Genomic DNA, 57671 nt, shown 5'->3' with positions numbered 1-57671 from the left:
TGTTTTAGTTAAAAATTTTACAATAACAAATACAAGCTGCGATGGTATAAAGATTGAAACAGGGTGCGATTATATTGATATAAATAACGGAACAATTCATGATACTTATGAACATGGAATTGTTATAAGAGCAAATAATTCACATGTCAACATGAGTCACATAGATATTAAAGATAATGGACACAATCAGATAGATATTATTACCGATTTTGAGGAAGGACTTATCGAAAATTGTAACTTTTCATACACACCAGGAAAAAAATGTGGTTTAACAGGATTAGACACTGTTAGTGTTTACATACACAACTATAATGTTAATGATGTGACCGTAAAAAACAGTACATTCTCAAATACACCTCGCCCTTTTGAGATATACAATGCACATAATATTACAATCTCAAATAACTATCTTTCTGGATACTCTAAGCGTGTACTTTTACTTGGTGGTATAAAAGTAAATAACGACACATTACAAAGAGGGCCACGAGGTTGTTTTGATATTTTGATAAAGGATAACATATTTAAGGACTCTGAGTTCATAGTTGTTTATTATACACATGGAAAAGAAAGTGATTATCCAGAGGGAAAACACGCGTACTTTCAAAACATTACATTCATAAATAACTCGTATACTAATATTACAAATGAGTACATGTCTGCCGATATATATACTAACTTAAAAGACATCTATGCAATAGATGAAAAAATTAATACTTCAAGCAATAAATCTATGCTATATGGAGCATTTGATAATGTAGAAAATTCACGACTAATAAACACTAACATTTTAGACATTTATTCAACTAAGAAGTCATTTCCAGAATACTCTAACAGTTACTATCTTGATATGGTTGTAAAAGATAGGTATGGTAATCTGATTCCAGAATCCTGTATAGAATTAGTTTCATGTAACGATAAACTTATTTCTACAAATGGGTGGGGAGACAAAAAAATTGAATTTTATACAGGGCTTAATGGTAGAACCTCATTTCCATCGGAGAATAGAGAAGAATCTCCTACTCTATCTGAGTACTTTAAAAATACTTTAGAATTTTATGAGAATACATCATATACAGCAGAAATTACATCCCCTAGTTATAAGAATTTGAATATAAACATTACACCCGATCGTTCATGGTACCGTCCAGACCCGAACATTCCAACCTATACAATCACAGCAATAATTCCAGACAATTCAACTGGTCCACATATAACCGGTTTTGCACCAGCTAAGGAAAACCCGTTCAACCCCGGAGAGAAGAAAAACTTCAGGATCTGGACTGATGAACCTCTAACCAGTATGGAATGGCGTGTTAATGGATCATCTGTTCTCAAAGGATCCCTTAATTATACATGGACTGTAACAGACAGGAATACTACAATTGAATTCATAGGGTCCAATTCCAATGGTACTGTCAACCATATCTGGCCGCTGGGTGAAAGTCCCGATGAACCTTCAGTCCCGGATGATAACCCAGCTCAGGAAATTCAATTCTCACCCTCGGACTCGGAGATTACCCTGAACGTAAGCGAAAAAACTCTTTTCAGCGTCAGCCCGGATATTTTCACAACAAAAGAATGGTACATTAATGGATATCCGATCCAGAACAACACAACTTCCATGATCAGGTGCTGGAGCACAGCAGGCACTCGTGATGTAACATTCAAAGGGGCCGGAAGCGAGGAACCTGTATCACATACCTGGACTGTGAACGTGGTCGAAGAAAAGAAAAACGATGAAGAAAGTACCGAATCAATAATCGCAATAACTCCTGAATACCAGATCGTTACACCGAAACAATCCTTTGGTCTGGATATAACTGTTGATCCCTCAACACCAATTACAGGCACGCAGCTTGACTTCACATTCAACAGCTCAATGGCGTCAGCTAATAGTGTAATCGAAGGAGATATCTTCAAACAGAAGGGAGCATCTACTTTTTTCAACGAGGGAGATATTAACAGCAGTGAAGGGATAATCAAGCATATTTACGGCCTCATAATAGGCACGTCAAACGTATCTTCACCCGGAACTTTTGCAACTGTCAACCTGACTGCAGGAAACAGGACAGGAATGGCAGAATTCAGCCTATCGAACGTGCTCATCAGCGACATAAATTCAAAATCCGTTCCTTATACTGTTACAAATGCGACCGTGCTGATAGACACTGCTCCAGCAATAGACCCTATCTGCTGCCCGAAATCGGTTGATGAGAAGAGTAACCTGGCTTTCAAAATAAGCGCTAAAGACGCAGACGGAGACAGGCTCACCCTTTCAGCATCAGGGCTTCCTGAAGGTTCAAGCTTCAACAGAACATCCGGAGCATTTGCCTGGACGCCGGCTGTAGGGCAGGCTGGAGTTTACACGATCACCTTCAAGGTAAGTGATGGGTACCTCACAGATTTTGAGAATGTCACTGTGACAGTAAACAAACTGAATAATCCTCCAGTCATTAATTTCTTCGAACCCATTAACGGCTCGTCCTTCAGCGAAGGGGAAAGGATCGGGATTTCAGTAAACGCAACCGATGCGGAAAAACAGGCACTGAACTACTCTATCAAGATCGATGGCGTAATGTACAGCTCTGATCTTGCTTATGTCTGGGAAACAGACTATTCCAGCAGTGGAAACCACACTATAGAAGTATCGGTAAGCGACGGCATTGATGAAGCCAAAATGCAGCACAGCATTTACATAAGTGAGTGTCACCCGCGCTACGACGTAAATGAAGACGGCGTGGTAAATATTCTGGACATAACAAACGTGAGCAGAGAATACGAAACAACCGTTAGCAAGCCATACCCACGCTACGACACAAATCAGGATGGAGAGATAAACATACTGGACCTCACTCTGGTAGGACACCATTTCGGGGAAAAAGTAGAATGAAACAGATAGGCACGGGCGTAATAACCTGTGCTTATCCGCTATTTTGCATTTCGATGGAAAACTGGGAGGGGAAACCATCGACCCGGATACTTGACAAAAATATTAAGTTGTAAATCATGAATCAACCTGATTAAAAAAGGATTAAAAAATCAAATCGTAACCTTTTAGAAAAACAAAATGGGAGTGGGATAAATGAAGAAAAGTATAGCCAGTAAAAGTATAGTCAGTCTAATTGCACTAATAGCAATTCTTGCCTTCTTGAGTTCAACTGCAGCAGCTGCATCAAAAGTAACACTTCAGCCGTCATCTAAAAGTGTCTATGCAGGGGAGAATATCACATTGAATGTCGTCGTAACTCCGGATACTCAGATCTCAGGCATACAGTTCGACCTTGAATATGACGGTTCATTATTCCAGATAGCAGGTGTGACTGAAGGCAACCTGTTCAGCCAGAGCGGTCAGAAAACACTTTTCAGCCCCGGACAGATCGAAAACGGAAAGCTCAGTAATGTTTACGGCTGTATCCTTGGGAGTTCAAGTGTTTCAACTCCCGAGACTTTTGCAACCGTAACCCTGAAAGCAAACACCGGGGTGCAGGGCACTTCTCAGTTTTATCTGAGAAATGTAACTATAAGCAGCTCTGCATCAAAGCCTGTGGATGTAAGGCTGGTAAATACAGGTATTACAATCTCGGAGTCGGAGGCGAAAAAATCAAGAGGACTGCTGGGGAAACTGATTGAAAGCATTCTGGGTTGAAGCTGAAGATCTAATTCTTCAGATTTTCAAATTTTCACTTTTGAAATGCCCTGTTTTTTCTAGAATTTTAAAATTTTAAGACGCTCTAATTTTTTTAACCATTTACACTCTTCCCGGAAGTAAAATTCCCATAATACAGAAAACAGAAGTCAGCAAAAACATTGCATAAGTTGCCTGCTTTTCAGTTACCCTGTAGTAGTAAGGCAGGACCCATTTAAGAGTAAGAGGGTTTGGGACTTCCAGGGTGCCGTCTTCCCTGACTTTTCCGAACTTGACATGCGGGTATTTTTTAATTTTCCAGTAAACATACATAAGGAAATTAACCGTATGTGGGATCAGCATAATAAAACCGCTTATGATGAAGCCCTGGATAACAATAATAGTCCCGATTGCTGCTCCTACGGTAAGTGACCCGACATTTCCCCAGAAAATCCTTGCTGGGTACTGTTCGTAAAGATAAAAACCAATTGTAGCTCCTGTAATGGCAACAACGGATATTATATTCTCAACGTCACTAATCAAAACCGACTTTATGATCAGCGAAACAAGGACAAGTATAGCCAGTCCTGAAGAAAGCCCGTTAAACCCGGAGTGCATATTAACAAGGTTTGATGCGACCAGTACATAGGTAGGGACTATGAACTGGAGGTAAAGGATTCCAAGTTCCAGGTCTCCAATACTGGGAAGGGTGACCGCAGTATGAGTCGCGTACTGGATAAGCGGATAAGAACAGTAATACATAATCAGCAGCTTTGAAGATCTGCCGATGTTGATCATATCATCAAGGACGCCAAACAGCCCGAAAAGTGCAATAACAATCATCACAACATAGTTTGTGGACGTGAACTTAAAAAAAAGAGAGTTCATGGAAAGGGAAAGCATTGCAATCAGCAAAATTGCAGTCCCTCCGCGGTCAGCTACCATTGGGAAGTCTCTTTTATAGACGTCCTTTGCCAGAATATTATTCTCGCTCAATTTCCTTATAAAGTACGGCATTGAGACTGCAGTTACTACTAACGGGACAAGGAAATTGCTCGTAAGCATAACGTTTTGAAAGGATGAAACTGAAATTGGAATCATTTTTAATGGCCCTCACCGCAACTTCTCGCACTTGCTTCTGATGCGAAAACGAAATTTTGTTTAGCCCTGGCATCTTAAGCTCGATCGTAGATATACTTATCGAAAAATATTTATCATAAATATTTTCTGGCTCTGTTGACGGACAACAATAGTATTTCAGGCCCCCTTCAAAGGGTTTGATGCCAGACAACCTCTTTTAAATCTATCTTTTCACCAGTCTACTGCATCTCAAAATTTACGCCGTAATTTTACATTGAGTTAAAATAAATGATAAAGTATAAATGGCAAAGTTTCAGAGTCAGCCATAACTTTCAGGAAGTTAGCCTGGAATACTGAAAATACGAAAATATTTCAGGTAAAAATCCGGAGCCAAAATTGCATTCCTGTATAGGGTTAAGAATATAGGGTTAAGAATAACCGATTGAGCTGCTATAAAGAAAGCAGGCCTGAAATGGGTCTGAAAATTTAATAATCTGGAAAACATAAGCCCGCAGAATAACCAGAACCATGTTTTTAATTTTACTTCAGGTTGTATATTAAAAAGAAGAGTTAAAACAAATAATTTAAATCCCGTACTGACATAAGCTCTAAAGATAAAATGCTAAAATCTGGAAAATTCCGTTTTTTCGTATTAATTACCATACTGTATGCAATCATGGTTTTCTACCTGTCAGTCAGTGCCGGAGTAGGTGATATCAAGCACTTTCTGAAAATGGACCTGGGTTACCCGGTTAAAAACGTTCTCCTTGCCAACGACCTGTCCCTCATAGTGAACTTCTTCATTGATTCCCTTCACATGGTCCAGGAAGCATCAATAGACCCCGGGCATGTAGCCATTTATTTCGGGCTTGGAATTTTGCTGTATTTCCTGTTCCTAAGTTCGAAAAACCCTTTAGTCGTAAGGTATTCGGCAATCCTTGCAGTATGCATAGGGACTGCCTACGGGGTCCTGAACGAAGTATTCCAGGCCTTCCTGCCTTACAGGGTCGCAAGCATGGCAGATGCATTCTCAAATCTGGTAGGTCTCGTGCTTGCACAGGTCTTTGTAATTCTATTTGCACTTGCTTTAAAGGCAATTTTTAGGGTTAGAAAAAAAGGATGGACGAGCCGGTAGATTAAAATGGCCGGTAGAAATTCCCGGTTTTTCACTCAACCTCTGATACATTAATCCAGAGGTGAAGATCCCTGTAAGGCATTTCTTTATTTGTCTCGTTGAAGAGCAGGAACTCAAGTTTCATATCCTTTCCCCCGAAAGGAGGAGTGAGAGTTAGAGGTTCTTCCCAGGTCTCGTTATGGGCAAGTGTGACCTGCTGCATGTCCTCTGGCAGGGGTAGAGACCTGTTTTCAAGCCTTACTTCCATTGTATAGTTTACAGGTCTGTACTCATGGTTTACGACTCCGACAATTACTATCCCGTTCTCTCCGAGCACGTAACGGGTTGGATAATTGTCAGCTATCCCTTCAGGCCCGAGGAGATAGAACTCTGTGAAATGTTCTCCTTCTTTCGGAGTTATTACCACATAAACAAGAGTTGTGACAGAAAGGAGGATAGAAAAGACCAGAATAACTGTAAGGACCCTGTCAAGTCCTGGTTCCGGTTTTTCCAGGATTTCGGCTTTAATTCCGAGTGCCATTTCCCTGAAGGGCACTTCAAAAGCATCAGCTTCAGAGAGGCTTGCCCGCCTCAGATATGCAAGCCCGCACATTGCAAATGTGAACACTGAAAGGCTTATAAGGATGGGCAGAAGCCTGATCCCCCAGGGAGTATAGTTAAGCCCGAGACCTATCAGGGGCACGACTGCAATACTCAGTCCGAAGGAAAGTGCTGTTCTTTCGATTCCGTCAAGATCGGACTTTGCAGGAAAGAGCGCAGCAATCAGAGCATACCCTGGAAAAAAAAGCACCATAGGCAGCCCGAGTATTATTCGAATGTAACTTGCGCTGAATGAAGGGACAAGTATGAATATATTGGTGAGTGCTACAAAAATTGCTATAAGTAACAAATCAAAAGAAAATTTTCTATGTCCTGACATAAGTTCTCCAAAAGCATTACTATGTTCTAACGTTGTTTAGAAAACATTCTTGAATATACTTTATAAATATAATAGATTATAATATTCAATTCTATTTCAATATTTTTATAAGTACTTATGAATTTTTATTTTGCCTTTGAACAATCTTGAAAAGACATCGGAAATAATCTACTTTTACAAATAAATGCTAGATTTTCTTTATTTATATTTGTATTTTGATTATAAAATTAACTTTGTTATTATATAATACAAAAAATTTTGCTAGACTTTAACCTTAAGATCCGAATATTATATTTGATAATCTTGACTTTACCCTTCTTTTTGCTATTATATCTAAATGGAGTCTTTCCTTCATTTCTTAGAGTAGTTGCATTTTCAGAATTTCTAAAGCTCCTATTTTTATTTTTAAATTCGATTTCCAGTTAATTCAATGAATAGATGAGATTTGAATACAAAGCAGGGATTATCACATTATGATTAATAATATATTTAGTAGGACATCTCGTTTTTCAAATACATCTTCTATAAATAATGAAGTGCGATGTCTAGATTTAAATCGCTTTAATTGAATTGATATTTATTCTTTATGGAACGAAGTAATATCCAAAGTTATTTATATTTATAAGTTCAATTAGAAAATCTACCTCATAAATGAGGAAGAGTTAAGAAGATATTAAAAGATATTGCTATTTTTTTAGCAAGTGAATCTTTATTAAAATATTGAAAGTAGGTTTACTATAATTTAGGTACAGTTATTTCGAATTTATTTTCTTGGGTTGAATTTTCCAATTAAGACATAACTTAAGTGAAGCGTAGTTCGGTGTGGGTGAATCGATATGAATAAGGAGGTTTTACCGGAAGTTACAGTTATTCTTCCCGCTTTTAATCGAGAAATGGAGATAGGAACAGTCGTGCTGATCGCTAAGCGTTATGTAGACCGGATCATCGTTGTAAACAACGGCAGTTCAGATCAGTGTGCGGAAGTAGCTGAAGTTGCGGGGGCCGAAGTAATCCGGGATGCAGGAACAAGTAAAAATTTATCGTTGAAAAGAGGGATTGAGACTGCAGAAGGTGCCGATATCCTGGTCACGATGGATATGGATGTTTGTAGAGACCCAAGATTAATTCCAAAAATGATCAAACCCATTAGCGAAGGGAACTTTGACCTGGTTGTAGGAACATGCATTGGAATGCGCCGGAAAAGCTCCGAAAATGCTATTTTAATCAATAATAAAAAGACAGAAGAAAAACCAGTTGGATTTCTGGTATTCTCAAAAGCCTGTCTCAAAGAACTTGATCTTTCTGAGATTTATCTGAACTCCATTCGTTCTATTATGTCCATGTGCGAAAGAAAAAAAATCAAGGCCTATCACATAGACCTTCAGGAAGAGCACGAAAAAACTCTTTTTAAAGCCTACAGAATCGGAGTTGTGGTTCCCGCATATAATGAGGAAATTTTGATCCAGGAAACTATTGACGGGATCCCCGAATATGTGGATAGAATCTATGCGATAAATGATGGCAGTTCTGACCGTACAGGAGAAATCATCGATCGGATGACCGACCCGAGAATAGTACCAATACATCACAAAGTCAATAAAGGTGTCGGGGCAGCCATAATAAATGGATACAAACATGCTTTATCCGATGAAATGGATCTTGTTGCGGTTATGGCCGGAGATAACCAGATGGACCCTGCTCAACTACCTCGTCTTCTCTTTCCTATTATTGAAGGAAAAGCTGATTACACCAAGGGAAACCGTCTTCTTTCAAAGGAAATGAGAAAAGGTATGAGTACATGGCGAGCTTTCGGCAATGGTCTTCTGACCTTGATTACAAAAATAGGGAGTGGGTACTGGCAAATTACAGATCCTCAGAATGGCTACACTGTGATATCACGAGAAGCACTTGAAGCGCTTGACCTGGATTCAGTCTACACTTATTATGGCTACTGCAATGATCTCCTTATAAAACTTAACGCTCTTAGCTTTCAGGCAGTGGATGTGTCGATGCCAGCACGTTATGGCAGGGAAACATCCACTATCAGATATGGAGCATATATAAGAAAAGTTGCTCCCATGATTTTCAGAGGCTTTTTATGGAGGCTGAAAATGAAATATATAATTCTCGACTTCCACCCTCTTGTCCTGTTTTATATTGCGAGCATGGTGCTGGTTCCGACGGGATTTTTATTCGGGATATGGATCGTTCTGCAAAAGTTAGTCTTACGGAATCCTGTTTCGACAAATTACCCGCTTCTTAATGTATTTATCTCACTCATGGGTATGCAGTTACTTCTCTTTGCTATGTTCTTTGATATGCAGGTGAATAAAAAGACAGGTCTTAATCATGTCGATTTTGCATGATTAATGAATTAATAATTACTAAAATCTAAAAAAAGTATTTCATACAAAGGTAGAGTTTTAATGTCTCACATATGTTCTCCAAAACTTATGGTGATCTTTGATGTTTAATATTGAGACTCACGATTTTACCAGCCATAAATTCCTTCGGCTCTGTGAAGCGATATCCAGTAATTACCCAACAATAACAATAGCTGAGTATATGGAGAATAAGCAACCGGAGAGTTTCATACTGATGCGCCATGATATAGACAGGATGCCAGAACGCGCTCTTGTGATTGCCCGAATAGAACAGGAACTCGGCATCAGGTCAACATACTATTTCAGGACAACAAAAAACGTATTCAAATCTAAAATCATATCCCAGATAAAGGATATGGGCCATGATATTGGCTATCACTACGAGACCTTAAGCGAGGCAAACGGAGATTCCGAAAAAGCGCTTAACCTCTTCCGATCAAATCTGGAAAGATTAAGAGAGATATGTGAGGTAAAAACGATCTGCATGCACGGGAGACCACTCTCAAAATATGATAACCGAGAACTCTGGAAAAACTACGATTTCAGAAGTTTCGGAATAGCCGGTGAAGCCTATCTCTCCATAAGAGATGATCTTAACTATTTCTCCGACACCGGGAGAACATGGAGCTATAAAAACAGTATAAGAGACTGTATTCCTGGAAGAACTGAGCGAGTTTTTGCTGAAACAACTGATGATCTTATCGAACTAATAGAGAGAAGAAAATTAAATAATTTTTATATTTTAACACATCCAGAAAGATGGCCTTCAAGTGCTATTGGATGGGGTTTATATTATTCCACGGACACTGCGGTCAATTTTGGAAAGAAAATTTTGATGAAATATCGCGAAAAAAACAGTGGTATTCGATCTATTAGTAAGAATAATTTATCGATTACAGTTGATCTTGAAGATTGGTACCATATTCCATCAGTTTGTGGATCTAGCTTTTCAATATATAAAAATGTAGGCGAATTTTTCGAAAAATGGAATGATAGATACGATTATTTGAGCGAACCTACGAAAAAAACACTGGAGCTTCTTGATGAATTTAATATAACTGCAACATTTTTTGTTGTTGCAGACATTGCAGAGCACTATCCTGGTCTTATCGAATCTATTTCTGAGAGAGGACATGAAATTGCATGTCACGGAGCAGACCATACATGTGTGCTTGATACAAAAACTAAAGAGCTTCTTATAGATGTTGAAGAATTTGAAAAAACAACTTTGAAGGCAAAAAAAGTACTTGAAAGGATATCCGGACAGGAAGTAGTTGGATACAGAGCACCAAATGGAGCAGTTACAGGATGGATGCTTGACTCGCTGGAAAAAATCGGATTTAAGTACGACTCTTCGGTATCTGTAAATTCGCTGTATAATAAATCGGATTCCTCTTTAAAAGCCGTTTCTTCCTTCCCCTATTATCCAGCTCCGGGTAGTCTGGAACCTGCCTGTGAAAAAAGAAATTTTGTCGAGTTCCCATGGGCCTATTATGAGATGGGGATTAAGATTCCTGCTTATGGTGGACCTACCCTCAGATTTTTGGGATCTCGTATGATATCCAAGGGGTTAAAACAAAGCTTGAATAGAGGCCATACAATTTTTTATTTTCATCCTATTGACATTTCTCAGGAGAAATTTCCATCTATAGGACACAGAAGGCCCTTCTACTGGATTATAAAAGGAAAAATCGTTGAAGAAAGACTTCGTTGTGTGTTAAAAAGATTTGGAAATGTTACAAAAGTGCCTTTAAGAAATCAATTAAATAATTATTCTGAATTTTAAATTGAAAGGTAAAACGGACTAAATTACCAGTACCGCGATTCCAAAGTATGTTCACAAAACTTAAGTTTGGGTATGTCTGTAGTTCTCATTAAAATAAGGAACTTATTTTGGAATCGAAGCACTAGTGTCGTGTCAGCGATAAAATGTCTTATCTAATCGATTACAACTATTCAGAATCGTTTAATTCTTGAGGATTGACACGACACTAGTGTCATGGCAAATTAATTATTGGGCATTAATGAATAGACAATACTTCATCCGTAGCCCTTTCTTAATTATTAAGACTCAAAACTAAATTTCCTAGACACTAGTACAAAAGATTGAACAATAATGTAGAAAATATAAAAAAACTTTAAAATCATTCAGTTATTTGCTAAAGAGTAAAAAGATCTCATTCAGAATAAATTAATTAAATATAGGGAGAGAATTTTATGATAGAATATAGAAATCGTGCTCTTTCTCTTGATAAATTTCGTAATCTTTGTTCAGTAATAACAGGAAATCCGGAAAATACAATTAATGAATTTTTCAATCTTACTAGCTTAGGGGACCGACTCTTATGAAAAAAGGTTTAATTCTTACAAGCACATTCCCTATAAATTGCACAACATCTGACTTTATTTCACAATTATATTCCAACAAACTCATTCAAGAGAAAGTGGAATTATTTGTTCTTGCTCCCCATAGATATAAGTCTCCATTTAATGAAGAATTTTACGGTATTCACGTTTGTAGATTCCCTTATTTTTACCCTTTGAGACTCCAGAAATTTGCTTATGGAGGCGGAGTTCCATACAATTTAAAATATAGTTTCTTTGCAAAACTACAAGCACCAATATTTCCTTTATGTGAACTCATATATGCAATATCAATAATAAAAAATAGAAAAATAAATTTTATAAACTCTCATTGGTTAGTCCCTCAAGGTTTGGTTGGTGCTCTGTGTAACAAATTACTAGGGATTCCACACATTGCCAGCATCCATTCATCTGAAGTCACTTTACTTAGTAAGTTACCTATGAGTAATAAAATTATACAGTTTATTCTAGCAAACAGTGATTACGTAGTTTCAGTAAGTTCACATAGAGCAGATGAACTATTATCACGCACTCCAAATGAATTTGCCAATAAAGCAAAAGATAAAATTCACATAGTCCCAATGGGAGTTGATTTCAGTAGATTTAGTGGTGCAAAAGATAAGGAATCCATAAAATTAAAACATGGGCTAAAATCAAAATTTACGGTCCTATTTGTCGGCCGGCTTGTGGAAGTCAAAGGGTGTGAGTACTTAATTCAGAGCTTCAGGACAGTGGTTGATTCGTTCAAGGATGTTCAGTTAATTATAGTTGGACATGGTCCTCTTGAAGAGCGTTTGAAAATAAAAGTGAAAGATCTTGGATTGGAAGAACACGTTATTTTTACAGGTTTTGTTGAAAATATCTACATTCATGAATACTATATAATGGCAGATATTGTTGTAATCCCTTCTATTGTAGATTCTTCTGGGTTTCAGGAAGGCTTTCCAGTTGTTTTAATCGAGTCTTTTGCAGCTGGAAAAGCTGTTATCTCAACAAAAACTAAAGGAATTATGGAAGCCATTCAAGATAGATACAATGGAATTTTAGTGGATCAGAAGGATGCAGACAAAATTTCCGACGCTCTATTAGAACTCTTAAGAGATGAAGTCCTAAGGGAGAGAATTTCTGCCAATGCTTTGGAAAGTGGAAAAAAGTATGATTGGGATATTATAGCGAACGAATATCTCAGGCTATTTGAGGTTGTTTCTTTTGACTAAACTTCTAATGTTGATAACTTCACTTGCAGGAGGAGGAGCTGAAAGAGTTGCTTCCGAGTTAAGCCTTAACCTGAGCCCGAGTATAGACAGGCAGATAGTTACCTTAACAGACGAAGTCTCCTATCCCTCAAACAAACCTCCTTTATCTCTCGGGATTGAATTCCGAAAACCTCTGGCATTAAGTTTTGTATATGCATTTTTGAGAGGGGTCTTCGAATATAAAAAACTATTAAGAGAACACAAACCTGAATATTCGCTGAGTTTTTTAACTTTAGACAACTTTATAAATATAGTATCTAACTACGGCAATAGAAATACCAAAACTGTTATTTCGGTTCATATCGCTCTGTCAATGAAGTTTAGAAATTCACTGAAAGATAAAATTGCAAAGATAATTGTAAAAAAACTTTACAATAAAGCAGATTTAGTAATAGCGGTTTCAGAAGGAGTTCGAAACGAACTCATTAAGGACTTCAAAATCAATCCTGATAAAGTAAAGGTGTTATATAATCCAGTAGATGTTAACAAGATTAAATATTTATCAAGAGAAGTAGTTCAGGATGAAAAATGGTTTAGTGAAAATATTCCTATTATTATTAATGTTGGAAGACTAGCGAAACAAAAAGGGCAATGGCACCTGATTAGAGCTTTTTCAAAAGTACGAGAACAAATAAACTGCAGGTTAGTTATTCGCGGAAATGGAGAATTGAAACCTTATTTACAAAATTTGGTAGACGAATTGCACTTGACAAAAGATGTAATATTTCTGGAATGGAAAGATAACCCATTTAAATATATTTCTAAAGCAACTGTTTTCGCGTCTTCTTCTCTTTGGGAAGCACTACCTTACGCATTAACTGAAACAATGGCTTGTGGATGCCCTATAATTTCTACTAACTGTAAGTATGGGCCTCAAGAAATATTAGGCAATAATGAATACGGAATACTTGTTCCACCTATGGATGGAAAAACGTACACTGGGGTTGATCCTTTGACAGCAGAAGAAATATCTCTTGCAGAGTCCATAATTAAGTTGCTAAAATGCGAAAATTTAAGATCTGTTTATTCGGCTAAGTCTTTAGAAAGAGCATCTGAATTTGAATTAATAAAGTGTATTGAGAAATATGAAAAATGTTTGTATGAAATTTGATTTTTAGAGTGCCCAGAGGTTTCATTATATAATAATTCGAGAGATGCTCATGTATATCAAAAATCCATTAAATTTTGTCGAATGGAACATAAAGAGTTTTTTATTGGTTTTGTTCTCCATACACATTGCAATGCTAGGTGTAATTGGTTTAGATGTAATCAACTTTGAAATACCAATAATAAGACAAGTTATTGGTTTCATCTATTTAACGTTTGTACCTGGCGTACTATTTCTTAGATTACTCAGGTTGAAACAAATATCCTTTTTAGAGAAGTCTATGTTTACTGTTGCATTGAGTTTAATTACTTTGATGCTTTCCGGCTTTTTTCTTAACGAGTTAGGCGCTGTTTTTATTAAAAGGCCTATTTCCACTATTCCATTATTTTGTATGATTTTTTTAATAGTTTCAATACTTTTTATAGTATGTTATATTCGGGAGAAAAATGATGTTCACAACCCCTCATTTGTCACATTTAATTATAGTATGCTCCCATCAATCATTTATTTAGTTATAGTTCTTTTTTCAGTTATATTTGGTACTTATCTGGTTAATTATTATCACTCAAATATTCTTTTACTTTTTGCAATATTACTCATCGACTCAATTATTTTCTTAATATTTTTCGAAAAATTAATTCCAGAATTAATGTACCCTATGATTATATTTGTCCTTTCAATTTCTTTATTGTATCATAATTCTCTAATTTCTTCAACTTTATATGGTTTCGACATTCATCAGGAGTATTATGCTTCAAATCTTGTGATGATGTCAGGTGTATGGGACCATGATATTCCAAGAAATATAAATGCAATGTTGAGTATTGTAGTGCTGGCTCCAATTTATTCGAATATATGTGACCTTAGTCTTACATATGTTTTTAAAATTGTATATCCTTTTTTGTTTTCATTTACACCTCTTGGAATATATCTAATATACAAGAAGCAAATTAACAATTCAAAAGTAGCTTTCTTTTCGGTATTTTATTTTATGTCTGTATACCCTTATTATACAGAAATGTTAGCTTTAGCAAGGCAAGAGATAGCAGAAATATTTCTTGTACTTATTGTTCTAGTAATGATTTCTAATTACGAAGCTCCTAAGAAAAAATTACTTTACACAATTTTTTCTGTTGGATTGGTAATATCTCATTATGGATTGTCTTATTTATTTATTTTTCTTAGTCTTATAGGATACATATTTTTAGTTTATTCAAATAAGAAAAGTGAAATATTTAATCCAAGGACTATCTTTCTTTTCATCATTTGTGCAATTGGGTGGCATATATATATATCAAGTGGGTCAATATTTGATACTGTATTAAATCTTTTGGAGAATGTGTATCACAGTATCGCTTATGAAATATTTCAAACAAGTACAGTTTCTTTGGCTACCAAGTCAACTCCTTCACTTTGTGGGAAATTACTTAGGATGGTTTATTTTTCATCACAATTTTTCATACTAGTTGGATTTGTACATTCAATGTTTGTATATAAAAATTCAAAAACTAAAAGTGGTGTCAAATTTTCAAAAGAATATATGGCGCTTTCTTTAGCATGTGCATGTTCATTGATAGTTTTTCTTGTCACTTCATCTACAGGTATGAATATATACAGGTTTTTTCATATCTCTACAATTTTCCTGTCATTATTTTGTATTTTAGGGGGGCTAGTAGTTTTTAAATTTGCAGATAGAGCAATGCAACATATTGTACCTGATTCTCATAATATAATTGGTCTTAAATTCTTATCCGTATTTCTGGCGTTATTTTTATTGCTTAATATTGGTTTTGTTCAAGAGATAACCAAAGACAACCCTACTTCCGTTTCGTTGAGTCTAGACTCTATGAAAGAAGGTGGAGTAAATAGTAGCATGCTTCTTTATAGGTATTATATTCCAATTCAAGATGTTCATGGAAGTGTGTGGTTATCTCAAAACAGAAATAATACTATGAATATTTATGCAGACGAAACTGCAGTTACATTTGTACTAGCGGGTTATGGTATGATGCCCGACCAAAAATGCTTATACGACGAAAGAAATAGGTGCGTCAACTCTTATATTTATTTTAGATATCCAAATATTATTTATGGCGTATTAAGTAAAAGGGACTCAGACATGTATGGTCATGAGAATATTTCCGAATTATTACCGATAATTAATCAGAAACATATAATCTATTCTAATGGATATAACGCCATATACACATAACCTGATTCCAAGCTTAATTAGGGTTAAATAAGACCTAAAATGCCATTATTGAAAAATAATCTTTTAGGATTTATAGAATTTAGGCTAATTTAGGTTTATTCCTTCATAATATTAATTAAATTTCAAATTCTCCTCCAGCTATCAAAAATAATAAAATGAGAAGCTAAGTACTGAAATTGTCTACAAAAATCAGAACAAATTATATGTTTTGAATAAAGGTGACGAGGTATTTTATGAAAATATTGATTTATGGTAATTTCCTTGATTACCAAGTTCAATTAGCTAATGAACTCTGTAAGACAGAGTCAGTTATGATAATTGTTTCTTCTTATAAATACCAACATGAGTCTTTGGATAATGTTAATGAAAATATCTATTTAGAGTTTTTAGGTAAAGACTACTCATTATATACCCATAAAAATTTATTTATTTTAAATAGTTTTTTAAAGAAAATTAAAAACTTTGACCCCGATATTGTACACATTCAAATTGGTGGAGGGGTCAGCTTATTTAATTTACCATTTATACTGTTTCTGATGAAGTATCCACTGATCACTACATTTCATGACATTAAACCACATTTAGGCGAATATAGCAGAATTAGAAATTTCATACCATACCTGTTACGAAAATATTCAAACCAAATAATAGTTCATGGAAACCGATTAAAAAACCAGATTTTAACTGAATATAATATTTCAAGCAAGATAGTGAATTCAGTCCCTATTGGAGAACATGAAACTGAACCATTTAAAATGTACGAAAAACCGGATTTAAAAGAAGATAATAACCTCATATTATTTTTTGGTAGGATCTATGAATATAAGGGATTGAAGTATTTAATTGAGGCAGAACCTACAATCACGAGAGAAATTCCGAATGCGAAGATAATTATTGCAGGAACAGGTGAAGATTTCGAAAAATATCAGGATATGATGGTAAATAAAGAAAACTTTATTGTTCATAACTACAGGATTTCGTATCAAGAAGGTGCAGAGCTATTCCAAAGGAGCAGTGTTATTGTTCTGCCTTACATAGAGGGATCTCAAAGTGGCGTAATTCCAACCGCCTATAGCTTTAAAAAACCGGTAGTAGTAACAGATGTTGGAAGCATTCCAGAGATTGTAGATGATGGAGTCACAGGATTAATTGTGCCTGCCAGAAATTCTGATGAGTTGGCAAAAGCCATTATCAAAATATTAAATGATAATACTTTAAGGAAAAATATGGGCGAGAGAGCTTATATAAAATTGAAGACCGATTTGTCATGGGATAATATTGCAAAGAAGACTATTGAGATTTATAAAAGAGCTATGACTTCAAATTAAAAAGAAAATCAAATAAATATTCGAGTGCCTCATTGATTTGTGATATATATCGAAAAAATTAGATCCGTTATTAAGTGCCTTCTAAATTTCTCAAATGTGGTTTATTAATATCGAAGCGTGCCTCTAACAAACTAAAAAATAAGGAAATGTGATGTCACTCAACTGTAACTAACTCCAAATTCAAACAATCTAAGCAGACTTATATACACATTCTTTTTTTCTTGAAATCTGCCATTATTTTAATATAAAAATGAATTACTAAAGTTGACAAGTCTTGTAAGATGATTTCGTATTTATTATTGCTGAGCTGGTTTCAAAATTCCGCTTATCCATGTATTTGACCAGAAGTACCTATTTTATTTAGTTCTAAAGATCTTTATTTATCCCCTCCAAAAATTGGCATGGAAGGATTGAGGGTAGTTTTGAAACAAACTCGCTATTAAAGAAATAAATTTTGAGTTTAGGTAAGCTCTCTAATAAGAGGATATGATGGCAGGTTATTTAAATATTAATGAATTTTTTAATAATCGGAAAGTTGGTAATGATTTTTTCTTCTATTTGTATCAATATTTTCTTATCTTCAATGTCCAGAGAATTTGTAATTAATATTGACATTGAATATGTTACTAAAAATAAAATATAAACTATCGAGACTGTCCATAATGTTTGTATGAATAAGTTCCTGAAGATGTAAAATACTGCTATCAGCAAAGTTGCCAGTATAGTGAACCTTACATATTTTTGAGTAAACGGATGAATTTTGAGAAATTTGTATAATCTTAAAGTCATGTATATTTCTATTAACGTAAAAGAAATTGCTGACGCAATCGCTGCTCCAAACATACCAAAAGGTGGAATTAGTATTAAATTTAAAATTATGTTTGAAGCAGCACTAATCAAAGAGCAATTCATTAATAGACGGGACTTACCAATTGCCGTAAGTGTGTAATAATTTAATCCAAAAAAAGAATTAACGATAAACCCTAATGAGAGAATTTGCAAAACGCTGCTGGCCTTAATATACTGGGAACCATAAAAAAGATTCAGTGTAAACTCTGGAAATACAAATAATATAAAAAATATGGGCAAAGTTATTATAAAACACCACTTTGTTGAACTTTCATTAAGAGTCCCTATGTCTTTTATATTATTTTTGCTGTACATATAAGAAATAATAGGTACGTAGAGGAATCCGATAGAGTTGATTCCTGGAGATAAAAGGTTAGCTAGAGGGTATGCTGCACTATAAGCTGCCACGGTTTCAGTAGTTTTGAAAAACCCGAGCATCAGTGTATCTGTCCAACTCATTACTGCTAATAGAAGACTTACTATAAGAAGAGGAATCGAAAATCGCAACAAACTCTTTGTGTGATAATTAACACGACCTTTTCTCAAGATGATTTCAATTGGAGAATTTTTAATAAAATATGCAATAAGTATTAAAAAAGTAATTAAAAGAGAAATTACATATGTTGAAACCATTTCAACAAATGAGCGATTAAAGAAAACTACTATTAAGAGAAGTAAAAGGTATACCCCTGGTCGTAAAATATTACCAAAATAAACCTTTATCGAGGCTTTATCGAAGCCTCTAAATATAGATACAATTAGATTTATTAGAACTGCAAAGGGAATTGATATTGCCATTATTTGAAGTACAAATGAGATATTTGGATCATGAAATACTCTCATTGCTAGAAAATCTGATGCAAAATAAATCAAAGCTGTTACTAAGATGCTTGCCATCAGTACAATTATTATAGATGAAGAAATTGTGTCCTGAACGTCATTTTTTTCATTTTTGCCCCTTAAGTATGCAATATATCTTGTGGCTCCTTCTTCTAACCCAAGTGCGGAAACTGTTGTACAAATAGATATTATAGTAAGTGATAATGAGAAAACTCCGTATTCACTTTGAGTGGAAAATCTTACCATAATTATTCTGGCTAAAAATCCCAACAATAAACTTACAATTGTTCCAATGAATACAAAGGCGGACCCTTTAGCTATTTTTTGAAGTGATTTGCTTACTATTTCAGACATGATTTCTCGTAAATTTTATAGGTTTTTATTCACATTATTAAATTAAATTTTACTTGAAACTTACAACTTCACTATCTAATTAAATTATATTATATGCTATAACTTAAATTGTTCATTTTAAAGAGGAAAAGTACCCAGAACAGATTCAGTTATGTACTGCCATCATCAACTACTATTCCTGTATTTAGAGCTGAATCATTCTTATTTATACAGTAGTCAACCTTTAAAAGTTCCAGATATATTTATTTCATTACTTACTAGACAATTTTATATTCCATGACTTGCTGGTAGATTGCAATCTATCAAAATATTAAGTCTGTTTTTCAGGAGTTAGTTTTGCTGAACTTTGGATTCTCTCATTAGCTACTGCCAAGTAGTTCTACTGTTTGGCTTACTATAATAATATAATACTCAGTTATTTTACCGAATTTGTACAGGAGTATTGACAAATTAATTTTAAAGTTACTTTCCCACACATTTATACAGTGTTAGAGATTTATACAGTATTGGAGATTATTACAATCTTAATTCTCCAGTATACATGAAGAGGTTTGGATTAATGCATAAAATTATTAAGAAATTATGCAAAAATATTCTGCTTCTGTAAGACAACATCGTTAGCCATCACATTACAATTTAATGAGTTAATGTACTGGAAAATTATTTTTGACATTATCGGCTATTGATCGAGTATCTTTTTTGGAGTGATAGATCGGCGATTATATATATTAAGCAACTCCAAACCATCATCAGTAGACATATTTTTGACACACTGAATATTAATAAAAATACTTTAAGCTATTTAAATTATTTGATTCCTATCTTTCAGTAAAGTTTCCACACCTTTTTCTCTAGAATAGCTAATAGTTTGAGTTTTTATCTAAAACTTCTTTTGCTTTTAATATATTATACTGAGGGCGAAACCAACCCCAGATGAAAATTTATAAAAGAAGAACATTTCTAGACGATCTGATGTTAACACAAGTCTCCATACTAATTATCTTATGGAGTTTAATAATTTATGACGGCTTAAAAACTATTAAATATATACGCCTTAGATCTCAGAATGTCTAAAATATGATATTAATCTCAAGTAAAATGTATTTGATTTGTACCTCAAATACGTAAATCCTATATACTAATGGCTAAATTATTTAATGTATAGTATGAAAACCTTAAGAACTTATTTAGTAATATCTGTTCTTGCTCTTTTATTTCTTTTATATATCGCATTCAATAGTCCTGCTGATTTAGCCTCAAACATCATAATTGATGATGATGCTGAACCAGCAGTTTCTGGCCTTTACCTGACATCTAATTATGCAAACGATGCAGCCTGTATTCAGGCGGCACTGGATAACTCAAAAAGTGGAGATACCATAATTATCCGTGAAGGAGATTATTATATTACAAAAAGGATATATCAAAAAGATAAGAGCCTGAATATTACAGGCGAAGGAAAAGTGAATCTTCATATTCAAACGGGAGAAGGTTATCAAAATGGACTTTATTTTACAGGTTCATTGATTACAAAAAAATCACTCTCTGTTAACGCTCAAAAAGGTTCCTCTCAAATAACTTTAACAGATGCTTCGCAGGTTCGTCAGAATGACCTGATAAAGATCTGGAAAAACGTTCAGTGGTGTCCATTAGATTATCCTGATCAGATGACAGGAGAAATGTATACGGTAAAAAGCGTCAGCGGAAACGTTGTCACCTTAAATCAGCCACTTCTAAGGGACTATAAATTAAGTGAAACCGTCCAGGCTGAAATATACAGACCTATACAGGTTCATGTAAAAAATATAAGAGTACAGGATAGTGGTGCTACAAAGCTTCATGAAGGTCTGGCTTTAGAATATTGTAAGGACAGCTCTGTTACTGACTCCTGGTTTAAAGACAGCGGATTCGCTGCTGTTTCACTGTATTCCTGTTTTAATGTGGATGTAAATAATAATGAAATTTACAATTCAATTTATCCAGGAAGCGGATATGGAGTAGGAGTATGGAGTGCATCGGCATTTGTTGACATCAAAAATAATCGCATAGAAAACTGCAGGCATGCCATAACAGGCAACTCAAACGAACGTAAAGCCTTAAACAGAGATGTCGAAATATCTGAAAATACAATAGTAGGGGCAAACATTTCAGGCTCACATGCAATCGATGCTCATCCTGTGACAATTAATTATATAGTAACTAATAATAAAATATATTTAAAACCAAAATTTTTTGCTTTTTCTGACGGTACGCTTCAATCAGTGTTTTCAGGAAATGAAGTATATGGCGGATATGGGGCAGTTGCAAGAAGAGGAAGTGTAAATGATGGAGTACATTTAATAAAAGATAATTATATTAAAGAAACTAATGGATATACTTACGAAGGTCTAGACAGTGGAATAGGAGAAAAACTCGAAATTATTAACAATCATCAGACCGGTGGTAAGTATGGAGTTGCTTTCCCCTATTCAGAGAGCTTTAGGAATATAGTAATAAGTGGGAACACGTTCAGTAACCTATCGGAGCAGGGAGTATATCAGAAGTTCCTTATAAACGGAGTAAACTTAAAAATTTCTGATAACATCTTTGAGAATGTGAAAAGGGAAGGAATATACATTGACGGAAATTCCTTTAAAAATGGAGAAGTCAAAATACAAAATAATAGTTTTGCCAATGTATATCCTTCAAAACCAGGCTCTGAGATCATAATCAAAAATATCCAAAACGCTTCCATTAGCGGAACACAGACACTTAAAGCTCCTGTTACTGCTTGTTCAGCATCAATAATTCAGGAAAATCAACGCTAAAAGTTACATTTACTGACAAAAGTACAGGCTCACCAACCACATAGAACTGGAACTTTGGAGACAGATCACAATCAACAGTAACAATTTACTATAGAAATGGAAAGTTAGTTTCGGAAGACTGACAAAATTCTTATTTTTATTATTGAGCTGATTCAAAATTCCGACTATTCATGTTTTTGACTAAAAGTAGATGTTCTGTTTAGTTCTACTGATCTTAATTTATCTACTCCGAAATATTAACTCAGATGGATTAGAGGTAATTTTGAAACGGGATCATTATTATAAGAATCTATCCCAAAAGCCATTTTTATTCCCATATTGGAAGGTATCCATAACTATTTTCCTGATCAGTAGTTCGATTGTTTCTTTCAAAACGAAATTCAAAGAAGTAGTTTTTGAGTTTTGAGATCAGTTCGATGTGTAAATAAAAATCAGTTTCGGGATGAGCTCTAACATTAAATTTGCCACAAGAGTTGTTGAAAGAACTTACATTAAATAGAGTATAATAGAGTTAAAAATTACTGCGGAAACATACAATATATTTTTTACATGATTTCTAAGTAGTATGTAAGAGTGATGAAATAACTTTAAGAAAATTTTTATGGATGTATACAGACCTTTGACCAATCTAAATGCAATTGCATGTATCTAGAAATATTTATGCAGAGATGAAGTTATGAACACATAATAGATCTGTAGAATAAGAAGTAGAGTATATTAACTGGGCAAGTTTTTTATATAAGAAGGATCAATTTCTATTTAAGATACTTTCTCAACTTTTTCAGGAGAAATAAGGGGGAAATTTCTCTGCATCATATGGTAATACATTCCACTCTTAGCCTTAATCAAAATATGAGGTTAATTGATCCAATGTATAATCAAATAAAAACCATTAATTAACACCTGTCTTTTGAAAAGGTGAGAAGTATATAAAGCCACATTAAAAAAGACTCATTAAGTTTGAACTGTGTATTAAAAAAACACATCAATTTGCTCAATCATATGAAATATATTTCCCTTTTTGAACGGGGGTTTAAAGGGAGATTATATTTTCATCGCCAATGAGGATTGGTTTCAATATCTACCGTCTTTGGATTTATGGTTGAGTGGATACTATGGAGAAATTCTATAACGAAACCAAATCACGTTTTGGGGGGCTTTTTAATGAAAACTTTAAGAAATTATTTGACAGTATTTGTTCTTGCTCTCTTGTATCTCACATTCAGTAGTCCTGTTGCTTTGGCCTCAAACATTATAATTGATGATGATGCTGAACCAGCAGTCTCCGGTCTTTACCTGACATCTAATTATGCAAATGATGCAGCCTGTATTCAGGCGGCGCTGGATAACTCAAAAAGTGGAGATACTATAATTATCCGCGAGGGAGATTATTACATTACAAAGCGGATATATCAAAAAGATAAGAGCCTGAATATAACAGGCGAAGGAAAAGTGAATCTTCATATTCAAACGGGAGAAGGTTATCAAAATGGACTTTATTTTACAGGTTCGTTGATTACAAAAAAATCACTCTCTGTTAACGCTCAAAAAGGTTCCTCTCAAATAACTTTAACAGATGCTTCGCAGGTTCGTCAGAATGACCTGATAAAGATCTGGAAAAACGTTCAGTGGTGTCCATTAGATTATCCTGATCAGATGACAGGAGAAATGTATACGGTAAAAAGCGTCAGCGGAAACGTTGTCACCTTAAATCAGCCACTTCTAAGGGACTATAAATTAAGTGAAACTGTCCAGGCTGAAATATACAGACCTATACAGGTTCATGTAAAAAATATAAGAGTACAGGATAGTGGTGCTACAAAGCTTCATGAAGGTCTGGCTTTAGAATATTGTAAGGACAGCTCTGTTACTGACTCCTGGTTTAAAGACAGCGGATTCGCTGCTGTTTCACTGTATTCCTGTTTTAATGTGGATGTAAATAATAATGAAATTTACAATTCAATTTATCCAGGAAGCGGATATGGAGTAGGAGTATGGAGTGCATCGGCATTTGTTGATATCAAAAATAATCGCATAGAAAACTGCAGGCATGCCATAACAGGCAATACGGATGAACGTAAAGCCTTAAACAGAGATGTCGAAATATCTGAAAATACAATAGTAGGGGCAAACATTTCAGGCTCACATGCAATCGATGCTCATCCTGTGACAATTAATTATATAGTAACTAATAATAAAATATATTTAAAACCAGATTTTTTTGCTTTTTCTGACGGTACGCTTCAATCAGTGTTTTCAGGAAATGAAGTATATGGCGGATATGGGGCAGTTGCAAGAAGAGGAAGTGTAAATGATGGAGTACATTTAATAAAAGATAATTATATTAAAGAAACTAATGGATATACTTACGAAGGTCTAGACAGTGGAATAGGAGAAAAACTCGAAATTATTAACAATCATCAGACCGGTGGTAAGTATGGAGTTGCTTTCCCCTATTCAGAGAGCTTTAGGAATATAGTAATAAGTGGGAACACGTTCAGTAACCTATCGGAGCAGGGAGTATATCAGAAGTTCCTTATAAACGGAGTAAACTTAAAAATTTCTGATAACATCTTTGAGAATGTGAAAAGGGAAGGAATATACATTGACGGAAATTCCTTCAAAAATGGAGAAGTCAAAATACAAAATAATAGTTTTGCCAATGTATATCCTTCAAAACCAGGCTCAGAGATCATAATCAAAAATATCCAAAACGCTTCCATTAGCGGAACACAGACACTTAAAGCTCCTGTTGCTGCTTATTCAGCATCAACAGTTTCAGGTAATGCCCCACTAAAAGTTACATTTACTGACAAAAGTACAGGCTCACCAACCACATGGAACTGGAACTTTGGAGACGGTACAACAAAGTCAACACTCCAGAATCCGGTACATACCTATTCAACGGCAGGAAACTATACAGTTGTATTTACTGCAAGCAATGCCGCAGGCAGCAGTACTGTGACAGGACTTATTAGTATAATACCACAGGAAAGTCCCATACCTGAAGAACCTTCAGTTTCTCCGGTCAAAGTATCTGATAACCGTTTACGTGAAGCTTCTCCTGACACTGTCTTCCAAAGTTCACCCTACATCGACGTAGGGGGAATGAGCAATGTAAGGTATAGGGATATAATATGGTTCGATCTGAGTGAGTACACTGGTTCTACAGAAGTTAGTAATGCCGCTATCTCTCTATACTGGTATTATCCTGAAGGAAGCTCAAGGCCTTCTGACACTATAGTCGAAATTTACAGGCCTGCTTCTGCATGGAACCCAAGCTATGTAAGCTGGAATAAAAGGGACAAAGGCATTTCCTGGAAGAATCCCGGAGGAGACTGGTACGACAAAAATGGTGTCTTGCAAGGCAGCACTCCTTATGCCACCCTGACCATCAAAGGTAGTACCCTTCCTGATAACAGGTATTACAACCTGGATGTAACCGACCTTGTAAAAGAGTACACCAGCGGAAAATATGAGAACACCGGATTCCTGATAAAAGCCCGCACAGAGAGCAACAACTACATTGCTTTCTACAGCAGTGATATCGGGAATGTAAACCAGGAGCCAAAGTTTTCCGTAACAAAGAAAGCACCTGCAGTGACTGTGACTGTAACTGGTGCAAATGACAACCGTTTGCGTCAAGCTTCTCCTGACACTGTCTTCCAAAGTTCACCCTACATCGACGTAGGGGGAATGAGCAATGTAAGGTATAGGGATATAATACGGTTTGATCTGAGTGAGTACACTGGTTCTACAGAAGTTAGTAATGCCGCTATCTCTCTATACTGGTATTATCCTGAAGGAAGCTCAAGGCCTTCTGACACTATAGTCGAAATTTACAGGCCTGCTTCTGCATGGAACCCAAGCTATGTAAGCTGGAATAAAAGGGACAAAGGCATTTCCTGGAAGAATCCCGGAGGAGACTGGTACGACAAAAATGGTGTTTTACAGGGAAGCACTCCTTATGCCACCCTGACCATCAAAGGTAGTACCCTTCCTGATAACAGGTATTACAACCTGGATGTAACCGACCTTGTAAAAGAGTACACCAGCGGAAAATATGAGAACACCGGATTCCTGATAAAAGCCCGCACAGAAAGCAATAACTATATAGCTTTCTACAGTAACGACATCGGGAATAAGGATCAAGTGCCAAAACTTCAATTAGTATACAGCTAAAGGCTTAGATGTATTATTAAGCGAGTACTCTGAAATGCTAGCTGCAGGAAATCTTAATTTCCCAACGCTTGCTTTTCGGAAAATCTCCTTATATTTTCTATTTTCATAATACAAATTTTAAATATTCAAAATCCAATCCATATGTACACAACTTTTTTATTTAAGTCGATATCGAAATCTACAAAACTTACAATTATAGTTCTAAAATAGACTATTACTTAGAGAAACGTTTTTGCTCAAGTTTTTAATATTGCTGAAAAATAAATGATATCAATAATTTGGAGCTTTAATACATGAGATATCACTATTCTAATCCAAAAAAACTAGAAGAAAAACTATTTATTGTATCATTGCTTCAATATATTTAAAATATTTATTTATAAATGCTAAATTAGTCAGGTATTTTTATGTTGCTAAGCAGTGCATGTTCTAGCATTATTTTGCCAAGTGCAATTTCTTCAAGTTCGATTTCTCCGAGTGAAATTTCTATAAATATAAATACTGGCCTTCCACAATATAGTGCCCTAGTGGTTGCAGGTCTGTTTATATTGTATTCTTTAAGAGAGATCCTTTCCTCATCCAAAATATGGAATAGCCATCTTGAGAACTCTTTTAACCTGGCAGTTATACCTTTGATTTTATGCTTCGTAATGATTGTTGCTTATAAAGCCATAGAACTCATCTGAATAAAACTTTAAAAAGACACTTTTTTCCGAATCCAATAAATATATGACAACTTCATTTTTACTTTTTCGATTTTTTCCTCTAGGCTTTTCTTAAAACAGCCGCTCTCATTATTAAGATTTATGGAGAATTTTGAGTTAGTTCTATAAATGACAAAAGAAAAGAAAATTAAAAATGATCCAAGTTTTTGGAAAACTAATTTAGGAAATTTCTAAAAAAGTTCAGAACCATGACCAGCCTATATCATGAGGCAGGACCCCGAAAAGGAAGACATTGGCAAAGCCGTGCAGGAGGACGACAAACGGCAGACTTCTTGTTCTGTAAAAGGCAAAGCCTATAACGAAGCCTGCAAAGCTGGTATAGAAAATCTCGTAGAAGGTACCGTATCCTGAGTGCATGAGACCAAACAGAAAACTTGTAACTACCAGGGCCCATCGCGCATCCAGCAGCTTCTCAAATCTGGTCTGGAGGATTGACCTGAAGATGAGTTCCTCGACCAGGCTTACAAATAAGACCATAATAGAAAAGAGTTCAAGGAAATTTCCGAAAGTGACATCAGGGATCAGAGATCCTACCTTGATGGTCATAAACTCTCCAAGTCCAAGAAGAAAACCTAGAGGCACCGAGAGAACCATATAAATGGGTAAATTCTTTGTAGTAATGCCAATCTCTTCGAAAGAGATCTGCTGATATATTATTACAATTTCTGCTGCAACTGCCAGGGGAGCGTATGTAAAGATAAAAGTATAAAGAGTGGTGTCTAAAAAAATTGGCACTGAAAGGTTCACAAGTCTAAGGAGCGGGAGAAGCATTAAAGACATGTATAAGTTGTGGATTTTGGGATCTTCCGTGAATATATTAGAAAGAGATAGGGCAATCAGGATTCCGATATGCACACAGGCTGCTGCCGCTGTCCTGTCCGAAAAGAACAAAAGTTCGGCTAAAGCTATGCCCAAGACTGGGATTGTAATATATAACCGAAGTTTTTTTAGTTCTTCTTTTTCTTGGATTACTTCTTTAATTCTTGTAATTGAAGGAGAAGTTACCAGTAAAGTCAGAATTAGAGCTGAAGTGATGGTTATAGAGCTCGGTTTTTTTTGCATATTATGGGACTTAAGTAGTTTTTTCACAGAATTACTCCTTTTTCAAGTAAAGGTGAGTTCAGAGTTATTTGCATAGTTTTTTAACTACTTTCTACAGGCTTTTGCACAAATAGTCAGCCAGAGAATACATTAATGATGACAGGTAATTATCTATGGCAGATAACTTTTTTTTAATTTTTTTCATTCATGGCATTTTTATGAAAAACGTGTTCCCTTTATACTTATCAGACTAAAGAATTGCCATTGTTTATATCGTCATTACTTATATATGTTATGAGATTTGGACCATATATGAACAAGTTTTTAAAAATATTTTATTTATTGAGCATTCAACAAATATTACAAAAAACATCATAGGATGGTATTCTACCCGCTGAATATTAAGCACAAACCTTAACTGTGAATCTCATATAAATTTTTACTGATATTTATACTTTTATAATTCCAATTATTAATTTTTATCGACTAATAGGGCTAAGTAAAAATAAACTTCTGAGAAAAATGAACTTGTACTTTGAAATAAAGAACAGGCATCGAGATTCCTGACAAATTTGAGTTTCCTTCTGACAGATTTGAGACTCATTTTGAGAATAAACGAGAGAAATAGATACCAAATTATGAAAATTACATAAGAAATATTAGAGACATGCAGAATTATATAGGGACAGAAGCTTTCTGCAAAATTAGAACATATACTTCTACAATTAGAAAGAATTGTTTACCCATTATTAGGCATTCTCACGGCGTTCAACAGGATAACTTCAATTAGATCTTGAATAGCCACCTCCAGAGTTTCTTTTTGATTTGGTCAGGTACTTATTTCTTTGATATTAGAGTTCCCAATTAGTACATTAATAGACTATAAAGTCTGAATAATTATAACTCTATTATTTTTATTTTTTGTCCTTATATAAAATCGTAAAGGCTGTATTTAGATGGTATAATTGGGCAACAAACATCACTTCAAATAGAAAAATATATATTTTTTTGTTTGAATTGATAAAAGAGTTCTTTGTTTTGGTTTTATTAGTTAGACCAACATGGCAAAATGAAAGAAGTTGCCTCTACTAATTATCGAAATCCAGTATAAATCGAAATCTACTCAAATCCTTAACGAAACCCCTAAAGATAAGGATTAAAGCTAAATTATTATAGAGGACTAATTATAAAAAAATTAATAACTATTTTGAGAGAACTGTGTGCAAGAAATCTAAGGGCTGTTATCGCAAACATGATAAAAAATAATGGGATAGAAATTAAAATTTTTAGTCATCTTTGTAAAGAAGGTAAGAAAACAAAAGGTGGAAAAAATGAATCTAAGTGAAATTTATTACTACTTTATTTCAATCGCTATGATAACTGGTGTACGGATTGCCTGGGCACTCAATCTGGATATAGACCAAGACGAAGATGAGAGACTTTCTATTAAGTTTCTGAGCTTCAGATTATTTTAAATAAAAATGGATTTTAACTCACCCAATAAAATTATTAAAAGATCTCCTACTTATAAAACTTAAAATTTTAAGTTAAGGAACAAAATGTCAAAAAAATGCTATCGTTTATCAACATTTATGCAACATCTAAAAGGATTCTGTTAGAAAGTCTTTATATTTGGTATTAGAGGTTATGCATAAAATTCTTTAACCGATAACAAAAGAAATAGTATTTGCAAAAATAAATATTCTTATTAAATTTTCATATTATGTTTGTAGCAAATCATATATATTCGAAACATCTTCCTTGATAAATATATATATTTAAAAAAGTGTTTTGTTATGCCCTATCCAGTTGCACATTTTCTGTTTTTTATATTCTGTGTCAGTGCAGTAGCAGTCTACGCCATTGTCAAATCAATTTTTCGCAGAGAGCTTTCATCCGGGGATCTGCCACAACTCCTGTTGCTCCTCTTTGTAGGCAGTTTATGCACACTATTTCCAGATATTATGATTGTATATAACCTACCAGTAAACGGCACTTTCGAACATTGCTGGATCGGCCCGATAGCAACACATTCATTTCTATTTAGTTCTACTGCACTCCTGTTAGGAACACTTGCTGGATATCTTGCATATGGGAAATCTGGAAAGGCAATATACCTGGGGCTCTTTGGAGAAGCTGCTTTTCTTACGCATTTATTGCTTGATGATATAGGGGAAGGTGGTACTGAGTACTTATACCCAATATATAACGGAAAGACCAGCATATTCTCATTGATGGATGTAGGTTTTCAGGAAACTGGATTTATTCATTATGTAATAGCATCTTTTGTATCAGTCTTTTTTGTTTGCTTTGTGCTAATGATGGCACTGTTTGCCTTGGATAAACTTGGTTTCGAGTTCAAATACAGACCCGAAAAGTGACTTTCGTTTTCATCTTTCATCTCATTTTTACGGCTCGTTTCTTCTTTAAACAACATACTCAGGGCCTGGGAGTTAGCTACCGAGAGCAGAAAATATAAGACTTATAGATAAAACCCACTTTCCGCAGGAAAATTTCAAATTTCATAATTTTTCTTGCTATCGATTTTGAATCTAACGCCGATTTATTGGACTTTTATGCATGAAGTAAAAGCAACTATGTGAGGTATTTAGAGATCTAAAAACGATATCAATCAATTTTCACCAAGTTACTTTAATAGTCAAAATTCCTTGAATCTGTTTCAAAAACGCTATCAGGAAAAATGTTAAATTTCGAAAAAATACTGCGGAATGTGGGATAAAACTTTGAATTGCCAGAATAAAAGTCAGAAGAAAGAATTTGAACTTTTAAAATAAGAGGAGATATAAAAAGTATAAACCTCCGAGAAAACAGCAAGAACTGTCAAAATCATGTTTGAAGATCACCTACACCATCAAGCTTTTTAACAACTCTGGCAGGATAACCAAGAGCAAGACTGTTTGGAGAGATATCTCGAGTAACTACGGACCCAATCCCAATTATGGAATTTTCTCCAATTTCAACCCCTTGAGTAATTATGCATCCGGGATTTACAGAAACCCCGCGTCCTATTTTTATTGGAGCCATAGTTCTCGGATACGCCTGTCTTGTAGTCAAACTGCCTCTTGTATGGGCAGACAGTATACACCGGTCACCAATTTCTGCATAATCTCCAATTGTGATTAGCTCGGGGTGGAGCCTATCAAAAACTACACCATAACCGACGTATACGTTTTTCCCAATATTTACTCCCCTCATTTTGTGAAATTTTGCCCTCCAGGAAGGAACAGGAAAAACTGACGCAAGCTGTTCTAAAAACCAGTTCTTCAGATACCTGAATCCAAATAAGATTTTATTACTATGGTAATGACTGGCTACTTCACCAAAAGTCACTTTATCTCTATTGGATATCATAGTGTTGCCTTCCTAACTTTACAATGAAAAAATAATCGTTGCTTATCATACTCTTTCACCAGAAAGTACCCTTTCTTGCGCCCAGTATTCGAAATATGAGAGAATATTATACAGAAACTGATATTTAAATAAACTTTTCTTTAGCGTTTAATCCTTGTCACAAGCTTTAAAAGCATCGATTTCTTTATTTCTACCGCGTCGCTGGGGCATAATTCCCGGCAGCAGTAACACTGGATACATTTTTCCTGATTGATTTTGAGTGCACTGCCTGTTTCTTCAATAGCATGTACCGAACAGTTCAAAATGCAGGCTTTGCAAAGTTTACAGTTTGAGGTATTGATAAAAGGTTTTAAAGTTAACTGAGTTCGAAGTATCCTCATTAGAAAAGAAGGGACATAAGCAGTAACTCCACCCTCGGGGCTTTTAAACCTGACTTTTACCTCTTCCAGAGGTGTGCCAGCAACCTCTGGATGTTCCGTCCCAAAACCTCTTGAGATTGCAGCTCTGTTTGTAGGAACTTTCATAGGGTCTATCCCTATAAGCTCGGAAGCTATGATATCCAGAGCCACGCAGTCATAACTTGCCATTACCACTCCTGCCTTTACAGGCGTACCTCCCGAAGGGCCATTTCCTTCCATTCCGATCACGCCATCCATAACTGAGATCTGTGGCTTGACAACAGAATATATATCAACAACGGCATTCCCAAAACGGTTACGGTCTTCAAGGGCATGTGCCTGTTTTCTTGTTTTCTGAGGAATGGTCCCAAAGAAATTTTTGACCGCTCCCGTATAAAGCGTGAGCTCATGTGTCTTAAGTTTGGGAAGGGAAATGACTACATCTGCTTCAAGTACTGCTTTTGCTATGTGCAGACGAGGGAACTGCCTTGCGTCAGGAACATTAACCTCTACATACCCTGAAGTCTCAAAATTGATTAGTTCTGCACTACAACTGAAAGCAACAGCTTCAATACCTGATACCTTCAACGCCTGCGAAGTACTGGCAGACCCAGGTCTTATAATTCCGGACCCATCACCCACTACCGGAACGCCTCCTGCCTCTTTGACCAGTTCGCACATTGCAGCGACAACTGCCGGATGAGTGGTGACAGCATCCTCCGGAGGTCGAATGGAAAGGACATTTGGCTTAAGCAGTACTCGGTTGCCGGGAGATATAATAGGCTCAAGACCGCCTATCAGGCTGAGTGATTCTTTGATCGCATCTTTTACTTCCGAATAGTCACTACAGCGGACAATAGAAACCCTGGTATTCATAGTTGCACACTTAAGCTACTGAATCAATTTATGTTAGGCTATAACAGTTCACCTTTATTTAAATCAAATTATCTGTCTTAAAGAAAAATTTATGTCTGGAACATCTTCTCAAGTACAGATCGTTCAGATGCTGTCAATGGTTGATTTTGTGGTGTTCTTACAGAAGGCAAAACCGTAAAACCTTATTTATGAACTTAATAATTTATTTCTGGCTCTGGATAAAAAAATCATTTTTTTCTACCGGCTGCCTTCAATTTAACTATTAAGATAATTATCTATTAAGATAATATACAGGTGGAGCAGCCCGAATATATTCTGTGGTGTTTTTGATTCTTCTGATATGCTTTAAAGCCTTCTCGATCTTATCCGTTGACAGGCCTGTGTTCTCACCAATAACACCAGGAGGTAAATTGTGTTCTTGAGAATACAGAAGCTGGTCCATGATGTGCATAGGCATACGCCAGTAGAATTCCTCATCAGTCGTATAATGGCTCCAGGTGTCAGCACTTGGAGGGCGCTTCATAATCTCTTCATTGATATTCAAATGTTTTCCAAGAGCGTAGATCTGGGTCTTATAACAGTCAGCCAGAGGTTCGAGGTCCACACCTCCATCTCCATATTTGACAAACTGACCAAGGGCAACTTCAGTCTTGTTGGTTGTGCCGCACACAACATAATTCATCTTCTCAGCATACATGTACTGGACTATCATTCTGGACCGCTGTTTGACACCCTGTAACCCAATCAGCTCCAGATAGTCATTTGCCTTCAACCTGTACTTTCCGGCCGTCTCACCGTTTTGTATCAGCTGGATGTAAGGAACATTCAGAAGTTCCTGGTCAAAGAAATCCGGAAGGGTTAGCGAAGTTTTGTGTTTTTCAGGATCGTATTCAGGACAGGCTCTCTTTATAACCTTCTCTTTCTTCTCATAAATGCTAAGGGATTCCAGAATAGGAGTGATTGGGACTTCCTCGTATGCTATACCCAGGCTTTCACAGATTTCTGTGCCCAGAACTTTGCTTGAAGGGGCTGATTCTTTCTCAGGAAGGATAAGACCATAAACTTGTTCCTTCCCCAGTTCCTGTACACAGAGGGTAAGGGCTACAGCTGAATCAATTCCACCCGATACCCCCACAACAGCTCCTTTTTTCTTAAAATTTGATATCTGGCTTTTGATAAAACCCCTGATGTTTAATGCCAGATTTTCAATATCCCTGTTGAGTTCATCCGTTATCTTAACACTGGATTCTTCCGTTGCCTGCATAATGTTTTCTCCTGAAGTGATTTTAATGTTCAATTAAAAGGATTTGAGTGTTTATTTTGAGTTCTTTTAAAATTCAACTTAAGCTTCTTTGAGATTCAAATTAAGCTTCTTTGCAGCTTCTTCTATTAATGGTCTTGAAAGTTCCTGGTTAATTTTTTCAAGCCCTTCTTCCCTTGACATTTCTCCACTTCTGACAAGCCCTGCTATATCAAAGGTATATGGATGGAACCCATATTTTTCCAGGTGATTATAGCAGCTAAAAGAGTTTAATGTACAGTTTGTTGAATTACTGTCATTGATTCCAGGTGGTTCCCATCCGATCTCCAGAAGTGTCTCAAGTACTTTATCCTCGCTATATTCCCATAGACAAAGTGGGTGAAGGATACTCGGAGCACTTTCCTTCAGGTCTTCAATAATTTTATTTTTGACCAGGAAAAGTTCGTCCCTGTCATGGGCGCCTATCTTTTGAAGCTGTGCTTCAAACATGCTTCTGGACCATTTTATAAAATTAGGTGAAAGGTTTATTATGGGGTTTGGAGACTGCCCGGCCGTGAAAGCAAATACAATAAAGGGTGCTTTCTGAACAATTGCCTGCTCTATCATTTTCTGTTTGATGATAGTTATACAGATATTGCATATGTCGCTGGCTCTATACTTCGCGAACTTTGGAAACGCATCATATGATTCGGCCGCCTTTCGGAAAATGTCATAAAGAATCTTATTTTGCATTGTAAGCTGGTAGTAGTCTGAGTCTGTTATTTTGCATATTTTTTTTGCGTTTTTTACTACGCCTTCGGAAATGAATCCGTTATCAAACTGGACAGCAAGAACCTTCAGGAAAGGATAATCTTTTTTGAGTTTGTAAAGAGTGTAAGAGGAGTCTTTCCCACCGGAAAGTGCATAGATAACATCGTAGTCGCCTTTCCCCCGGTTTTTTTCAAAAAGTTCTTCAATTTTTGCCAAATACTCGCCCTTTTCCTGAGGAGAAAGAGGGGCATAAGTTTCACAAAAATGGCAGAGACCAGTCTCCGTATTAATAGTTATACCTGGAATATCAGAATCCAGAATACATTTTTTACATACTATTTTTGACATGCCGGTATTCCTCTATTATTGACCTATTGGATATTTTCCCGTTCTCGCTCAACGGGATATGATCGATAAAAAGTATTTCTCTTGGGCAGAGATAACCTGGAAAATTCTTCCTGCAAAAAGCATAAAGGGCTTCAATTTCTGTCCCTTCCGCAGGCATAACCATCAGGCTGATAGCAGTCCCCATAAGTTCGTGAGATACAGGCACAACAAAAACCCTGGAGACCCTATTATTCTCCTCAATATATCTTTCAATTTCTCTGGGATTCACACGATGGTCCCCGATTTTTATAATGTCATCTTTGCGCCCAAGCAGCCGGATATATCCATTGGGCAATTTTTGCGCAAGATCTCCTGTATGAAGCCATCCATTTACAACCTTACTCTTAGTAGCAATTTCATCACCAAGATAACCTAGCAGGATATTTTCTCCTCTGGCGACCAGCTCGCCCTCTATGTTTGGCTCTACTGATCTGCACTCAGAGTCAAAGACGTCCAGAGTAACTCCAGGAATTGCTTTTCCTATTGTATCAATAAATTTGTCTACGTCTTCTGCCGGCACATAGGCAAGCCTTGCCGTAGCTTCAGTCTGCCCATACATTGGCAGAATTTCAAGCCACGGAGCAAGCTCTCGGATTTCTTTTACGATTGACTTATCCATACCTCCGCCTGCTGAAGCAGCGGTTCTGACACCGGTAAAAGCTTGCCTGAAGCTATCCGGATATTTGAGAAGCATGCGATAGGTGCTGGGCACTCCATAAAAAATTGATACTCCTGATCCTATCAGATTAAAAACAGAATTCATAAAATTCATTGTTCCTATTCGGATAGAACCTCCAGCCATCAGATGGGAATTGAGAATAGAGTTTCCAAAAGCGTGGTGCGGAGATATCACAAGCGCTCCTTTGTCTTCAGAAGTTATGCCAAGCACTCCTATTATTGATTCTCCGTTTGCTATCAGGTTCCTGTCACTCAACATGACCCCTTTTGGAGTACCTGTTGTGCCGGAAGTATAGAGGACCAATCTCAGTTCAGGATTGTTGGTTTCGTCTTTAATATCCTTACGAAGGATGTTTACTGACATATCATTATAAGTAACAATGACAGTTCCGAAGCGCTCAAAAAAGTTCTTCCCAAACCTTGAGTACTGAGTATCTGTTGTAATTATATTGTTGACATGGGCAGAATCAAGAATTCGTTCAAGATTGAACCTGGGAAATTCTATTGGCAGAGGGATTGCGATATTTTCAGACCTGTATACACCCAGGAGAAGTTTTATATACTGTATACCGGATTCTGCAAGTATTGTAAACCTAGAACGCTTAAAATCCTTCAGATATAAAGCTATATCACTAATGTCTTTCTCAAGACAGCCATAGGAAACCGAGTTTTTGCTGTCTTCAAGGGCAATGCTTTGAGGAGTTTTTCTGGCGAATTCTGAGATATACGCATCAATTCGCATATTTTTCACTTCTTTTTACTTCGCCAGTTTTTGTATCATATTGCTAATTCCCTGTAGAGTGTCAAAATTTTCCGGTGTCAACATTTCTTCTGGGATTTCGATAGAGTATTTCTCAGTAATATAGTCTATTAGTTCCAGAAGGCCAATCGAATCTATAATGCCGTTTTGAGTAAGAGAATCGCTGTCTTCCAGGTGAGTATCTTTATCCATAAAAGAATTGGCTTTCAAATAATCAATTAAACAGTTTTTTATCTGTTCCATCCACCATTATCTCCTTCGTTTTCACTTAAGGGTCATAGAATTTAGTAATGCACTCTATAAAGTTAATTCCATATTAATTGAATGTATTTTTTACTATTAAATTAAAAACCTGGTCTTTAATTACAAAAAACTTCATATTTTATAATTATAAGAGATGCTTAAGATAAGAAAATTATTTATGTAAATATATAAAACAAAATAGAGAAAAAGTAGAAAACTAAAGTTTTCCAACTTTCAGTTTTCCTCTACTTTTCTCCTTCCCATTTCAAATGCCCTGATATTGGTTTCAACCGTTTTTTGCGGCACAAGTGCTTTAACACTCTCAAGCAGAGCATCTTTTGAAATAGGCAGATAGCCGGAAACTGCCCCGACCATTGCCACATTCATTGCAAGCCTGCTCCCGGCTTCATGAGCCAGTTCGTCTGCATTAAAGGCTTTAACAATGTATTTTTCAGAAAGGGCGTCAAGGATTTCCCGGACATCAGGGTATTTTGCAATGCCTGAAGTAACGGTAACAGGGACTATTGGCTGCGTATTCACTATAATTACCCCGCCGTCCTTCAGGAAATCAAGATACCTGACAGCTTCCATTGGCTCAAGGGCGAGCATAATATCTGCGCCTTTTTTAGGGATCATTGATCCCAGATCGGTTCCAAGCCTTATGTGATTTACAACCGAGCCTCCGCGCTGTGCCATGCCGTGAGTCTCTGCTGCACGGATAGGAAGCCCTGAAATGACTGCAGCTTTTCCGATGATATCAGATGCAAGGATTGCACCCTGCCCGCCGACTCCTGTGATAAGGAGGTCGAGTTTCTTCTCCCCCTTGCTCATCTCTTCACCTCCTTGATAGCTTCAAACCTGCATATCTGCATACAGACTCCACATCCGCTGCATATAGCAGTAATCACAGCACACTTATTTTCTTCATCAAACTCAATTGCCGGGCAGCCGAATTTAACACATTGCTTGCAGCCTTCACACTTTTCAGGGTCAACGATATAAGGGACTCTTTTGATCCCTGCCCTTTTTCCGGAGATCACGCAGGGCTGTTTTGCAATGACCACGGCTGTCCCTTCAAATTCCTTTGCGGCTTTGAAAGCTTCCTGGGTCTCTTCAAGATTGTAAGGGTCAACTACAGTTACAAACCCTGCACCCATTGCTTTACAGAGCTCGGCAAGCGAAACCTCAACTGTAGGCTCTCCGGTAACCGTAAAGCCGACTCCCGGATTTGGCTGATGGCCTGTCATTGCAGTTATGCGGTTATCAAGGATGGTGACCGTAATATTGGCTTTATTGAAGACTGCATTCAGGAGAGAATTCATGCCTGTATGGAAAAAAGTCGAGTCCCCTATAGAACAGCAGATGGGGCGCTTTTCCCCTGCATGGTAAAGCCCCGACGCAATGCTTATGCTTGAACCCATGCAGAGCGTTGTCTCAACGGTCCCGCTCTGGATCCCAAGGGTATAGCAGCCGATGTCACTCGGGTAAATAGCGTCCTTTCCGAAAACTTTTTTCATGGAATAAAAGGTCGCCCTGTGGGAACACCCTGCACAGAGAGAAGGAGGGCGAGGTGCAAGTTCAAGGGGGACTTTTCCGGAGTCGGGCTCTATATCCAGGTCAAAAGCTTTCCTGAGGGCTTCAAGGAAGGCGCTAACATCCAGTTCACCTTCCCGCGAAACAAAACCTCCTTCTTTTCCGAGAACGGAAACTTCAAGCCCGGCTTCCTGGGCAAGTATTCTTACCTGTTCTTCGACAACCGGTTCGAGCTCTTCAAAAATGAGAACCGTGTCAACTGTGCTTAGCAGTTCCAGGATAAGCTTTCTAGGGACAGGATAGGTCCCTATTTTCAGGAAAGAAGCTTCAAACCCGAGTTCCCGAAGGGCTTCTTTTGCATAAACGGATGCGATTCCTGAACCTATTACTCCCATCTTTGCCCCGGGTTTAATTTCAAGGGAATTCCAGGGAGACTCTGCAAGTTCGTCTTCCATTGCCTGCTGGATAGAAAGGATATGAGTGTGGCGGGGGCGGGCATTCTTGGGAAGCATTACCCAGCGGTCAAGCAGTTTTTCAAAATGCGGAACCGCCTTTTCTACAGGGATTTCTCCCAGCTCAATATCCGACTTTCCATGTGAGATCCGGGTAGTGGGCCTGAAAATAACAGGGATTTCGAACTTTTCCGAAAACTCAAAAGCATAGGGAAGCATATCTTTGGCTTCCTGGGGGGTTGAAGGGTCAAAACAGGGCACAAGGGCAAACTGGGCATAGCGCCTTGTATCCTGCTCGTTCTGGGAGGAGTGGCAGGAAGGGTCATCGGCAACAATTGCGATCAGCCCGCCTTTTGTACCTGCATAGGCAAGGGTCATAAAAGGGTCGGCTGCAACATTTAACCCGACATGCTTCATTGTCACGACAGACCTGACACCTGTCCAGGCAGCCCCGACTGCAACTTCCATTGCAACCTTTTCATTAACCGACCACTCTATATGATAATCTCTGTCCTCGCGGGAAGCGAGCGTGTCTATAATCTCTGAAGAAGGAGTGCCAGGGTAGCCTGCAATGACCTGCACACCGCCTTCCAGAAGCCCTCTGGCAATAGCCACGTTTCCAAGCATATACTCACGCATCGTCATAATAACTGTCTCCAGTGTTTAGATGAGAAAAACACAACTAATTAAATTTAATATCAGTTTGAAAATAATTATATACCAATCCGAATCAATAAATTTGAAGTCATAAAGCAGATCAGGCAGATAAAACCTGCTATCCGCACACCAGGTAAAACTTTTGTATTACTCAAAATAACACGATCAATAATATACTTTCGGATACTCGTTCCGAAATTTCGTTCAGAAACTTCAGCATTAAAAATTGAGTTACAGAGTCAAACTTTCATCTTCCGCATGGAGACCAATTATAAGAATTGATAATGCTCACGTTATAACAGGGCATAAAAAGAGACCATAAACATCTCTTTAATGATCAGCCAATTGAATTTGAATTTATATCCTCAAAGCAAATCTACAAAGAAATTCTCAATCTTATAAAACAAAACAGGCGGTTCATAGATGAAATTAAAAGATATTGAAATTAAAGTTATGTCCGACGATGCTTACGGAGACCATCTTAACCAGCTCTTTGAAGATCTTAAGACTGGAAAAATAGTCGGAAAGCAGAAAACAAGTATTGCAGCCCGTACTCCTGATGACGTCGCAAAAATCCTGACAAGTGAACGCATCCGCCTGCTTCACACAATCCGGGAGAAAAAACCGGAATCCATCAGCGAACTCGCTCGACTTCTTAACCACAGTCAGCCCAACGTTTCAAACGATGTAAAGTATCTGAAAAGAATTGGACTTCTGGAATTTGAAGAAACAAAAGGTCCTGTAATGTAAAAGAAACCTGTAGTTAACTACGACGCAGTAAGGATAACTGTGGACCTGAGCTGCTAAGTAAGAATTTAACAAAAGAAGTAAGAGTTCAAAGAGTTTCAGGGTTCAGCCAGCTGTGATACGTAGAAAGTCCAGCAATAAGGAAAGAATAGAAAAACAGAAAATGTCCTCCTACTCCCGTCCTCAAATCCCATTAATTAATGGCTTTATAATTTTCCAGAAACTCTGCAAGCTTTATGATTTCTTCGAGTTCAAGGTCGAATTCCTCACCTTTAAGTGATGCTTTGAAAAGTTCCCTTTTTGCGGGGATTTCAGCCACGACATTCACACAATTGACGGAAGCCAGCATTTCTTCCCTTATATCCGGCTCGACTTTGTTAAGCACGAAGTAGACGCTGCAACCGCACTGCCCTCCAAACTCATCGAACTTCTTGGAAAGTTTGAGGGATTCGTAAGAGGGATCAATGACTACAATGATGAGGTCAAAGTCCTTATCAACCCCGCGACCGAAATGCTCGGTTCCGGCTTCGGTATCTACGATAACAATATCATCTTTCCCATGGTCCAAGTTTTCAAGAAACTCCCTCGTCAGTGCTCCCATGGGGCAGGCACAGCCTTCTCCATAATTATGGATCTTGCCAACAGCCATGAGCTTCAGATTGCCTTTTTCCTCCACAAATTCCGGAGGCAGGTCGGAGAAATTCCATCTTTTATCGAAAAATCTGGACTGCTGCTGCACTTTCTGCCCGGAGGTTTCCCCGTTAGCTGCAAGCCCCCAGAACTGTGTTTTTTTCGGAGCTTCCTTCTGTTTTTCCTTAAAACCCTTCTTTCCTCCGAAATATTCCATGAGGTCCCGTGGAGCTTTCAATCCAAGCTGGCTGTGCAGCCCGTAATTGGACTCGTCAATATCAAGCACAAGCACATTTTTCTTTTTTGCCATCTGCTTTGCCAGGAGAGCAGAAATAGTGCTCTTTCCGCTTCCTCCTTTTCCGCATACTGCTATTCTCATACAGTTCACCTGCCTTAGTAATTTATCCTGAAGGATTAAAAGCACTTCCTTTAAATTGTTTCTGTGGGAAGTGGGAAGTCAATCAATAATCAAGAGCATATATGCAGCATAATAGCAGCAGGTTGAAGAATAGGTGGGAGGTCAAAAGGAAATAAGCTGAAAGTAAAAGTAAAGACTGAGAGAAATCTTTTCATAATATTTTAAAATAGTTAAGGGGTGGTTACAAGCATGTCAGGAAAACTCAAATGTTGTAATGTCGCAAATTTGCAGTAAATTTAGAGTCAACGTGTGCTGGGTATAAAGATCAGTTATTTCAACATTGAAATTAGTAGTTCATTTTCCCGGAGACGCTCTGATAGTTACAGGTAGAGTATTCCATCGTTAAAATCCTGAACCGCATAGAAACCCTGCCTGCATATCCTGCAGACCCCTGATTTGTAGAAGATTTACATGAGCCAGAATAGGCAGATATTCCAGGCTCAAGTCTGGAATCACTCATCGATGGTATAGCTATTGTTGTTACTTTATTTGCTTCCTTCACGGGTGTTCCTGCTTCCTTCTTTTTCTTTAGGGCAACAGTAATTATTCTCAATAAACCTTTTTCCTTTTCCATCGCCTCCCAGTCGGAAAATCAGATTGGAGCCACAACTGGGGCAGCTTGTGGGACGATTATGGTTTAACTCCGGCTCCCAGACATAATCACATTCTTTGCAGAGGTAATTGACCCTGCATTCACCAGTATTAACGTATTCTCCTCCAGAAATCTCGATCGCTTTTCCGTTAACAAGAGCATCAGCCACCTTCTGTCGTGCCCTCTGGAGATCGATCCAGAAAGTTTTCCTGGAGACTCCCATCCTGTCTGCCGCCTCATTCTGCTCCATCTGGAGAAGGTCGCAAAGACGAATAGCCTCAAGTTCTTCTATGGACAGATTTGCGATTTCCAGACAGCAAAGAGGAATTTCTCTGGGCTTGTAATAGGTGGCCTTTGGAAAGCAAGAGACTCTGCGCTTAACTCTATTGACCATCAAAATTACATTTATGCAGCACGTAATAAATATCTACCGATTATTTTTTAAGAAGCATTTAAAGTACATTCATCCTCACTTAATAAAAGATAAGATTCTAACGAACCATTGTATTTTTTTGGGGTAACGGGAGCTTGAAAAATTACTGTTTCTCCCGGATTTAAAATCCTCTTTACCTCAACAATGTTTTTTCCCTATATTGAATATGCTCTGCAACTCAAAGCAAAATGAAATCAAATTATTATATTTAAATAAAGGGGTTCTCAGACCAGCATAACAGTAAATAAATATTTGCACATAAATAGGAAAAGACATTTACATTATTTTTAAGAAATAAGTTAAAAATAAGCTGGAAAATTTTCCGGCGGAACATATAGATATCAGTGAATTTGCAGGACAGAAATTTAAGAAGTAATGTAATGCTACATAGATTCTGGAATTTGAGAAATTAAAGTGTATGTTTGTAAATTAAAGTGTATATTTGTGTATGCTTGTAATATATAATTCCGAAATTCCTGGTCCTTGCTTAAACCCTGTTGACCCCAAAATACACAAAAGAGATGTAGTATAAATACCTGCCGCTAGAAAAAGAGAGTTGTTGATATACTTGATAAGTTCTGAATGCATTTTTAGTATTCTGTAATCGAGCACAAAACCAATAGCAATAAACCTGAAGCAGTACAAAAATGTGCAAGGACCATATCGGTTACCTAATAATAATCTTATGAAAAATGAGTATACGATATCGTTTTGTTCTTTATCAAAAGTCAGCGATTTGTAGGAGCCTGGACAGGATTAATACAGCGGAGTTGTAACAATCAATCCTGCTAGAACCGCCTGTTAGAACCGGTCAATTGATGCAGGTTTTGATGTAATCAAAATGTCTGATTACTAACTATTGGAAAATAAAAAGCATGGTCAATAGGCAATAGTTAAAGAAAAATTAGTTTACTGAAATTTGCTTCAGGACCTCATTGATAGAGGCGATAGATAGTGTTTTACCCCAGAGAATTGCTATTGTTTTACTCCAGAAGAATAGCTGACAGATTTTATTTATTTTTATAATTAAGCAGAACAAAAGTGTAAATTATTTATAGTACGTCGCTTATGTGTAATTTAGGAGTCTATCCGAGAAATGTTGTGAGCGGCTGTAAAGTTTACAATTACCGATCATAAATGAACGGATTCCGGATAATAAACACTAATTGTCCAATTGTAATCTTACAGGATGCATGGAACTTTTCGAATAGACTCCAAGATCTCTTTTATTTTTCTGAGATCGAAAAGTTTGCGAACACAGGACTTACTCACTTGATCTATAAAGAAAAAGAGAGGAATAATCTCTAAAAATATCATTCAGACAGCTGGATCTTTCGAAGAAAGTTGTAGGAGCAAACTGACTCAGTTTTTTGCAAGAATACATTAAAAATTAAAGAACATTCTAAAAACTAAAAAGCATTTTAAAAACTAAAAAGCATTTAGCAGTATTTTGCCGGGTTTGTAATAAGCAGCTTATAAGATTCTTACTCCACTGAACTCAATCGGCCATCAAACTACACAAAAGAGATGAAGTATAAATAATTAATGCAACGCCAGTTTAAGCATTGAGAAAATTAATAAGTTCTGAATCCATATTTTGGATTCTGTATTTCAGGCACAAAAATCAATAGCAATCAACCTCTAACTGAAGAAATTGCGATAAAATTATGACATTTACTTAATGATTTTGCATCATATATCCGTTATTTCTGTAGCTATTCTTTATCTTTTGCAGCTGGTTTAATGTAAAAGTTCTGCTAATAGGTGACACTTTCTTTTTACCTCAAATTCGGACAACTCAACATTTTATTTTTAAGTTTTTTGAGCCATCCACCCCTGTTTTTAATAAATTATAGCGAGGACATGACTGTTAAGAATACATATAAATTTAAACAAAAGAATTATTTATTTTTATATTTAAACAGAACAAAAGTGTAAATTATTTATAATACGTCGCTAATGTGTAATTTAGGAGTATGTCCGAGAAGTGCTGTCGCTTGCTGTAACTTCTACAATCGGCAGATTACTGAAGAACGGATTCCGGATAATAAACACTAATTGTCCAGTTGAGATTTTACAAATTGCTTAGAACTTTTCGGATAGTCTCTAAGATCTCTTTTATTTTTTCTGAGATCACAAAGTTTGCGAATATAGAACTTACCCACTTGATGTCTAAAACAAAAGCAGTGGACTCCCAACTCCCTAAAAATACAAGTTTTAACTGCTTAATTTACTGTACTTAATTTTGTATTGTGAGAGTGTGTAAATTCTATAAAAAGTGAAAAACGATCTCTAAAAAAGTCATTTAGATAGCTGGAACTTTCAAGAATCGTCGGATAAAGTGACTTTAAGCGTATTTAGGAGGTAAAGCTAAGATGAGCAAATTAACTACTGGGAGTTTTTCTATAGAAGATCTTGAATCCGTTCAGATCACTATCAATAATATTGTAGGGGCAGCAAAGGAGGCTGCTGAAGAAAAAGCAAAGGAGCTCGTTAAAGCAGGTCCCACACTTTTCCCAGGACTCGAGTCTTACAGGGATGACTGGAACTTCAAACTGCTTGACCGTTATGAGCCTGTTGTTACCCCAATGTGTGACCAGTGCTGCTACTGTACCTATGGGCCCTGTGACCTTTCAGGGAACAAGAGAGGTGCCTGTGGTATTGACATGATGGGTCACAACGGAAGGGAATTCTTCCTCCGTGTAATTACAGGTACTGCCTGCCACGCAGCCCACGGCCGCCACCTGCTTGACCACCTGATCGAAACCTTCGGAGAAGACTTACCCCTCAACCTTGGGCAGTCAAATGTCCTTACTCCGAACATCACAATCAGCACAGGATTAAGCCCCAAGAACCTTGGCGAAGTCAAGCCAGCAATGGAATTTGTTGAAGAACAGCTGACTCAGCTGCTTGCAACCGTCCACGCAGGACAGGAATCCGCAGAGATCGATTACGACTCAAAAGCCCTCTTCAGCGGTAGCCTGGACCACGTAGGCATGGAAATTTCCGATGTTGTACAGGTTGCAGCCTACGACTTCCCGAAAGCTGACCCCGAAGCCCCCCTGATCGAAATCGGTATGGGGACCATCGACAAGTCCAAGCCCTTCCTCTGTGTTATAGGGCACAATGTAGGCGGTGTAACCTACATGATGGACTACATGGAAGAAAACAACCTGACCGACAAGATGGAAATTGCCGGGCTCTGCTGTACCGCAATCGACCTTACAAGGTACAAGGAAGCCGACAGAAGACCACCATATGCCAAGGTCATCGGTTCCATGGCCAAGGAACTAAAGGTTATCCGCTCCGGAATGCCTGATGTCATTGTTGTGGACGAACAGTGTGTACGCGGTGACATCGTACCTGAAGCACAGAAACTCAAGATTCCGGTCATTGCATCAAATGCAAAGATTATGTTCGGGCTTCCAAACAGGACCGATGCAGATGTTAATGAGACTATCGAGGAACTCAAGTCCGGAGCAATTCCAGGCTGTGTAATGCTGGACTACGAGAAACTCGGAGAACTCTGTATCAGGCTTACCATGGAAATGGCCCCGATCCGCGATGCATCCGGTATCACTGCGATTCCAACAGATGAGGAATTAGCAAACTGGGTCGCAAAGTGTGCAGACTGTGGAGCCTGCCTGATTGCCTGCCCTGAAGAACTCGACATACCCGAAGCTATGGGATTTGCAAAGGAAGGAGATTACTCATACCTCGAAGGCCTGCATGACATATGCATCGGCTGCCGCCGCTGCGAACAGGTCTGTAAGAAGGAAATTCCAATTCTTAACATAATCGAAAAAGTCTCCCAGAAGCAGATTGCAGAAGAGAAAGGCTGGATGAGAGCCGGCAGAGGACAGGTATCTGATGCCGAAATCCGTGCAGAAGGTCTTAACCTCGTCATGGGCACAACCCCAGGTATCATCGCAATCATCGGATGCCCGAACTATGCAGAAGGCACAAAGGACGTCTACTACATTGCTGAAGAATTCCTGAGGAGGAACTTCATTGTGGTTACGACCGGCTGTGGAGCAATGGACATTGGTATGTTCAAGGACGACGACGGCAAGACTCTCTATGAAAGGTACCCTGGCGGATTCCAGTGCGGGGGACTCGTTAACATAGGATCCTGCGTCTCTAACGCCCACATTACCGGAGCAGCCGAGAAAGTGGCAGCTATCTTTGCCCAGAGGACCCTTGAAGGCAACCTAGCCGAGATCGCAGACTACATCCTGAACCGTGTAGGTGCATGCGGACTTGCATGGGGTGCATTCTCACAGAAAGCTTCCTCAATCGGTACCGGCTGTAACATCCTTGGTATCCCTGCAGTTCTTGGCCCACACTCCTCGAAGTACAGGAGAGCCCTGATTGCCAAGACCTATGAAGAAGACAAGTGGAAAGTCTATGATGCAAGGAACGGACAGGAAATGGCAATCCCACCAGCACCAGAATTCCTCCTGACCACAGCAGAAACCTGGCAGGAAGCAATCCCGATGATGGCAAAGGCCTGCATCCGTCCGTCTGACAACAGCATGGGAAGAGCAATTAAGCTGACCCACTGGATGGAGCTGCACAAGAAGTACCTTGGTGGTTCAGTACCTGAAGACTGGTGGAAGTTCGTCAGGAGCGAAGCTGATCTCCCGCTGGCTAACCGTGAAGCACTCCTCAAGAAGCTTGAAGCAGAACGCGGCTGGGAAATTGACTGGAAGAAGAAGAAGATCATTTCCGGTCCGAAGATCAAATTCGATGTCTCGGCACAGCCCACCAACCTCAAGAGACTTTGCAAGGAGGCCTGAAAATGGTTGACACTACCAAGAACACCAAACTCTTTACCACCTACGGAGTGAGCACCTCAAAAACCGTTGCTCCTGAAATGGCTGCAAAGCTTATCTCAAAAGCAAAGAGACCTCTCCTTATGGTAGGGACCCTGGCTCTCGACCCGGAAATCCTTGACCGCGTGGTAAAAATTTCGAAGACTGCAAATATCCCTATTGCTGCAACCGGTAGTTCCCTGGCAGCCCTTGCTGACAAAGATGTAGATGCAAAATACATCAACGCCCACATGCTTGGCTTCTACCTGACTGACCCCAACTGGCCTGGTCTTGACGGAAACGGAAACTATGACATGGTCATATCCATAGGGTTCAAGAAATTCTACATCAACCAGGTACTGTCCGCAGCAAAGAACTTCAGCAACGTGAAAGCAATTGCAATTGAAAGAGGCTACATCCAGAACGCAACAATGTCTTTCGGAAACCTTAGCAAGGCAGAACACTACGCTGCCCTGGATGAGCTAGTTGACTTTTTATAATTTGATTTAGGAGGCGAAATATAATGGCAGAATTCCCATTTGAGATTTCCCCAATGTTTGAAGGAGAAAGAGTAAGGAAAGAAGGAATGTTCGTTGAACTCGGTGGTCCAAAATCACTTGGTCTCGAACTTGTCAGGGCTGCAGACATGGATGCGATTGAAGACGACAAAGTCACAATCATCGGTCCTGACCTCAAGGACATGGAAGAGGGAAAGACCTACCCCTGGGCAATGATCTTCAACATAGGCGGAGAACTTGTCGAGCCTGACCTTGAGTCTGTCGTAGAAAGGCGTGTCCACGACTTCATCAACTACTGCCAGGGCATCATGCACCTGAACCAGAGGTACGATGTCTGGATGAGAGTTTCCAAGGACACAGCTGCAAAGATGGACTCCTTCGAACCCTTCGGAAAAGCTGTTATGATGCTTTTCAAGACAGAACTTCCCTTCATTGAGAAGATGCAGGTGACCTTCTACACCGACCAGGCCGAAGTAGAGAAACAGATGGTAACAGCAAAGGAAATTTTCAAGGCAAGAGACGCAAGGACAAAAGACCTGCGCGACGAAGATGTGGAAGTCTTCTACGGATGTACCCTCTGCCAGTCCTTTGCTCCGACCAACGTTTGTGTAGTATCTCCTGACAGAGTTTCCCTCTGTGGTGCAATCAACTGGTTCGACGGCCGCGCAGCAGCAAAAGTAGACCCGGAAGGTCCGCAGTTCGCAATCGAAAAGGGTGAACTTCTCGATGCCAATACCGGTGAATACTCTGGTGTCAACGATATCGCCAAGAAACTCTCCGCCGGCGAATTCGATAAGATAAAACTCCACTCCTTCTTTGACTCACCACACACATCCTGTGGCTGCTTCGAAGTAGTCGGGTTCTATATTCCTGAAGTAGACGGTATCGGCTGGGTTAACAGAGAATACCAGGGAATGGCACCGAACGGCATTGGTTTCTCAACCATGGCAGGTCAGACTGGTGGTGGAAAGCAGATCGTAGGTTTCCTCGGAATCGGTGTTGCATATTTCTACTCCCCGAAGTTTATCCAGGCTGATGGCGGCTGGAACAGAGTTGTCTGGCTCCCCTCGATGCTTAAGGAAAAGATTGATGAAACCATCCCTGCAGACCTTAAGGACAAGATCGCAACCGAGAAAGATGCAACCGACATCCAGTCCCTGAAAGCCTTCCTCCAGGAGAAGAACCACCCCATAGTTGCTACCTGGGCAGCAGCTGAAGAAGAGGAAGAAGAAGAGGAAGAAGAAGAGGAAGTAGCTGTTGCAGCAGCTCCGATGATGATGCCAGCAGCAGGATTCCAGATGCCGGCAATGCCAATGATGTCAGGCGGTTCAAGCGGTGGAATAAAGCTGACCTTCAAGAACGCAAAGATCACCATTGACAGGATGATCATTAGCGAGAAGAAGGAAAAGAAGTAACCGAGAAAGAAAGGCTAGTGCCTAACCGAAAAACAATCAAAAGGGGTATTCTGTGACCAAAGTAATTGCAATAACGGGAAAAGGCGGAACTGGAAAAACAGCGGTAGCGGCTCTTCTGATCCGCTCCCTCTCTAAAAAAGGGCAGTATATACTGGCAGTTGATGCAGATGCAGATACTAACCTGCCGGAAACCCTTGGCTGTGAGGACGTGAAAACGATAGGGGATGCAAAGGAGTTTTTACAGGCTGAGATAACAAAACCAAGGCCTGACAATCCCGATATGAATAAGGAGTCCGTGCTCCAGAGCAAGGTATATGAGATCATTGAAGAGATGCCGGGTTACGACCTGCTGGTAATGGGAAGGCCCGAAGGATCAGGGTGTTACTGTTATGTAAACAACCTCCTGAGGGGCATCATGGACAAACTGGTTAAAAACTATGATCTGGTTGTGATTGATGCAGAAGCCGGGCTTGAGCATTTCAGCCGAAAGATCATCCGGGATATTGATGATCTTATTGTGGTAACTGACGCCTCAAGAAGAGGGTTCCGAACTGCCGAAAGAATTCATGAACTTGTGGATGAACTCGAGTCAAATATAGGCAGTATTCACGTTATTGCAAACAAGGTTACAGATACTAACCGGGAAAAGCTCGTTAAACTGGCAGAGGAACTGAAACTGAACCTGATAGGTACGATTCCTCTTGACCCGAAAATTGAGGAAATGGACATAAAAGGTATACCTCTCTTTGAAATACCCGACGATTCGGTTGCTGCAGTGGAAATAGAAAATATTGTGAAAAAACTGGGGTTCTAACCCCAGATTACTTTTGAATCTGTGGATCAGGCAGAAAACCACAAAAAATGCAGAAAATCACCGGGACAGAGAACAGGTGAACTTATCCGGTTTAAGAGCTTGAAACGGGATTTAAACCAAAATTAAAATTAAAATAATAAAAAGAACGGGGCAGAATCTGTTCCAGAATTAAAGGAAAGGAACGGAATGATTCAAAGGAATGATTCAAAGGAATGATTCAAAGGAATGATTCAAAGGAATGATTCAAAGGAACGGAATGATTCCTGCTCCGGACCCTGTATTATCAGGGTAAAGATCTGAAAACACATCCTGTATTATATCCTTTATTATAAGCCACTCATAAAAACGGATAAATTACGGAAACGGTGAGGTTTACATGGCAAAGAAAATGAAGTTATCTGATATTACAAACATGTTCGCGGGCATGGATGTAGAAGCCCTCGAAGGTGTTACTATAGAAGGGGACATTGAGATTGATCTCGGTGGACTCGGAGGCGGCTTTGACCCCATGCTTGCCGCTGCCCTGGGGCAGGAGAGCGCAGTACTCGCCCAGCACTTCGCAAGAATTGCAGGCATGTTCGGGTACCCGGTAGGCATAGGTGCACCAGCAGCTCCGGCAATTTCACCTGCTCTGGCAGCACCCAAACTCAAGGATCTCATACCTGCAAAGTTTGATGTTGCCAATATTGCAGAATGGGCAACTCAGATTCAGGAAGTACCAATCGGAAACACATCAGCAGACGGTGGAAGCCGTGGAAAGAGAGTGCTGGTAGGTGGAGAAAAAGCCCTGCCGTTCTTCCCTGACGCGCCAATGCCAAACAGGAACCAGGTAACAATTGACGTGTTCGATATGAGAATTGGGCTTGCAAAAGCTGTCAAAGAAAATTATGATGAGGTCATGGACAGCCCGGGAGAATGGGCAAAGAAGAACGTTGAGAAGTTCAACGCAGATATGATCACCATTCACCTGATTTCAACTGACCCGCTTGTAAAGGACACACCTCCAAAAGAAGCAGCAAAGACAGTAGAAGAAGTTCTCCAGGCTGTTGATGTCCCAATAGCAATCGGTGGATCAGGTAACCCGCAGAAAGACCCCGAAGTCCTCGCAAGAGCAGCAGAAGTTGCAGAAGGAGAACGATGCCTGCTTGCATCTGCAAGCCTGAACCTGGACTATGCAGCAATTGCAGAAGCAGCACTCAAATATGACCACGATGTCCTTTCCTGGACTCAGCTGGACATGAACGCCCAGAAGGAGCTTAACAGGAAACTCATGAAGCAGTGCAATGTCCCAAGAGACAGGATCATAATGGACCCGACCACTGCAGCTCTGGGATACGGTCTCGACTACGCTTACACAAACATGGAGCGTATCAGACTCGCAGCCCTTATGGGTGACGATGAACTCACATTCCCGATGTCATCAGGTACCACAAATGCATGGGGTGCCCGTGAGTCATGGATGGTGGGATCACCACTTAAGGAAGACTCTGATTGGGGACCAAGGGAATACAGAGGACCTATATGGGAGATTGTCACTGGTCTGTCACTTGCAATTGCAGGAAACGACCTATTCATGATGATGCACCCAACATCGGTTGCTGTCCTGAAGCAGATTACCCAGACGCTATTCGGTACCATAGACACGGAGCAGGTGGATATTGCAAACTGGATCGGAGCGGAGGTGTGAAAAATGAAGATTAACAGCCCATTAGAAGCGTACAAGTACCTGCCTCAGACCAACTGTGGAGAATGTGGTCAGCCTACATGTATGGCATTTGCCTCCACGCTGATTGATAGGTCAGGCAAGACAACAGACTGCCCTCCCCTGATTAAAGAAAAGAAGTTTGCAAAGAAACTGGCAGAACTAGACAGGCTTCTTGCTCCTGAAATTCGCCAGGTTACTATTGGTGTTGGCGAAAGAGCAGCCAATATTGGTGGAGACGATGTACTGTACCGCCACAAACTGACATTCTTTAACAAGACAAAGATGTTCTTCGATGTGGCAGACAACATGGACGAAGCTGCCATTGTTGAAAGAGTGAAGAAAATCAGTGATTACAAGAAGTTCTATGTAGGACGTAACCTGCTTCTCGATGGTGTGGCAATAAGAGCAGCATCCAATGATCCTGCAAAGTTTGCAACAGCTGTCAAGAAAGTTATAGAAAACACAGAACTGCCTGTAATTCTATGTTCTTTCAATCCTGCAGTCCTGAAGGCAGGACTTGAGGTAGCAAAGGGTAAAAACCCGCTGCTGTATGCTGCAAACAAGGACAACTGGAAAGAGGTAGGAGAACTAGCACTCGAGTATAACGTGCCTGTGGTTGTTTCAGCGTTTAATGACCTTGACGGCCTGAAGACTCTTGCAAAGACATTTGCAGAGGCTGGAATTAAGGACATTGTGCTTGATCCGGGAACTTACCCAACCGGGAAAGGTCTGAAGGATACTTTCACCAACTTCCTGAAGATCAGGAGAGCAGGCATTATGGGAGACACCGAGATCGCGTATCCGATCATGGCTATGCCGCTTACTGCCTGGATGGCGGGAATTGCTGACCCTGTCAGTGCATCATACTGGGAAACTGTTCTTGCATCAATCTTTACTATCAGGTACGGAGACATTATGCTTCTCCACAGCATGGAGCCATATGCCACCATGCCAGAAGTACACCTGGCAGAGACAATATACACTGACCCCAGGTCTCCTGTTGCCGTAGACTCAAAGATGTATAAGGTAGGAAACCCAACAGCAGATTCACCTGTACTCTTTACCACAAACTTCGCCCTTACTTACTACACAGTAGAGAGCGACCTTGCATCAAACGGAATAGACTGCTGGCTGCTTGCAGTTAACACAGATGGTATTGGTGTGGAAGCAGCGGCTGCAGGTGGACAGCTGACAGCTGATAAGGTGAAGGATGCATTTGAGAAGTCAGGATTTGACCTCAAGAGCGATGTTACCCATAACAGTGTAGTTATTCCGGGTCTTGCTGCCCGTCTACAGGGTGATATTGAGGACAAACTCAATGTAAAAGTTATGGTTGGTCCAATGGACTCAGGAAGGCTACCAGGCTGGATGGAGAAGAACTGGCCACCAAAGAAATAAAATAAAGTGAAAAAATTTGAATATTAATATTCCGTGTCAAAAAGACACGGAATAAAGTTTATTGCGATTTTTATAGAGGCAATTGTCTACTTACCGGATAGGTTCTTATCAAGGAAAACGTAGCATAAACCTTCTTCGGAATAGTTTTAAATTTGAAATAAATTTAAAATTAGGATAATTTCCGTGCCTCAGAACTCATAAGAAACTAAAATTGAGTGCCTCAAACATATATTATATTTAATACAGAAATTGGTTAGAAGTGGGCCAGAATATACCCAAAAAGCCGAAAAATGGCTAAATTTCTTCGTCATACTTATTGAGCTCATCCCAAAAGTAATATTATGCTAAAATTATATATTTATTTTTATGTCATTCTCTGAAATTGATGACATTCTATGGGAATCCATAGAACCTTATCTTCCTCCACAGAAATCACCTATAGGAAGACCACGTGCAAATATGAGGAAGTTAATTAATGGTATTTTGTACGTTGTTATGACAGGTTGTACTTGGAAAGATGTTCCCCATCGTTACGGATCTAAGTCAACAGTTCATAGGTTTCATCTTTACCTTTGTGAACATGGAATTTATCAGGAAATATTTAATGAACTTTTAAATAAAGGTTATGACTTGAAGAAAATAGATCTCTCTCATTGTTTTACTGATACAAAGGATATTCGGGCTAAAAAAGGGGAAATATCGGCTATGATGGCCATAAGAAAGTGAAAGGAGTAAAATTAAGCGTATTAGTAGATTTACAGGGTTTACCTCTCTCCATTATTGTTGTTCCTGCAAATAAGAATGATTCAACACTTTACATACCTACACTTAAAAATTTTGAGATAAAGAGACTTGTAGGAAGGCCTGTTAACAGGCCTTCCAAAGTGACAGCTGATGCAATGTATGATACAGTTAAAATCAGAAAATATAATCGGAAAAGAGGAATAAAGTCCAATATACCAGTAAATAAAAGAAACAGAAAGAAAAAGAGGAAAGGTAGGCCAATAAAGGTAGATAAGAAAGAATACAAAAAGAAAAGCATAGTAGAAAGGTTCTTTAGCTGGATTGAGTCATGTAAGAAAGTATTGCCGAGATATGAAATTAAAGAGGAATCATATCTAGGAGTTGTAATGGTAGCAGCGATAATTAGATTACATCAAGTTTTGGGATAGGCTCATTGATATTAAATCCTTTGTCAGGAAGTTTATTTCAGTCGAATACCCCACTAGCTTGCTGCGGGGTGCGCCAGCGCAACTTTGATTTACTCGACTATTACGTAACATAAAGGAATATGCATTATTAATCAACAAATCCCACATAAAACGCAAAAACTATGAAAAATGAAGAGGTAGTAACAAAAGCAATATCTAAGGCTATGGTATCTCTGAAGGTTACGGTAGTCTTCCATACCTTCCCACGCATCATACCTAGAAGCCACTTATTATCGGTGCTGATGTATCTAAAAGGCTAAGGTGGAAACCAAAGTATAGCTATTTTGCATTTCTATCCAGAGCCTTCTACATATGTATGTGGATATCCTTATTAGGAATCTCTATAGCTTTCGTATACTTTTCCAAGACATTTATGATTTCGAGATTCTAAAAATGTGGTTGCTATTACCAGGTTCTAATATGTAAGTCCTACTTACAATAATTCTTGGACATTCGAAGTACGCACAAAACATATTACTATCGCAATACTTATTTATTTCATCTGGATTCGGAACGTACCAGTGTTTTGTTCCATCAATTTCGATAACGTTTATTGAGCACATATCAGTATAGCCTTCTTTGGTTTTTACTGAACGGAAAAAGAAGTTACATCGCATACAATTTTCACCTACTTTCAAGCATTTCCATATTTTTATGTATGTTATTCAAAAATATCATATTCGCTTTATTTTTACTTTTAGAGTTCATCCAGAAACTAATTTCATTATCTTTTAATTTTTGGAATAAATTTTTTAAACTTAAATTTCACCCTCTGCTTCCTTATGACTTAATTGTCATATCAAACAGCAGATTTTGGAAGCTGTCAAACTGCGGGTTCTTAAAAGCGTACATGTAGCCAGCGGGTAGCACAAACCGACTTCCCACTGCTTCGAGTGAGTTATTTAAACATCTGATTTCAGATTCAAGTGCATTTTTGACCGAGTCAGTTATTTGTGTTATCAATGCATTAATTAAGGGGACTCCATACTGTATCGACCCCTCAAATTTCTGGGCATTAAACTCCGGAGACATCTCCAGTTTGATGACACCATGTGTCCCGCATTCGACATTGATTGTTGCATTCCACTCAACTGTAGAGATTGACCAACTAATGTCGTCTCTTTGGAACATATTGGGATTGGTGCCTTTCATCTGGTAGTCTATACAAAATCCACCATTAACTTTAATTGCAGCCTTGTTTTCCAACTTCTCAGGATATACAGTAAACCAGAAATTATTTTTTAATGAATGTTCTACTTTCAGGGAAAAACCAATGCTCCAATTAAAAGTTTTTTCATAGATATATGTCCAATCGGAGTTACTGTTTTCAGGCGATTCAAACAAACTCCATTCGATTCCCTGAGCAAGATTATATTCGGATTCAAATCCTGACTTAGACACCACACCTGTTACATAAGTGTTGAGCGCTTTCTTCAATTTTGGAAGGAGGTGGTTCTCAAAAAAAAGATTCTTTGCCAAGACGAATCGACCGTTGCAATCGTTGCTGATCAACCAGTTATTATTGAAATTAGGTTCTGTAGGATATGGAAGTGGTCGTCCATCAGCAGTTAAAAGGAGGTTCAGGGTGCTGAGATATTCCTGAGATTCGTCTCTTTCCTTAAATATCCAATAGGTTCCACTAGTTGGTATAAATGTCGGTGTACTCGATGGATCTGGAGTCGGTGCTTTCTGTTCGATTGAATAACCCAATATATAGGGATGGTCTGTATTTGCTAATTTACTGAAGTAATCGATCAGACTCAATTTAAATAAATTGAGCGCTAAGTTACTCATACCCTCCGGAAGGGGTAGTTCGCTATGAGTCGGGTCAAAATCAGCGATTTCTGCGTCTTCAAAATTCATAAACAAGTGTCTAATTGTAAAATCGTCGCTATCGAATTCGTGCAACATATCCTTTACTGCATCGGGTATCGCCATATGATTCTGAATACGCTCGTGCTCTATCTCTAAAAAATTGACATTGATGTCAAAAACGAATTTCCAGTTGCTAATCTTGTGGGAATTATTTTTTACACCATAAGTTAAAGTGCCAGTTGGAATATTAATAGACAGCTTAACATTGAAATGTGGATCCGAGGAGGTTCCCAAGATTACCATGGGAGCATCCATATCTCCATCAAAAGAGAAATTTATTTCACCTAAATCGGGATCTTTTTCTGTTGATTTCAACTCCAGTTTTCTGTATTTGCTAGGCAGCTTCATCCAAAGCAAAGAGAATTGCAAATTGATAGTATTCTGTGTGAGGGCTGTTACCATATCGTAGCCAGTGATACAGTTGCCAGTATTCCAGGCAGAAGAAAGCACCTGCATCTCATTTGTTCTCTCACCAGTAATAAATTGTGCTTTTACTATTGAGCTGGAAAGATGAGAAGTATCTGTAATATTTACCTTTTGCTCACTCAATTTCTTTTTACCTCCTTAAACGATATTTTCAACAGGTTAACACAAACTTGTCTCACTCAAAATTCTGACCTATAATAACTACAATCCTACTAGCGCGTATTAAAGATGCAAAGTAACCGAGTAAAAGTGCAGTAGCTACAAGCACAGTACGACTAGCTGTTTCTGGATTGAGAGTTGCGATTACATTAACTATGCCACTAATAGAGCGCGTCAAAGTTTCAGTAAAAGTTACTACGTCCCATACTATCTCTTTAGCACTTGAGCCCCCAATTATTTGAAGTACTAAAGTCACTGCTCCCATAAGTGTAGACACACAAAATCCAAAACCGTTGAATGCCTCAACTGCACTCCCTACCGCTTGATTGCCTTTTGAGATCACTTTGGCAATACTGCCAATAAGCATGGCGCCAATCACACCCCAACTGATATAGGAAAATGTGCCTGTAGTCCCTTTTGCGTTCAATGGGAAAGTACAACTGAACTTAATGGTCGAAAGCACCAATTGAAAAATAGGCAAAAGCGGAAGACTATCTTTAGATTCCGCTTTAAGACTGTTGAGACCGTCAGTAATAAAATCAGTTAGAAGGTAAACCACAGAACCTATGCATCTGTATAATTTTACTCCCTCAGTACCTTCCTTCTTAACTAAAACAGTTGGATCAATTACCATCGACTTGGTAGCAGTTGGTGCTTTTGTCAATTCCATTGAACCATCGCTAAGAGTGTCGAATAATTCTTTATATTCCATGTCGTCTAGGCCGCAAGTATTCCCTCCTGGAAAGAGACTACTATGTCCCGCATTTACATTGTAAATAAGCACCTTGCAGAGCATGGTAACTGGAATGGAAATCAGTAGAGCAACCACATCCAATAGTGAGATCTCACCTCCACTCAGGGACTTGTAGAGTGCAGACAGAATAGGAATGTTCAAAGTATCGTTCAAAGTGTCTTTAATTTTCGAAATCACACTTTCAAC

40 protein-coding genes (2 of these 40 cut by a window edge) are annotated in these 57671 nt (G+C 38.2%); 21 read left to right on the top strand and 19 right to left on the bottom strand.

The window, feature by feature from the left end; genetic code table 11:
- Both M886_RS17745 and M886_RS08090 read left to right on the top strand, forming a co-directional pair.
- On the top strand, window positions 1-2890 hold the 3' portion of the coding sequence (locus M886_RS17745) for a right-handed parallel beta-helix repeat-containing protein (protein ID WP_084685057.1). 830 nt of this gene lie to the left of the window's left edge; only the last 2890 of its 3720 coding nucleotides appear in the window; its start codon lies beyond the left edge, outside the window; it ends in the stop codon at window positions 2888-2890.
- A 192-nt stretch (window positions 2891-3082) separates the two neighbouring features.
- Window positions 3083-3646, top strand: a complete 564-nt coding sequence (locus tag M886_RS08090; protein WP_048051007.1) for a cohesin domain-containing protein — start codon at window positions 3083-3085, stop codon at window positions 3644-3646.
- A 102-nt stretch (window positions 3647-3748) separates the two neighbouring features.
- Here the strand turns inward: M886_RS08090 and M886_RS08085 are convergent, their stop codons facing one another.
- Window positions 3749-4726: an MraY family glycosyltransferase gene (locus tag M886_RS08085; RefSeq protein WP_048051006.1), complete on the bottom strand. Its 978-nt coding sequence runs from the start codon at window positions 4724-4726 to the stop codon at window positions 3749-3751.
- Between the two features lie 598 nt (window positions 4727-5324).
- Between M886_RS08085 and M886_RS08080 the strand changes: the two genes are divergently transcribed.
- Window positions 5325-5840 (top strand): VanZ family protein, encoded by a 516-nt coding sequence (locus tag M886_RS08080; protein ID WP_048042037.1) that lies wholly within the window; start codon window positions 5325-5327, stop codon window positions 5838-5840.
- Between the two features lie 31 nt (window positions 5841-5871).
- On the opposite strand, the gene M886_RS08075 is transcribed toward M886_RS08080, so the two are convergent.
- Window positions 5872-6759: a DUF1616 domain-containing protein gene (locus tag M886_RS08075; protein WP_048042034.1), complete on the bottom strand. Its 888-nt coding sequence runs from the start codon at window positions 6757-6759 to the stop codon at window positions 5872-5874.
- Between the two features lie 836 nt (window positions 6760-7595).
- On the opposite strand from M886_RS08075, the gene M886_RS08070 reads away from it, so the two are divergent.
- The 6 genes from M886_RS08070 (at window position 7596) to M886_RS08040 (ending at window position 17411) form a co-directional block, all read left to right on the top strand.
- Window positions 7596-9125, top strand: a complete 1530-nt coding sequence (locus M886_RS08070) for a glycosyltransferase family 2 protein (protein WP_048042101.1) — start codon at window positions 7596-7598, stop codon at window positions 9123-9125.
- Window positions 9126-9225: 100 nt separating this feature from the next.
- On the top strand, window positions 9226-10929 hold the full coding sequence (locus M886_RS18980; protein ID WP_235203899.1) for a polysaccharide deacetylase family protein: 1704 nt from the start codon (window positions 9226-9228) through the stop codon (window positions 10927-10929).
- 559 nt (window positions 10930-11488) lie between these two features.
- Window positions 11489-12724 (top strand): glycosyltransferase, encoded by a 1236-nt coding sequence (locus tag M886_RS08055; RefSeq protein WP_048042030.1) that lies wholly within the window; start codon window positions 11489-11491, stop codon window positions 12722-12724.
- On the top strand, window positions 12717-13874 hold the full coding sequence (locus tag M886_RS08050) for a glycosyltransferase (RefSeq protein ID WP_152558004.1): 1158 nt from the start codon (window positions 12717-12719) through the stop codon (window positions 13872-13874). The genes M886_RS08055 and M886_RS08050 overlap by 8 nt, the downstream gene beginning before the upstream one ends.
- A 130-nt stretch (window positions 13875-14004) precedes the next feature.
- Window positions 14005-16083 carry a DUF2206 domain-containing protein gene (locus M886_RS08045; RefSeq protein ID WP_160173162.1) on the top strand — a complete coding sequence of 693 codons (2079 nt, stop codon included), beginning with the start codon at window positions 14005-14007 and terminating at the stop codon, window positions 16081-16083.
- A 233-nt stretch (window positions 16084-16316) separates the two neighbouring features.
- The gene (locus M886_RS08040) at window positions 16317-17411 is read left to right on the top strand and encodes a glycosyltransferase family 4 protein (RefSeq protein ID WP_052735103.1); all 1095 of its coding nucleotides are present in this window, start codon (window positions 16317-16319) and stop codon (window positions 17409-17411) included.
- Between the two features lie 501 nt (window positions 17412-17912).
- Here the strand turns inward: M886_RS08040 and M886_RS08035 are convergent.
- On the bottom strand, window positions 17913-19454 hold the full coding sequence (locus M886_RS08035) for a flippase (protein WP_052735102.1): 1542 nt from the start codon (window positions 19452-19454) through the stop codon (window positions 17913-17915).
- 1166 nt (window positions 19455-20620) lie between these two features.
- On the opposite strand from M886_RS08035, the gene M886_RS08030 reads away from it, so the two are divergent.
- Together M886_RS08030 and M886_RS17740 are read left to right on the top strand one after the other, a co-directional pair.
- A complete protein-coding gene (locus tag M886_RS08030) occupies window positions 20621-22261 on the top strand; it encodes a right-handed parallel beta-helix repeat-containing protein (RefSeq protein WP_048051005.1) in 1641 nt (546 codons plus the stop codon).
- A gap of 1164 nt (window positions 22262-23425) precedes the next feature.
- Entirely contained in the window at window positions 23426-26443 is a 3018-nt protein-coding gene (locus tag M886_RS17740; RefSeq protein WP_084685055.1) for a disaggregatase related repeat-containing protein, read from the top strand.
- Window positions 26444-26834: 391 nt separating this feature from the next.
- Here M886_RS17740 and M886_RS18635 read toward each other — a convergent pair whose 3' ends face one another.
- A complete protein-coding gene (locus M886_RS18635; protein WP_048042183.1) occupies window positions 26835-27026 on the bottom strand; it encodes a hypothetical protein in 192 nt (63 codons plus the stop codon).
- 322 nt (window positions 27027-27348) lie between these two features.
- Window positions 27349-28083, bottom strand: a complete 735-nt coding sequence (locus M886_RS08015) for a CPBP family intramembrane glutamic endopeptidase (RefSeq protein ID WP_235203898.1) — start codon at window positions 28081-28083, stop codon at window positions 27349-27351.
- 1922 nt (window positions 28084-30005) lie between these two features.
- Here M886_RS08015 and M886_RS08010 point away from each other — a divergent pair.
- On the top strand, window positions 30006-30590 hold the full coding sequence (locus M886_RS08010; protein WP_048042187.1) for a metal-dependent hydrolase: 585 nt from the start codon (window positions 30006-30008) through the stop codon (window positions 30588-30590).
- A 466-nt stretch (window positions 30591-31056) separates the two neighbouring features.
- Here M886_RS08010 and M886_RS08005 read toward each other — a convergent pair whose 3' ends face one another.
- From M886_RS08005 to iorA, 8 genes are all read right to left on the bottom strand, one after another.
- Window positions 31057-31581, bottom strand: a complete 525-nt coding sequence (locus tag M886_RS08005; protein WP_048051004.1) for an acyltransferase — start codon at window positions 31579-31581, stop codon at window positions 31057-31059.
- Window positions 31582-31721: 140 nt separating this feature from the next.
- Entirely contained in the window at window positions 31722-32855 is a 1134-nt protein-coding gene (locus M886_RS08000) for a DUF362 domain-containing protein (RefSeq protein WP_048051003.1), read from the bottom strand.
- A 271-nt stretch (window positions 32856-33126) separates the two neighbouring features.
- The gene (gene nadE / locus M886_RS07995) at window positions 33127-34119 is read right to left on the bottom strand and encodes an NAD(+) synthase (RefSeq protein WP_164477375.1); all 993 of its coding nucleotides are present in this window, start codon (window positions 34117-34119) and stop codon (window positions 33127-33129) included.
- Window positions 34120-34197: 78 nt separating this feature from the next.
- Window positions 34198-35214, bottom strand: coding sequence for a hypothetical protein (locus M886_RS07990; protein ID WP_048042194.1), 1017 nt, complete (start codon window positions 35212-35214; stop codon window positions 34198-34200).
- Window positions 35195-36673, bottom strand: coding sequence for a class I adenylate-forming enzyme family protein (locus M886_RS07985; protein ID WP_048042195.1), 1479 nt, complete (start codon window positions 36671-36673; stop codon window positions 35195-35197). The genes M886_RS07990 and M886_RS07985 overlap by 20 nt, the downstream gene beginning before the upstream one ends.
- Before the next feature lie 15 nt (window positions 36674-36688).
- A complete protein-coding gene (locus tag M886_RS07980; protein WP_235203897.1) occupies window positions 36689-36883 on the bottom strand; it encodes a phosphopantetheine-binding protein in 195 nt (64 codons plus the stop codon).
- Window positions 36884-37168: 285 nt separating this feature from the next.
- Window positions 37169-37765 carry an indolepyruvate oxidoreductase subunit beta gene (locus M886_RS07975; protein ID WP_048051002.1) on the bottom strand — a complete coding sequence of 199 codons (597 nt, stop codon included), beginning with the start codon at window positions 37763-37765 and terminating at the stop codon, window positions 37169-37171.
- Window positions 37762-39564 carry an indolepyruvate ferredoxin oxidoreductase subunit alpha gene (gene iorA, locus M886_RS07970; RefSeq protein ID WP_048051001.1) on the bottom strand — a complete coding sequence of 601 codons (1803 nt, stop codon included), beginning with the start codon at window positions 39562-39564 and terminating at the stop codon, window positions 37762-37764. Before iorA ends, M886_RS07975 begins: the two co-directional genes overlap by 4 nt.
- A gap of 435 nt (window positions 39565-39999) precedes the next feature.
- Between iorA and M886_RS07965 the strand changes: the two genes are divergently transcribed.
- On the top strand, window positions 40000-40326 hold the full coding sequence (locus M886_RS07965; RefSeq protein WP_048051000.1) for an HVO_A0114 family putative DNA-binding protein: 327 nt from the start codon (window positions 40000-40002) through the stop codon (window positions 40324-40326).
- A gap of 190 nt (window positions 40327-40516) precedes the next feature.
- On the opposite strand, the gene M886_RS07960 is transcribed toward M886_RS07965, so the two are convergent.
- The 3 genes from M886_RS07960 to M886_RS19500 all read right to left on the bottom strand — a co-directional run bounded on the left by M886_RS07960 (window position 40517) and on the right by M886_RS19500 (window position 42357).
- Window positions 40517-41332 carry an ATP-binding protein gene (locus M886_RS07960; protein WP_048050999.1) on the bottom strand — a complete coding sequence of 272 codons (816 nt, stop codon included), beginning with the start codon at window positions 41330-41332 and terminating at the stop codon, window positions 40517-40519.
- A 325-nt stretch (window positions 41333-41657) separates the two neighbouring features.
- Entirely contained in the window at window positions 41658-41873 is a 216-nt protein-coding gene (locus M886_RS07955; protein ID WP_048037208.1) for a hypothetical protein, read from the bottom strand.
- The gene (locus tag M886_RS19500; protein WP_048037210.1) at window positions 41857-42357 is read right to left on the bottom strand and encodes a DUF134 domain-containing protein; all 501 of its coding nucleotides are present in this window, start codon (window positions 42355-42357) and stop codon (window positions 41857-41859) included. Before M886_RS19500 ends, M886_RS07955 begins: the two co-directional genes overlap by 17 nt.
- Window positions 42358-44771: 2414 nt before the next feature.
- Between M886_RS19500 and cdhA the strand changes: the two genes are divergently transcribed.
- From cdhA to M886_RS07910, 8 genes are all read left to right on the top strand, one after another.
- Window positions 44772-47195 (top strand): CO dehydrogenase/acetyl-CoA synthase complex subunit alpha, encoded by a 2424-nt coding sequence (gene cdhA, locus M886_RS07945; RefSeq protein ID WP_048039728.1) that lies wholly within the window; start codon window positions 44772-44774, stop codon window positions 47193-47195.
- Between the two features lie 2 nt (window positions 47196-47197).
- Window positions 47198-47710: a CO dehydrogenase/acetyl-CoA synthase complex subunit epsilon gene (gene cdhB / locus M886_RS07940; protein ID WP_048039726.1), complete on the top strand. Its 513-nt coding sequence runs from the start codon at window positions 47198-47200 to the stop codon at window positions 47708-47710.
- Between the two features lie 23 nt (window positions 47711-47733).
- Window positions 47734-49143, top strand: coding sequence for a CO dehydrogenase/CO-methylating acetyl-CoA synthase complex subunit beta (gene cdhC / locus M886_RS07935; RefSeq protein WP_048037213.1), 1410 nt, complete (start codon window positions 47734-47736; stop codon window positions 49141-49143).
- A gap of 52 nt (window positions 49144-49195) precedes the next feature.
- The gene (locus tag M886_RS07930; RefSeq protein ID WP_048037214.1) at window positions 49196-49957 is read left to right on the top strand and encodes an ATP-binding protein; all 762 of its coding nucleotides are present in this window, start codon (window positions 49196-49198) and stop codon (window positions 49955-49957) included.
- Window positions 49958-50333: 376 nt separating this feature from the next.
- Window positions 50334-51644, top strand: coding sequence for a CO dehydrogenase/acetyl-CoA synthase subunit delta (gene cdhD / locus M886_RS07925; RefSeq protein WP_011032639.1), 1311 nt, complete (start codon window positions 50334-50336; stop codon window positions 51642-51644).
- A 3-nt stretch (window positions 51645-51647) separates the two neighbouring features.
- Window positions 51648-53060, top strand: a complete 1413-nt coding sequence (gene acsC / locus M886_RS07920) for an acetyl-CoA decarbonylase/synthase complex subunit gamma (RefSeq protein WP_011032640.1) — start codon at window positions 51648-51650, stop codon at window positions 53058-53060.
- Between the two features lie 366 nt (window positions 53061-53426).
- Window positions 53427-53786 carry a transposase gene (locus tag M886_RS07915; RefSeq protein ID WP_048050998.1) on the top strand — a complete coding sequence of 120 codons (360 nt, stop codon included), beginning with the start codon at window positions 53427-53429 and terminating at the stop codon, window positions 53784-53786.
- Window positions 53783-54232, top strand: a complete 450-nt coding sequence (locus M886_RS07910; protein ID WP_053228875.1) for an IS5/IS1182 family transposase — start codon at window positions 53783-53785, stop codon at window positions 54230-54232. Before M886_RS07915 ends, M886_RS07910 begins: the two co-directional genes overlap by 4 nt.
- A 127-nt stretch (window positions 54233-54359) precedes the next feature.
- Here M886_RS07910 and M886_RS19320 read toward each other — a convergent pair whose 3' ends face one another.
- The 3 genes from M886_RS19320 to M886_RS07900 all read right to left on the bottom strand — a co-directional run.
- Window positions 54360-54485 carry a hypothetical protein gene (locus M886_RS19320; RefSeq protein WP_268745854.1) on the bottom strand — a complete coding sequence of 42 codons (126 nt, stop codon included), beginning with the start codon at window positions 54483-54485 and terminating at the stop codon, window positions 54360-54362.
- Between the two features lie 566 nt (window positions 54486-55051).
- Entirely contained in the window at window positions 55052-56695 is a 1644-nt protein-coding gene (locus M886_RS07905; protein ID WP_048050997.1) for a hypothetical protein, read from the bottom strand.
- 52 nt (window positions 56696-56747) lie between these two features.
- On the bottom strand, window positions 56748-57671 hold the 3' end of the coding sequence (locus M886_RS07900) for a hypothetical protein (RefSeq protein WP_048050996.1). It continues 2667 nt past the right edge of the window; 924 of the gene's 3591 nt are visible here — the last part of the coding sequence; the start codon falls outside the window, past its right edge; the stop codon is at window positions 56748-56750.

It is taken from the genome of Methanosarcina soligelidi (assembly GCF_000744315.1).
Classification (GTDB): domain Archaea; phylum Halobacteriota; class Methanosarcinia; order Methanosarcinales; family Methanosarcinaceae; genus Methanosarcina; species Methanosarcina mazei.
The sequence above is the reverse complement of the archived record's forward strand: the minus strand, read 5'-3'. Positions and strand labels throughout refer to the sequence as shown.

Coding starts and splice junctions, on each gene's coding strand:
- M886_RS08090 (WP_048051007.1), top strand. CDS start 3,083: ATGAAGAAAAGTATAGCCAGTAAAAGTATAGTCAGTCTAATTGCACTA.
- M886_RS08085 (WP_048051006.1), bottom strand. CDS start 4,726: ATGATTCCAATTTCAGTTTCATCCTTTCAAAACGTTATGCTTACGAGC.
- M886_RS08080 (WP_048042037.1), top strand. CDS start 5,325: ATGCTAAAATCTGGAAAATTCCGTTTTTTCGTATTAATTACCATACTG.
- M886_RS08075 (WP_048042034.1), bottom strand. CDS start 6,759: ATGTCAGGACATAGAAAATTTTCTTTTGATTTGTTACTTATAGCAATT.
- M886_RS08070 (WP_048042101.1), top strand. CDS start 7,596: ATGAATAAGGAGGTTTTACCGGAAGTTACAGTTATTCTTCCCGCTTTT.
- M886_RS18980 (WP_235203899.1), top strand. CDS start 9,226: ATGTTTAATATTGAGACTCACGATTTTACCAGCCATAAATTCCTTCGG.
- M886_RS08055 (WP_048042030.1), top strand. CDS start 11,489: ATGAAAAAAGGTTTAATTCTTACAAGCACATTCCCTATAAATTGCACA.
- M886_RS08045 (WP_160173162.1), top strand. CDS start 14,005: ATGCTAGGTGTAATTGGTTTAGATGTAATCAACTTTGAAATACCAATA.
- M886_RS08040 (WP_052735103.1), top strand. CDS start 16,317: ATGAAAATATTGATTTATGGTAATTTCCTTGATTACCAAGTTCAATTA.
- M886_RS08035 (WP_052735102.1), bottom strand. CDS start 19,454: ATGTCTGAAATAGTAAGCAAATCACTTCAAAAAATAGCTAAAGGGTCC.
- M886_RS08030 (WP_048051005.1), top strand. CDS start 20,621: ATGAAAACCTTAAGAACTTATTTAGTAATATCTGTTCTTGCTCTTTTA.
- M886_RS17740 (WP_084685055.1), top strand. CDS start 23,426: ATGAAAACTTTAAGAAATTATTTGACAGTATTTGTTCTTGCTCTCTTG.
- M886_RS08010 (WP_048042187.1), top strand. CDS start 30,006: ATGCCCTATCCAGTTGCACATTTTCTGTTTTTTATATTCTGTGTCAGT.
- M886_RS08005 (WP_048051004.1), bottom strand. CDS start 31,581: ATGATATCCAATAGAGATAAAGTGACTTTTGGTGAAGTAGCCAGTCAT.
- M886_RS08000 (WP_048051003.1), bottom strand. CDS start 32,855: ATGAATACCAGGGTTTCTATTGTCCGCTGTAGTGACTATTCGGAAGTA.
- nadE (WP_164477375.1), bottom strand. CDS start 34,119: ATGCAGGCAACGGAAGAATCCAGTGTTAAGATAACGGATGAACTCAAC.
- M886_RS07990 (WP_048042194.1), bottom strand. CDS start 35,214: ATGTCAAAAATAGTATGTAAAAAATGTATTCTGGATTCTGATATTCCA.
- M886_RS07985 (WP_048042195.1), bottom strand. CDS start 36,673: ATGCGAATTGATGCGTATATCTCAGAATTCGCCAGAAAAACTCCTCAA.
- M886_RS07980 (WP_235203897.1), bottom strand. CDS start 36,883: ATGGATAAAGATACTCACCTGGAAGACAGCGATTCTCTTACTCAAAAC.
- M886_RS07975 (WP_048051002.1), bottom strand. CDS start 37,765: ATGAGCAAGGGGGAGAAGAAACTCGACCTCCTTATCACAGGAGTCGGC.
- iorA (WP_048051001.1), bottom strand. CDS start 39,564: ATGACGATGCGTGAGTATATGCTTGGAAACGTGGCTATTGCCAGAGGG.
- M886_RS07965 (WP_048051000.1), top strand. CDS start 40,000: ATGAAATTAAAAGATATTGAAATTAAAGTTATGTCCGACGATGCTTAC.
- M886_RS07960 (WP_048050999.1), bottom strand. CDS start 41,332: ATGAGAATAGCAGTATGCGGAAAAGGAGGAAGCGGAAAGAGCACTATT.
- M886_RS19500 (WP_048037210.1), bottom strand. CDS start 42,357: ATGGTCAATAGAGTTAAGCGCAGAGTCTCTTGCTTTCCAAAGGCCACC.
- cdhA (WP_048039728.1), top strand. CDS start 44,772: ATGAGCAAATTAACTACTGGGAGTTTTTCTATAGAAGATCTTGAATCC.
- cdhB (WP_048039726.1), top strand. CDS start 47,198: ATGGTTGACACTACCAAGAACACCAAACTCTTTACCACCTACGGAGTG.
- cdhC (WP_048037213.1), top strand. CDS start 47,734: ATGGCAGAATTCCCATTTGAGATTTCCCCAATGTTTGAAGGAGAAAGA.
- cdhD (WP_011032639.1), top strand. CDS start 50,334: ATGGCAAAGAAAATGAAGTTATCTGATATTACAAACATGTTCGCGGGC.
- acsC (WP_011032640.1), top strand. CDS start 51,648: ATGAAGATTAACAGCCCATTAGAAGCGTACAAGTACCTGCCTCAGACC.
- M886_RS07915 (WP_048050998.1), top strand. CDS start 53,427: ATGTCATTCTCTGAAATTGATGACATTCTATGGGAATCCATAGAACCT.
- M886_RS19320 (WP_268745854.1), bottom strand. CDS start 54,485: ATGATGCGTGGGAAGGTATGGAAGACTACCGTAACCTTCAGAGATACC.